The organism is Escherichia sp. 93.1518 (genome assembly GCF_013368915.2).
GTDB classification, from domain to species: domain Bacteria; phylum Pseudomonadota; class Gammaproteobacteria; order Enterobacterales; family Enterobacteriaceae; genus Escherichia; species Escherichia ruysiae.
Window position 1 is genome coordinate 1 of sequence record NZ_JABWMT020000011.1, and the last position, 57671, is coordinate 57671.

At 47.8% G+C, this 57671-nt stretch carries 56 protein-coding genes, 1 tRNA gene, 1 other RNA gene, 6 pseudogenes and 1 other annotated feature (1 of these 65 running past the window's edge); of the genes and pseudogenes, 34 read left to right on the forward strand and 30 right to left on the reverse strand.

Annotated features, from left to right (window positions below):
- Positions 1–86 precede the first annotated feature (86 nt).
- The 4 genes from HEN21_RS10015 to HEN21_RS10030 form a co-directional block, all read right to left on the reverse strand.
- Positions 87–218, reverse strand: a non-coding RNA gene (locus tag HEN21_RS10015) — RtT sRNA.
- Between the two features lie 43 nt (positions 219–261).
- Positions 262–346, reverse strand: a tRNA-Tyr gene (locus HEN21_RS10020).
- Positions 347–505: 159 nt separating this feature from the next.
- Positions 506–1348 carry a formyltetrahydrofolate deformylase gene (gene purU, locus HEN21_RS10025; protein ID WP_000555850.1) on the reverse strand — a complete coding sequence of 281 codons (843 nt, stop codon included), beginning with the start codon at positions 1346–1348 and terminating at the stop codon, positions 506–508.
- Between the two features lie 49 nt (positions 1349–1397).
- Positions 1398–1856: a YchJ family protein gene (locus HEN21_RS10030; protein ID WP_016158404.1), complete on the reverse strand. Its 459-nt coding sequence runs from the start codon at positions 1854–1856 to the stop codon at positions 1398–1400.
- Positions 1857–1968: 112 nt separating this feature from the next.
- On the opposite strand from HEN21_RS10030, the gene rssA reads away from it, so the two are divergent.
- From rssA to galU, 3 genes are all read left to right on the forward strand, one after another.
- Positions 1969–2880 carry a patatin-like phospholipase RssA gene (gene rssA, locus HEN21_RS10035; RefSeq protein ID WP_010350469.1) on the forward strand — a complete coding sequence of 304 codons (912 nt, stop codon included), beginning with the start codon at positions 1969–1971 and terminating at the stop codon, positions 2878–2880.
- 86 nt (positions 2881–2966) lie between these two features.
- Positions 2967–3980, forward strand: a complete 1014-nt coding sequence (gene rssB, locus HEN21_RS10040; RefSeq protein ID WP_000193438.1) for a two-component system response regulator RssB — start codon at positions 2967–2969, stop codon at positions 3978–3980.
- Positions 3981–4181: 201 nt separating this feature from the next.
- Positions 4182–5090: a UTP--glucose-1-phosphate uridylyltransferase GalU gene (galU, locus tag HEN21_RS10045; RefSeq protein WP_000718987.1), complete on the forward strand. Its 909-nt coding sequence runs from the start codon at positions 4182–4184 to the stop codon at positions 5088–5090.
- 146 nt (positions 5091–5236) lie between these two features.
- Here the strand turns inward: galU and hns are convergent, their stop codons facing one another.
- Positions 5237–5647: a histone-like nucleoid-structuring protein H-NS gene (gene hns, locus HEN21_RS10050; RefSeq protein WP_001287384.1), complete on the reverse strand. Its 411-nt coding sequence runs from the start codon at positions 5645–5647 to the stop codon at positions 5237–5239.
- Positions 5648–6250: 603 nt separating this feature from the next.
- On the opposite strand from hns, the gene tdk reads away from it, so the two are divergent.
- Positions 6251–6868 carry a thymidine kinase gene (gene tdk / locus HEN21_RS10055; RefSeq protein WP_016158403.1) on the forward strand — a complete coding sequence of 206 codons (618 nt, stop codon included), beginning with the start codon at positions 6251–6253 and terminating at the stop codon, positions 6866–6868.
- Positions 6869–7173: 305 nt separating this feature from the next.
- Here tdk and adhE read toward each other — a convergent pair whose 3' ends face one another.
- On the reverse strand, positions 7174–9849 hold the full coding sequence (gene adhE / locus HEN21_RS10060; protein WP_000301665.1) for a bifunctional acetaldehyde-CoA/alcohol dehydrogenase: 2676 nt from the start codon (positions 9847–9849) through the stop codon (positions 7174–7176).
- Between the two features lie 479 nt (positions 9850–10328).
- On the opposite strand from adhE, the gene ychE reads away from it, so the two are divergent.
- The 6 genes from ychE (at position 10329) to oppF (ending at position 17299) form a co-directional block, all read left to right on the forward strand.
- Complete coding sequence (gene ychE, locus HEN21_RS10065; protein WP_000616769.1) at positions 10329–10976, forward strand: NAAT family transporter YchE; 648 nt, start codon at positions 10329–10331, stop codon at positions 10974–10976.
- A gap of 737 nt (positions 10977–11713) precedes the next feature.
- Positions 11714–13345, forward strand: a complete 1632-nt coding sequence (gene oppA, locus HEN21_RS10070; RefSeq protein ID WP_105285544.1) for an oligopeptide ABC transporter substrate-binding protein OppA — start codon at positions 11714–11716, stop codon at positions 13343–13345.
- Positions 13346–13429: 84 nt separating this feature from the next.
- Entirely contained in the window at positions 13430–14350 is a 921-nt protein-coding gene (oppB, locus tag HEN21_RS10075) for an oligopeptide ABC transporter permease OppB (RefSeq protein ID WP_000911117.1), read from the forward strand.
- 14 nt (positions 14351–14364) lie between these two features.
- Positions 14365–15273, forward strand: a complete 909-nt coding sequence (oppC, locus tag HEN21_RS10080) for an oligopeptide ABC transporter permease OppC (protein WP_000979659.1) — start codon at positions 14365–14367, stop codon at positions 15271–15273.
- A gap of 11 nt (positions 15274–15284) precedes the next feature.
- Entirely contained in the window at positions 15285–16298 is a 1014-nt protein-coding gene (gene oppD / locus HEN21_RS10085) for a murein tripeptide/oligopeptide ABC transporter ATP-binding protein OppD (protein ID WP_000110935.1), read from the forward strand.
- On the forward strand, positions 16295–17299 hold the full coding sequence (gene oppF / locus HEN21_RS10090; protein WP_000994883.1) for a murein tripeptide/oligopeptide ABC transporter ATP-binding protein OppF: 1005 nt from the start codon (positions 16295–16297) through the stop codon (positions 17297–17299). Before oppD ends, oppF begins: the two co-directional genes overlap by 4 nt.
- Before the next feature lie 51 nt (positions 17300–17350).
- On the opposite strand, the gene HEN21_RS10095 is transcribed toward oppF, so the two are convergent.
- Positions 17351–17680, reverse strand: a complete 330-nt coding sequence (locus tag HEN21_RS10095) for an HI1450 family dsDNA-mimic protein (RefSeq protein WP_000366958.1) — start codon at positions 17678–17680, stop codon at positions 17351–17353.
- Positions 17681–17714: 34 nt separating this feature from the next.
- Positions 17715–19175, reverse strand: coding sequence for a cardiolipin synthase (gene cls, locus HEN21_RS10100; RefSeq protein ID WP_000214525.1), 1461 nt, complete (start codon positions 19173–19175; stop codon positions 17715–17717).
- A 142-nt stretch (positions 19176–19317) separates the two neighbouring features.
- Between cls and HEN21_RS10105 the strand changes: the two genes are divergently transcribed.
- Entirely contained in the window at positions 19318–19491 is a 174-nt protein-coding gene (locus tag HEN21_RS10105) for a YciY family protein (protein ID WP_001309467.1), read from the forward strand.
- 53 nt (positions 19492–19544) lie between these two features.
- On the opposite strand, the gene kch is transcribed toward HEN21_RS10105, so the two are convergent.
- Together kch and HEN21_RS10115 are read right to left on the reverse strand one after the other, a co-directional pair.
- The gene (kch, locus tag HEN21_RS10110; RefSeq protein WP_010350461.1) at positions 19545–20792 is read right to left on the reverse strand and encodes a voltage-gated potassium channel protein; all 1248 of its coding nucleotides are present in this window, start codon (positions 20790–20792) and stop codon (positions 19545–19547) included.
- 300 nt (positions 20793–21092) lie between these two features.
- Positions 21093–21389, reverse strand: coding sequence for a YciI family protein (locus HEN21_RS10115; RefSeq protein WP_000967596.1), 297 nt, complete (start codon positions 21387–21389; stop codon positions 21093–21095).
- 223 nt (positions 21390–21612) lie between these two features.
- Here HEN21_RS10115 and tonB point away from each other — a divergent pair, with 223 nt between their 5' ends.
- Positions 21613–22332: a TonB system transport protein TonB gene (gene tonB, locus HEN21_RS10120; RefSeq protein ID WP_176251907.1), complete on the forward strand. Its 720-nt coding sequence runs from the start codon at positions 21613–21615 to the stop codon at positions 22330–22332.
- A gap of 39 nt (positions 22333–22371) precedes the next feature.
- Here tonB and yciA read toward each other — a convergent pair whose 3' ends face one another.
- The 3 genes from yciA to HEN21_RS10135 form a co-directional block, all read right to left on the reverse strand.
- Complete coding sequence (gene yciA, locus HEN21_RS10125; protein WP_000108155.1) at positions 22372–22770, reverse strand: acyl-CoA thioester hydrolase YciA; 399 nt, start codon at positions 22768–22770, stop codon at positions 22372–22374.
- A gap of 104 nt (positions 22771–22874) precedes the next feature.
- A complete protein-coding gene (locus HEN21_RS10130) occupies positions 22875–23414 on the reverse strand; it encodes a septation protein A (protein WP_000808667.1) in 540 nt (179 codons plus the stop codon).
- Positions 23415–23443: 29 nt separating this feature from the next.
- Complete coding sequence (locus HEN21_RS10135; RefSeq protein WP_000028527.1) at positions 23444–24187, reverse strand: YciC family protein; 744 nt, start codon at positions 24185–24187, stop codon at positions 23444–23446.
- A gap of 354 nt (positions 24188–24541) precedes the next feature.
- On the opposite strand from HEN21_RS10135, the gene ompW reads away from it, so the two are divergent.
- A complete protein-coding gene (gene ompW, locus HEN21_RS10140) occupies positions 24542–25180 on the forward strand; it encodes an outer membrane protein OmpW (RefSeq protein WP_000737249.1) in 639 nt (212 codons plus the stop codon).
- Between the two features lie 45 nt (positions 25181–25225).
- Here ompW and HEN21_RS10145 read toward each other — a convergent pair.
- Positions 25226–26213, reverse strand: a pseudogene (locus tag HEN21_RS10145) (tyrosine-type recombinase/integrase); the annotation flags it as partial.
- Between HEN21_RS10145 and HEN21_RS10150 the strand changes: the two are divergent.
- Positions 26166–26876 (forward strand): annotated as a pseudogene (locus HEN21_RS10150) (hypothetical protein). The pseudogenes HEN21_RS10145 and HEN21_RS10150 sit on opposite strands and share 48 nt — an antisense overlap.
- A 172-nt stretch (positions 26877–27048) precedes the next feature.
- Positions 27049–27264, forward strand: coding sequence for a TrmB family transcriptional regulator (locus tag HEN21_RS10155; RefSeq protein ID WP_176251904.1), 216 nt, complete (start codon positions 27049–27051; stop codon positions 27262–27264).
- A 501-nt stretch (positions 27265–27765) separates the two neighbouring features.
- Here HEN21_RS10155 and HEN21_RS10160 read toward each other — a convergent pair.
- On the reverse strand, positions 27766–28725 hold the full coding sequence (locus HEN21_RS10160; RefSeq protein ID WP_176251903.1) for a lipid A deacylase LpxR family protein: 960 nt from the start codon (positions 28723–28725) through the stop codon (positions 27766–27768).
- Between the two features lie 517 nt (positions 28726–29242).
- On the opposite strand from HEN21_RS10160, the pseudogene HEN21_RS10165 reads away from it, so the two are divergent.
- The 4 genes and pseudogenes from HEN21_RS10165 to HEN21_RS10180 form a co-directional block, all read left to right on the forward strand.
- Positions 29243–29422, forward strand: a pseudogene (locus HEN21_RS10165) (DUF6645 domain-containing protein); the annotation flags it as partial.
- Positions 29423–29557: 135 nt separating this feature from the next.
- Positions 29558–29734 carry a DUF1378 family protein gene (locus HEN21_RS10170; RefSeq protein ID WP_105285780.1) on the forward strand — a complete coding sequence of 59 codons (177 nt, stop codon included), beginning with the start codon at positions 29558–29560 and terminating at the stop codon, positions 29732–29734.
- A gap of 25 nt (positions 29735–29759) precedes the next feature.
- On the forward strand, positions 29760–30065 hold the full coding sequence (locus tag HEN21_RS10175; protein WP_261785824.1) for a DUF826 domain-containing protein: 306 nt from the start codon (positions 29760–29762) through the stop codon (positions 30063–30065).
- Positions 30066–30142: 77 nt separating this feature from the next.
- A complete protein-coding gene (locus HEN21_RS10180) occupies positions 30143–30358 on the forward strand; it encodes a class II holin family protein (RefSeq protein WP_105285782.1) in 216 nt (71 codons plus the stop codon).
- A 230-nt stretch (positions 30359–30588) separates the two neighbouring features.
- Here the strand turns inward: HEN21_RS10180 and HEN21_RS10185 are convergent, their stop codons facing one another.
- The gene (locus HEN21_RS10185) at positions 30589–30906 is read right to left on the reverse strand and encodes a hypothetical protein (protein ID WP_176251902.1); all 318 of its coding nucleotides are present in this window, start codon (positions 30904–30906) and stop codon (positions 30589–30591) included.
- A 127-nt stretch (positions 30907–31033) separates the two neighbouring features.
- On the opposite strand from HEN21_RS10185, the gene HEN21_RS10190 reads away from it, so the two are divergent.
- Positions 31034–31567, forward strand: a complete 534-nt coding sequence (locus HEN21_RS10190) for a lysozyme (RefSeq protein WP_105285785.1) — start codon at positions 31034–31036, stop codon at positions 31565–31567.
- Positions 31564–32071: pseudogene (locus tag HEN21_RS10195) on the forward strand (DUF2514 domain-containing protein). Before HEN21_RS10190 ends, HEN21_RS10195 begins: the two are co-directional and overlap by 4 nt.
- Before the next feature lie 74 nt (positions 32072–32145).
- Here HEN21_RS10195 and HEN21_RS10200 read toward each other — a convergent pair.
- Positions 32146–32688, reverse strand: a complete 543-nt coding sequence (locus HEN21_RS10200) for a cytochrome b (RefSeq protein ID WP_183082910.1) — start codon at positions 32686–32688, stop codon at positions 32146–32148.
- 968 nt (positions 32689–33656) lie between these two features.
- Between HEN21_RS10200 and HEN21_RS10205 the strand changes: the two are divergent.
- Positions 33657–33782: pseudogene (locus tag HEN21_RS10205) on the forward strand (OmpW family outer membrane protein); the annotation flags it as partial.
- Between the two features lie 58 nt (positions 33783–33840).
- Here HEN21_RS10205 and HEN21_RS10210 read toward each other — a convergent pair.
- The 9 genes and pseudogenes from HEN21_RS10210 to trpL form a co-directional block, all read right to left on the reverse strand.
- Positions 33841–34347, reverse strand: coding sequence for a ferritin-like domain-containing protein (locus HEN21_RS10210; protein WP_001079483.1), 507 nt, complete (start codon positions 34345–34347; stop codon positions 33841–33843).
- Positions 34348–34392: 45 nt separating this feature from the next.
- Positions 34393–34893, reverse strand: a pseudogene (locus HEN21_RS10215) (ferritin-like domain-containing protein).
- An 85-nt stretch (positions 34894–34978) separates the two neighbouring features.
- Positions 34979–35158, reverse strand: coding sequence for a con-10 family general stress protein (locus HEN21_RS10220; RefSeq protein ID WP_000807651.1), 180 nt, complete (start codon positions 35156–35158; stop codon positions 34979–34981).
- A 381-nt stretch (positions 35159–35539) separates the two neighbouring features.
- The gene (trpA, locus tag HEN21_RS10225) at positions 35540–36346 is read right to left on the reverse strand and encodes a tryptophan synthase subunit alpha (RefSeq protein ID WP_000443099.1); all 807 of its coding nucleotides are present in this window, start codon (positions 36344–36346) and stop codon (positions 35540–35542) included.
- Positions 36346–37539 carry a tryptophan synthase subunit beta gene (gene trpB, locus HEN21_RS10230; RefSeq protein ID WP_001625108.1) on the reverse strand — a complete coding sequence of 398 codons (1194 nt, stop codon included), beginning with the start codon at positions 37537–37539 and terminating at the stop codon, positions 36346–36348. The genes trpA and trpB overlap by 1 nt, the downstream gene beginning before the upstream one ends.
- 11 nt (positions 37540–37550) lie before the next feature.
- Positions 37551–38912: a bifunctional indole-3-glycerol-phosphate synthase TrpC/phosphoribosylanthranilate isomerase TrpF gene (trpCF, locus tag HEN21_RS10235; protein ID WP_176252209.1), complete on the reverse strand. Its 1362-nt coding sequence runs from the start codon at positions 38910–38912 to the stop codon at positions 37551–37553.
- Positions 38913–40508, reverse strand: a complete 1596-nt coding sequence (gene trpD / locus HEN21_RS10240) for a bifunctional anthranilate synthase glutamate amidotransferase component TrpG/anthranilate phosphoribosyltransferase TrpD (protein ID WP_016158394.1) — start codon at positions 40506–40508, stop codon at positions 38913–38915.
- Entirely contained in the window at positions 40508–42070 is a 1563-nt protein-coding gene (gene trpE / locus HEN21_RS10245; RefSeq protein ID WP_176252210.1) for an anthranilate synthase component I, read from the reverse strand. Before trpE ends, trpD begins: the two co-directional genes overlap by 1 nt.
- A gap of 23 nt (positions 42071–42093) precedes the next feature.
- Positions 42094–42187 (reverse strand) — a sequence feature (Trp leader region).
- A complete protein-coding gene (gene trpL, locus HEN21_RS10250; protein ID WP_001700591.1) occupies positions 42164–42208 on the reverse strand; it encodes a trp operon leader peptide in 45 nt (14 codons plus the stop codon). It overlaps the preceding feature by 24 nt.
- 137 nt (positions 42209–42345) lie before the next feature.
- On the opposite strand from trpL, the gene rnm reads away from it, so the two are divergent.
- From rnm to HEN21_RS10275, 5 genes are all read left to right on the forward strand, one after another.
- Positions 42346–43227 (forward strand): RNase RNM, encoded by an 882-nt coding sequence (gene rnm / locus HEN21_RS10255; protein ID WP_001285653.1) that lies wholly within the window; start codon positions 42346–42348, stop codon positions 43225–43227.
- The gene (locus tag HEN21_RS10260; protein ID WP_001516499.1) at positions 43224–43844 is read left to right on the forward strand and encodes an L-threonylcarbamoyladenylate synthase; all 621 of its coding nucleotides are present in this window, start codon (positions 43224–43226) and stop codon (positions 43842–43844) included. Before rnm ends, HEN21_RS10260 begins: the two co-directional genes overlap by 4 nt.
- Before the next feature lie 100 nt (positions 43845–43944).
- Positions 43945–44820, forward strand: a complete 876-nt coding sequence (gene rluB, locus HEN21_RS10265) for a 23S rRNA pseudouridine(2605) synthase RluB (protein WP_001291217.1) — start codon at positions 43945–43947, stop codon at positions 44818–44820.
- Positions 44821–44989: 169 nt separating this feature from the next.
- Entirely contained in the window at positions 44990–45991 is a 1002-nt protein-coding gene (locus tag HEN21_RS10270) for a hypothetical protein (protein ID WP_176251878.1), read from the forward strand.
- Between the two features lie 10 nt (positions 45992–46001).
- Complete coding sequence (locus HEN21_RS10275) at positions 46002–46310, forward strand: hypothetical protein (protein WP_001000708.1); 309 nt, start codon at positions 46002–46004, stop codon at positions 46308–46310.
- Positions 46311–46362: 52 nt separating this feature from the next.
- Here HEN21_RS10275 and cobO read toward each other — a convergent pair whose 3' ends face one another.
- Positions 46363–46953 carry a cob(I)yrinic acid a,c-diamide adenosyltransferase gene (gene cobO / locus HEN21_RS10280; protein ID WP_001278900.1) on the reverse strand — a complete coding sequence of 197 codons (591 nt, stop codon included), beginning with the start codon at positions 46951–46953 and terminating at the stop codon, positions 46363–46365.
- A complete protein-coding gene (locus HEN21_RS10285) occupies positions 46950–47708 on the reverse strand; it encodes a YciK family oxidoreductase (RefSeq protein ID WP_000559298.1) in 759 nt (252 codons plus the stop codon). Before HEN21_RS10285 ends, cobO begins: the two co-directional genes overlap by 4 nt.
- Positions 47709–47926: 218 nt before the next feature.
- Between HEN21_RS10285 and sohB the strand changes: the two genes are divergently transcribed.
- Complete coding sequence (gene sohB, locus HEN21_RS10290) at positions 47927–48976, forward strand: protease SohB (RefSeq protein ID WP_000422075.1); 1050 nt, start codon at positions 47927–47929, stop codon at positions 48974–48976.
- 35 nt (positions 48977–49011) lie between these two features.
- On the opposite strand, the gene HEN21_RS10295 is transcribed toward sohB, so the two are convergent.
- Positions 49012–49263, reverse strand: coding sequence for a YciN family protein (locus tag HEN21_RS10295; protein ID WP_001031530.1), 252 nt, complete (start codon positions 49261–49263; stop codon positions 49012–49014).
- Between the two features lie 379 nt (positions 49264–49642).
- Between HEN21_RS10295 and topA the strand changes: the two genes are divergently transcribed.
- From topA to acnA, 6 genes are all read left to right on the forward strand, one after another.
- The gene (gene topA, locus HEN21_RS10300; RefSeq protein ID WP_021550866.1) at positions 49643–52240 is read left to right on the forward strand and encodes a type I DNA topoisomerase; all 2598 of its coding nucleotides are present in this window, start codon (positions 49643–49645) and stop codon (positions 52238–52240) included.
- A 209-nt stretch (positions 52241–52449) separates the two neighbouring features.
- Positions 52450–53424: an HTH-type transcriptional regulator CysB gene (gene cysB, locus HEN21_RS10305; RefSeq protein WP_000776255.1), complete on the forward strand. Its 975-nt coding sequence runs from the start codon at positions 52450–52452 to the stop codon at positions 53422–53424.
- A gap of 318 nt (positions 53425–53742) precedes the next feature.
- Positions 53743–53883 carry a YmiA family putative membrane protein gene (locus HEN21_RS10310; RefSeq protein WP_001234284.1) on the forward strand — a complete coding sequence of 47 codons (141 nt, stop codon included), beginning with the start codon at positions 53743–53745 and terminating at the stop codon, positions 53881–53883.
- 3 nt (positions 53884–53886) lie between these two features.
- Positions 53887–54057: a protein YciX gene (gene yciX / locus HEN21_RS10315; protein WP_000261430.1), complete on the forward strand. Its 171-nt coding sequence runs from the start codon at positions 53887–53889 to the stop codon at positions 54055–54057.
- A 116-nt stretch (positions 54058–54173) separates the two neighbouring features.
- A complete protein-coding gene (gene ymiC, locus HEN21_RS10320; RefSeq protein ID WP_176251877.1) occupies positions 54174–54269 on the forward strand; it encodes a small membrane protein YmiC in 96 nt (31 codons plus the stop codon).
- A 162-nt stretch (positions 54270–54431) separates the two neighbouring features.
- Complete coding sequence (gene acnA, locus HEN21_RS10325) at positions 54432–57107, forward strand: aconitate hydratase AcnA (RefSeq protein ID WP_176251876.1); 2676 nt, start codon at positions 54432–54434, stop codon at positions 57105–57107.
- A 63-nt stretch (positions 57108–57170) separates the two neighbouring features.
- Here the strand turns inward: acnA and ribA are convergent, their stop codons facing one another.
- A protein-coding gene (gene ribA / locus HEN21_RS10330; RefSeq protein WP_001176295.1) for a GTP cyclohydrolase II crosses the window boundary here: on the reverse strand, positions 57171–57671 show its 3' portion. It continues 90 nt past the right edge of the window; the window shows 501 of its 591 coding nt (coding positions 91–591); its start codon lies off the right edge, out of view; it ends in the stop codon at positions 57171–57173.

A 57671-nucleotide genomic window follows, 5' to 3' on the forward strand; every position in this document is an offset into this window, starting at 1 on the left:
GTCGATGACGGCAGATTTACAGTCTGCTCCCTTTGGCCGCTCGGGAACCCCACCAGGGAAAATCAAATTGTAGGTAATGCTGAAGATGGTGGTGGGGGAAGGATTATTCGTCGCTTCGCTCCTCACCCTTCGGGCCGTTGCCTGCGGCAACGTTCTCTCGCTTTCGCTCGAATCGAACCTTAATCGAAGGTTCTCACCCTTCCTCGATGAGTGCAAAGATTAACAATCTCACCGAAGTTACCACATCGCTGTGGTGAATAATGGTGGTGGGGGAAGGATTCGAACCTTCGAAGTCGATGACGGCAGATTTACAGTCTGCTCCCTTTGGCCGCTCGGGAACCCCACCACGGGGCAATACTTTTTACTGGCCTGCTCCCTCATTGGGAAGCGGGGCGCATCATACCAAATGACACGCTGCTGTAAAGCGTTACGTTGAGAAAAATGAACTGGTTGCGTAATTTTCATCCGTAACGGATTAAAGGCAACCAGTTCTTTTTGCTGGCGATTAAAGAATAATCGTCCGGTTACCGTAAACAAACACACGTTGCGCCAAAACCTGGTAAAGGGCGCGGCTTAATACGTTTTTCTCGACGTCACGACCTGCCCGCATCATATCTTCGGCTGTATAAGTGTGATCCACATGAATAACGTCCTGCATAATGATTGGACCTTCATCCAGATTGTCATTTACATAGTGTGCCGTTGCGCCAATTATCTTCACGCCGCGTTCATAGGCTTGATGATACGGACGTGCCCCAATAAACGCCGGCAGGAATGAGTGGTGAATATTGATAATTTTATTCGGGAAGCGCGCTACAAATTCCGGCGTTAATACACGCATATACTTCGCCAGCACAACGTAATCAGGCTGATAAGCATCAATGGCATCCGCCATCTTTTGATCGTGCTCGTTGCGACTTAATCCTTCATGGCTGACCAGTTCAAATGGAATATCAAAACGTTCAACCAGCGAACGCAAGGTATCGTGGTTGCCGATGACTGCCGCGATTTCCACATCCAGTCCACCGTAATTGGCTTTCATCAGCAGATCGCCAAGGCAATGCGCTTCTTTAGTGACCAGAATGACTATCCGGCGACGACCGGCGGGATTTAGTTCGCGCACAGAGCCTTCCGGCAATGCGCTATCGAGATCCGCCAGCAGGGTCGAATCATTAAAAATGCCTTCCAGTTCCGTGCGCATAAAAAAGCGTCCGGTACGATGATCAACAAATTCATTGTTCTGCACGATATTTAACTCGTGCTTGTAGCAAATATTAGTAATGCGCGCGATCAGACCTTTTTGATCCGGACAAATAGTACGCAGAACTTTTCGTTGGAGTGAGTGCATTGCTGGAAAAACCTTGTTGAGAGTGTTTGCTAAACCGTACCGTCAACCATTATTGGCCGCAGCACTTTTTAAATTTTTTACCTGAACCACAAGGGCAGGGATCGTTGCGGCCAAACTGTGGACGTGTACCGTCAATATAGTACCACTGACCGTTTTCTTTCAAAAATCGCGAACGTTCAATTATCGCTCCTGTTTTACCCTGTTCGGCAAATCGGGCGACGAAGCTAACATAACCTACGTTATCTCCTTCGTGATATGAACGCTCAAATACGGTCAGCCCTAACCATTCGGTATGCGCAAATCCGGCAATCAATTCGGCACGTAACGCCGCTGCGCCACAGGACGGATGCCAGGTCTTAATTAAATAATCTGCGTCCTGCATCACAAAAGCGCAGTAACGCGAACGCATGAGATGTTCTGGATCAGGTGCGACCTTTTCACCAGACACATAACGGTGGCAACATAGGCTATACTCGACAGCACTACCACAGGGACAAAGCTCAGACACAAATAATCTCCCTGGAAACAATAACGGCGTATTAATCGCCTGCGTAGCACTATGTTAACCGAGCAGTAGCGATGTGGCTACGGCTGCATTCCAGGGGAAGCCTTCAGGAACAATGAGAAAGATAAAAATAGGGCTGGCGCTAGGATCTGGCGCGGCGCGAGGATGGTCGCATATTGGCGTCATTAACGCGCTTAAAAAAATGGGCATTGAAATAGATATCGTCGCTGGATGTTCAATCGGTTCGCTGGTGGGCGCTGCTTTTGCATGCGATCGCCTGACCGCGCTTGAACAGTGGGTTACCTCTTTTAGCTATTGGGATGTTTTACGGCTGATGGATCTTTCCTGGCAGCGTGGTGGATTGTTGCGCGGTGAGCGTGTGTTCAACCAGTACCGCGAAATAATGCCGGAAACAGAGATCGAAAATTGTTCACGCCGTTTCGCTGCGGTTGCCACTAATTTAAGCACGGGGCGAGAACTCTGGTTTACCGAAGGCGACCTCCATCTTGCTATTCGTGCATCATGCAGCATCCCCGGCCTAATGGCGCCGGTCGCTCATAACGGCTATTGGCTGGTTGATGGCGCAGTTGTTAATCCGATTCCTATTTCCCTCACGCGTGCGATGGGCGCTGATATTGTGATTGCGGTCGATCTGCAGCACGATGCTCATTTAATGCAACAAGATCTCCTTTCATTTAATGTCAGTGAAGATAATGGCGAGAACGACGATCCTCTCCCGTGGCATGCGCGTTTGAAAGAACGATTAAGCAGTATAACGGCACGTCGGGCAGTGACTGCGCCAACCGCAACAGAGATTATGACCACGTCTATCCAGGTGCTGGAAAACCGTCTTAAACGAAACCGTATGGCTGGGGATCCGCCTGATATTCTGATTCAACCTTTATGCCCGCAGATATCCACTCTGGATTTTCATCGTGCAAATGCTGCCATTGCGGCAGGACAATTAGCGGTAGAGAAGAAAATGGATGAACTTTTACCGCTGGTTCGAACCAACGTTTTGACCTGATTTTTTATCTACACTTAAGTTAATTCTGACAGGCACTGATGGCAATAGCATGTCACTATTGAATAAAGCCAGTCAGGGGAGAGAACATGACGCAGCCATTGGTCGGAAAACAGATTCTCATAGTTGAAGATGAGCCAGTCTTTCGCTCGCTTCTGGATTCATGGTTTTCCTCATTGGGAGCAACGACAGTACTGGCGGCTGATGGGGTGGATGCCCTTGAGCTACTGGGCGGTTTTACACCCGATCTGATGATATGTGATATTGCAATGCCAAGAATGAATGGCTTAAAACTGCTGGAACATATACGCAACCGGGGAGACCAAACCCCGGTTCTGGTGATTTCTGCTACGGAAAATATGGCAGATATTGCGAAAGCATTACGGCTGGGTGTGGAAGATGTTTTGCTGAAACCAGTTAAAGACCTTAATCGCTTACGTGAGATGGTTTTTGCTTGTCTGTATCCCAGCATGTTTAACTCCAGGGTTGAGGAAGAAGAAAGGCTTTTTCGCGATTGGGATGCAATGGTCGATAATCCGACAGCTGCCGCGAAATTATTGCAAGAATTACAACCACCGGTTCAGCAGGAGATTTCCCATTGCCGGGTTAATTATCGCCAACTCGTTGCTGTTGATAAACCTGGGCTGGTACTTGATATTGCTGCACTTTCGGAAAACGATCTGGCTTTTTATTGCCTTGATGTAACCCGTGCTGGACATAATGGCGTCCTTGCCGCCTTGTTATTACGTGCGTTGTTTAATGGCTTATTACAAGAACAGCTTGCGCACCAGAATCAACCTTTGCCTGAGTTAGGCGCGTTATTGAAGCAGGTAAACCATTTACTACGCCAGGCCAATCTGCCCGGTCAATTTCCTCTATTAGTCGGCTATTATCATCGTGAATTAAAAAATCTCATTCTGGTATCCGCAGGCTTGAATGCGACGTTGAATGCGGGTGAACACCAGATTCAAATCAGTAATGGCGTTCCGTTAGGAACATTAGGCAACACTTATTTGAATCAATTGAGTCAGAGATGTGATGCCTGGCAATGCCAAATTTGGGGCGCTGGTGGAAGGCTACGCTTGATGTTGTCTGCGAATTGAGCAAACGATAATTTGGGATAAAATTGCATTACCCGCTAATGTCGGCTGGTGGTACTATCGTCGCCATTCGTATAAGTAATTGTCTTAATTATGTTAACTCGCTTCCTTTTCGGAACCAGGCGTCGCCAGGGTACTGATATACTGGGATGTGATACAGAAATATGAACACGTTCAATACACGAACAGTCCAGGAGAATTTAAATGGCTGCCATTAACACGAAAGTCAAAAAAGCCGTTATCCCCGTAGCGGGATTAGGAACCAGGATGTTGCCGGCGACGAAAGCTATCCCGAAAGAGATGCTACCGCTTGTCGATAAGCCATTAATTCAATACGTCGTGAATGAATGTATTGCGGCTGGTATTACTGAAATTGTGCTGGTTACTCACTCATCGAAAAACTCTATTGAAAACCACTTTGATACCAGTTTTGAACTGGAAGCAATGCTGGAAAAACGTGTAAAACGCCAGCTGCTTGATGAAGTGCAGTCTATTTGCCCTCCGCACGTAACTATTATGCAAGTTCGTCAGGGGCTGGCGAAAGGTTTAGGGCACGCAGTATTGTGTGCTCACCCGGTAGTTGGTGATGAACCTGTGGCTGTTATTTTGCCTGATGTTATTCTGGATGAATATGAATCCGATTTGTCGCAGGATAACCTCGCAGAGATGATCCGCCGCTTTGATGAAACTGGCCATAGCCAGATCATGGTTGAGCCTGTTGCTGATGTGACTGCATATGGTGTTGTGGATTGCAAAGGCGTGGATTTAGCGCCGGGTGAAAGTGTACCTATGGTCGGTGTAGTAGAAAAACCGAAAGCAGATGTTGCACCGTCCAATCTCGCTATTGTTGGTCGTTACGTACTTAGCGCCGATATTTGGCCGCTGCTGGCAAAAACTCCTCCGGGAGCAGGCGATGAAATTCAACTTACCGATGCTATTGATATGCTGATCGAAAAAGAAACGGTTGAAGCCTATCACATGAAAGGGAAGAGCCATGACTGCGGTAATAAATTAGGTTACATGCAGGCTTTCGTTGAATACGGTATTCGTCACAACTCGCTGGGTGCTGAATTTAAAGCCTGGCTTGAAGAAGAGATGGGCATTAAGAAGTAACACCAATAGCGGTGTTTTCTACGAAACGGCATTGAGTTATCAATGCCGTTTTTTTATAGCTTATTCTTATTGGATAGTCTTAAAACGGACAATAAAAAATCCCGCCAATGGCGGGATTTTAAGCGAGCGTAATCTAAAAAAGATTATTACTTGATCAGGAAATCGTCGAGGGATTTACCTTGCTCATCCATTGCTTTTTTGATTACAGCCGGAGTACGACCCTGGCCAGTCCAGGTTTTGGTTTCGCCGTTCTCGTCAACGTAGCTATATTTAGCTGGACGCTGTGCGCGTTTAGCTTTGGTGCCGGATTTAACAGCCGCCATGCTATTCAGCAGTTCGTTCGGGTCAATACCGTCAGCGATCAGCATTTCACGATATTGTTGCAGTTTACGAGTGCGTTCTTCAACTTCAGCAGCAGCCGCACTTTCTTCTTCGCGACGCTCGTTAACAACTACTTCTAATTTTTCCAGCATTTCTTCCAGCGTTTCAAGTGTACATTCTCTTGCTTGCGCACGAAGAGTACGGATGTTGTTCAGAATTTTAAGTGCTTCGCTCATTGTAGTAATCTCAAACTTATATTGGGGTGGTTTGTTGAGGTAATAATAGAGCCTTAAATTCAGTTGTGCAATAGCCAGGAATGTAAGGAATTCAAAATTGTTCTTTATTTTGTGCCGCCAATAAATATCTTTTCATAAAATTAGCCAGAAAAGATGCGGCATATAGCCCTATTTGCACCGATGATTTCGCATCACCTAAGGTTAAAACTTCCTGATTCATGTCACATTTTATGTAGGGATTAACACGCGCTGACGTCTTTTACTCTTCGGTATTAGTCATGTTTACGAAAAATCCTCTATTAAGAGAATGATGAAAAGAAGAACAGTCGCAATAAGTGCAGGGACTTCGTATTGCCGTATCCTGGAGGTCAACAGAGGGTTATTACTTGTGCAACAAGTTAAAGATTGTGAATAGTTACCAGGAGTCATTTACGCAGTTATAACAAGCAAAAACAGACGCAATGATAGCTCTGAAGGATTATGTCATCCTTCTTAAGGAATGATGTATATACGCTCTTCTGCGTGTACTGTTGGGCTGTAAAACTGGCGAATTATGATAAACTTCAGCCAACTTTATTTCATATCATTGAGGGCCTGTGGCTGATGGCACAGCTATATTTCTACTATTCCGCAATGAACGCGGGTAAGTCTACGGCATTGTTGCAATCTTCATACAATTACCAGGAACGCGGTATGCGGACCGTCGTATATACGGCGGAAATTGACGATCGTTTCGGGGCAGGGAAAGTCAGCTCGCGTATAGGTTTGTCATCACCGGCAAAATTATTTAACCAAAATTCATCATTATTTGATGAGATTCGTGCGGAACATGAACAACAGGCAATTCATTGTGTACTGGTTGATGAATGCCAGTTTTTAACCAGACAACAAGTATATGAATTATCGGAGGTTGTCGATCAACTCGATATACCCGTTCTTTGTTATGGTTTACGTACAGATTTTCGCGGTGAATTATTTACCGGCAGTCAATACTTACTGGCATGGTCAGACAAACTGGTCGAATTAAAAACTATCTGCTTTTGTGGTCGTAAAGCAAGCATGGTGCTACGTCTTGATCAAGAGGGTAGGCCTTATAACGAAGGCGAACAGGTAGTTATTGGTGGTAATGAGCGTTATGTCTCGGTTTGTCGTAAACACTATAAAGAAGCGTTAGAAGTCGGTTCTTTGACGGCTATTCAAGAAAGACATCAACACGATTAATAAGATTTTCTTTACTGACAGGATGAATCGAGGCTTTTATCCTGTCAGTTCGTTTTACTAACTTCTTCCGAGCCATAATCCTTTCTCTACTCCTAACCATCGCTAAAAACGTAACAGAACGATTTAGTGCTTCGTCATCTACGATGTTGAGTCATTTTCAGGTTATCGCGGTTTGTGCGCATTAGATAACAGTATATATATGAGAATACTAATGCTGTTGGGTTATTTGACTTTGCATAGCGTGTGGCGAAAACAAAAAAACGGCCCCAAAAGGGACCGTTTATGAGGATGTACAGAGTTACTGATTAAGCGGATTTCTTCGCTTTTTTCTCTGCTTTAGCTGGAGCTGCTTCCTTTGCCGCCGCCGGTGCTCCTTCTACGTAATCACGACCATAGTAGGTATCCAGCAGAATCTGTTTCAGCTCGGAGATCAGCGGGTAACGCGGGTTAGCGCCGGTGCACTGGTCATCGAATGCGTCTTCAGACAGTTTATCTACGTTCGCCAGGAAGTCAGCTTCCTGAACGCCAGCCTCACGGATAGATTTCGGAATACCCAGTTCTGCTTTCAGCGTTTCCAGCCATGCCAGCAGTTTCTCGATCTTCGCAGCAGTACGGTCACCCGGTGCGCTCAGACCCAGATGGTCTGCGATTTCAGCATAACGACGACGAGCCTGCGGACGATCGTACTGGCTGAATGCAGTCTGCTTGGTCGGGTTGTCATTCGCGTTGTAGCGGATAACGTTACAAATCAGCAGGGCGTTGGCCAGACCGTGCGGAATATGGAACTGGGAACCCAGTTTGTGCGCCATTGAGTGACATACACCCAGGAAGGCGTTCGCAAACGCGATACCCGCGATAGTTGCCGCACTGTGAACACGTTCACGCGCTACCGGGTTTTTAGCCCCTTCGTGGTAAGACGCTGGCAGATATTCTTTGAGCAGTTTCAGCGCCTGCAGAGCCTGACCGTCAGAGAACTCAGATGCCAGTACAGAAACATAAGCTTCCATGGCGTGAGTGACTGCGTCCAGACCACCGAAAGCACACAGAGACTTCGGCATATCCATAACCAGGTTGGCGTCAACAATCGCCATATCCGGGGTCAGTGCATAGTCTGCCAGCGGATATTTCTGACCTGTTGCGTCGTCGGTTACAACCGCAAACGGAGTCACTTCAGAACCTGTGCCGGAAGTGGTGGTGACGGCGATCATTTTCGCTTTCACGCCCATTTTCGGGAACTTGTAGATGCGTTTACGGATATCCATAAAGCGCAGCGCCAGTTCTTCGAAGTGAGTTTCTGGATGTTCGTACATAACCCACATGATTTTCGCGGCGTCCATCGGGGAACCACCACCCAGCGCGATGATCACGTCTGGCTTGAAGGAGTTCGCCAGTTCGGCACCTTTACGAACGATGCTCAGTGTCGGGTCAGCTTCAACTTCAAAGAAGACTTCAGTTTCAACGCCGGCAGCTTTCAGTACAGAAGTAATCTGGTCAGCATAACCGTTGTTGAACAGGAAGCGGTCAGTCACGATGAGCGCACGTTTGTGGCCATCAGTAATCACTTCATCCAGCGCGATTGGCAGTGAGCCACGGCGGAAGTAGATAGATTTCGGAAGTTTGTGCCACAACATGTTTTCAGCTCGCTTAGCAACGGTTTTCTTGTTGATCAAGTGTTTTGGACCAACGTTTTCAGAGATGGAGTTACCACCCCAGGAACCACAACCCAGAGTCAGGGAAGGTGCGAGTTTGAAGTTATACAGGTCACCGATACCACCCTGAGAAGCCGGGGTGTTGATCAGGATACGGGCAGTTTTCATTTTCTGACCGAAGTAGGCAACGCGTGCCGGTTGGTTATCCTGGTCGGTGTACAGGCAAGAGGTATGACCGATACCGCCCATGGCAACCAGTTTCTCTGCTTTCTCTACCGCGTCTTCGAAATCTTTTGCACGGTACATTGCCAGAGTCGGGGACAGTTTTTCATGTGCGAACGGTTCGCTTTCATCAACAACGGTCACTTCACCGATCAGAATCTTAGTGTTTTCTGGTACAGAGAAGCCTGCCAGTTCAGCAATTTTATAAGCCGGTTGACCAACGATAGCTGCGTTCAGTGCGCCGTTTTTCAGGATAACGTCCTGAACGGCTTTCAGCTCTTTACCCTGCAGCATGTAACCGCCGTGGGTAGCGAAACGTTCACGTACAGCGTCATAAACAGAGTCAACAACAACAACAGACTGTTCAGAAGCACAGATTACGCCGTTGTCGAAGGTTTTGGACATCAGTACGGATGCAACTGCACGTTTGATATCTGCGGTTTCATCGATAACAACCGGAGTGTTACCAGCACCTACACCGATTGCCGGTTTACCGGAGCTGTATGCTGCTTTAACCATGCCCGGACCACCGGTCGCGAGAATCAGGTTAATGTCAGGGTGGTGCATCAGCGCGTTGGACAGTTCAACAGAAGGTTGATCGATCCAGCCAATCAGATCTTTCGGTGCACCAGCAGCGATAGCAGCCTGCAGAACGATATCAGCAGCTTTGTTGGTTGCATCTTTTGCACGCGGATGCGGAGAGAAGATGATGGCGTTGCGGGTCTTCAGGCTGATCAGCGATTTGAAGATTGCAGTTGAAGTCGGGTTAGTCGTTGGAACGATACCGCAGATAATACCGATTGGTTCAGCGATAGTGATAGTACCGAAAGTGTCGTCTTCAGACAGAACACCGCAGGTTTTTTCATCTTTATAGGCGTTGTAGATATATTCAGAAGCAAAGTGGTTTTTAATTACTTTATCTTCGACGATACCCATGCCGGATTCGGCAACGGCCATTTTCGCGAGTGGGATTCGAGCATCTGCGGCAGCCAGAGCGGCGGCGCGGAAGATTTTATCAACTTGCTCTTGAGTGAAACTGGCATATTCACGCTGGGCTTTTTTTACACGCTCTACGAGTGCGTTAAGTTCAGCGACATTAGTAACAGCCATAATGCTCTCCTGATAATGTTAAACTTTTTTAGTAAATCATCTGCTCGAATACGAGAGTATAGTCAGTGTGGTGATGATTTGCTTAACCTATGAAAATCAAAAGCTTACTCGCGCTCACACTCACTGTGATTTACTAAAAGAGTTTAAACATTAGAGAGACTAATCTCTAATGCGTCACTTCCAGGTGGCGTAAGCAAGATTACTCACTTCTGGGTACTGATTACGTGATCTAGATCAAAATTCCGCAAAGCTGACACCTTTCAGCTCCGCTTTTAGCTATAAAAGCTAATAGTTAATAAATTGTAGTATTTATTGTTGGCTACATTAGCATGTTTTGCACGACTAGATAACAATAATGAATGATAGTAATTTTAAGCGGTTAGGAGGTGAAAAATGCTGCCAAAAGGCGTATTGTCAGCGCGTATTTTTTTACCTTTGTTTATGGCTAACATTATCCGGCTTTTGCTTCGGAGCTAATCGTGATTCAGACACTCTTTGATTTTCCCGTTTACTTTAAATTTTTCATCGGGTTATTTGCGCTGGTTAACCCGGTTGGGATTATCCCCGTGTTTATCAGTATGACCAGCTATCAGACTGCGGCAGCGAGAAACAAAACAAATCTGACTGCCAACCTGTCGGTAGCGATTATCTTGTGGATCTCGCTTTTTCTCGGCGACACGATTCTGCAACTTTTTGGAATATCGATTGATTCGTTCCGCATCGCGGGCGGCATACTGGTGGTTACAATTGCGATGTCGATGATCAGCGGTAAGCTTGGTGAGGATAAACAGAACAAACAAGAGAAATCAGAAACCGCAATTCGAGAAAGCATCGGCGTTGTACCGCTCGCATTGCCTTTGATGGCGGGGCCAGGGGCGATCAGTTCAACTATCGTTTGGGGAACGCGTTATCACAGCATTGGTTATCTGTTCGGCTTTTTTGTGGCAATTGCATTGTTTGCTTTATGTTGCTGGGGCTTATTCCGCATGGCACCCTGGCTGGTGCGAGTTCTGCGCCAGACCGGTATAAACGTGATTACTCGTATTATGGGGTTACTGCTGATGGCATTAGGGATTGAATTTATCGTTAATGGAATCAAAGGGATTTTCCCTGGTCTGCTCAATTAATTTCTTTCATACGAAATGGAGCCATGGTGCTCCGTTCTTTCGTCATTATTTTTACTTTTGCCCAGCGCAGTTATCAAAAGCAAACGAAATAGATAAATATTTTTCCTCATATTACAGCTAGTTATAAGAATATCCTTACCCCGCCATCCTCCTCATCATGTTATTTTCGCGACATCATAATCCTGGGTCTTGCTGAAGAATAATTGAAATGATATTAGTAATTCCACTGCGTTTGGCAGAGGAATGTGCTAAATAATGGTCTGTTGTTAAATTATTGTGTATTTCTCTGTCGTGACGGCAACAAGGAAAAACAGACTTGCTTTCTGCGGTTTTATATCATTGTTTTTAAATGATTTTATTGGCAGCCTGATGAGGTCTTTAGATATTGGCGCGGTCAGCAAAAGAGAATTACTTAACAATTTTGCAAAATGTATTGGCGGGCAAGAAGCGCATTTGATACTTTCCGGCCAACCGTCAGGCGATTTTTTTTGGTAATGAGAATAATTAACAATAAAAATTGCTGCATTAAAGAATAAATGTGTCTCGACAGGGGAGACACAGTAGGAACCGACGTAAGGTGGTCGTTCGAATCACCAGAATAAATAAAGTCGGTGATAGCAAAGCGTAACGATATATCAACCTGGCAGCAGAAAGTCTCCGAATCTGTCCAGGGTCCCAACCCGGGATTACACATGCTGGTTAAAGCCAGTAATTATAATGAGGGAGTCCAAAAAACAATGACCAACATCACCAAGAGAAGTTTAGTAGCAGCAGGCGTTCTGGCTGCGCTTATGGCAGGGAATGTTGCGCTGGCGGCTGATGTACCCGCTGGTGTTCAGCTTGCAGAAAAACAAACGCTGGTGCGTAACAATGGTTCTGAAGTTCAGTCATTAGATCCGCACAAAATTGAAGGGGTTCCGGAGTCTAATATCAGTCGCGACCTGTTTGAAGGCTTGCTGGTCAGCGATCTCGATGGTCATCCGGCGCCTGGCGTCGCTGAGTCCTGGGATAATAAAGATGCCAAAGTCTGGACATTCCATCTGCGTAAAGATGCGAAATGGTCCGACGGCACGCCAGTCACTGCGCAGGACTTTGTATACAGCTGGCAACGTTCTGTTGATCCGAACACCGCTTCTCCCTATGCCAGTTATCTACAATATGGGCATATCGCCGGTATTGATGAAATTCTTGAAGGAAAAAAACCGATTACCGATCTCGGCGTGAAAGCCGTCGATGACCACACTTTAGAAGTCACATTAAGTGAGCCTGTTCCGTATTTCTATAAATTACTGGTTCACCCATCGACTTCTCCGGTGCCAAAAGCCGCTATTGAGAAATTCGGTGAGAAATGGACCCAGCCAGGAAATATTGTCACCAATGGCGCCTATACCTTAAAAGATTGGGTCGTTAACGAACGTATCGTTCTTGAACGCAGCCCGACCTACTGGAACAACGCGAAAACCGTCATTAACCAGGTCACCTATTTGCCCATTGCTTCTGAAGTCACCGATGTTAACCGCTATCGCAGCGGCGAAATTGATATGACCTATAACAATATGCCGATCGAGCTGTTCCAGAAGCTGAAAAAAGAGATCCCGAACGAAGTTCACGTCGATCCGTATCTGTGCACCTACTATTACGAAATTAACAACCAGAAACCGCCATTCAACGACGTGCGTGTGCGTACCGCACTGAAACTGGGTATGGATCGCGAAATCATTGTTAATAAAGTGAAAGCACAGGGCGATATGCCAGCCTATGGTTACACTCCTCCTTACACAGATGGTGCAAAATTAACTCAGCCGGAATGGTTTGGCTGGAGCCAGGAAAAACGTAACGAAGAAGCGAAAAAGCTGCTGGCTGAAGCGGGCTATACCGCAGACAAACCGTTGACCATTAACCTGCTATATAACACGTCCGATCTGCATAAAAAGCTGGCGATTGCTGCCTCTTCACTGTGGAAGAAAAACATTGGTGTAAACGTCAAACTGGTTAACCAGGAGTGGAAAACCTTCCTCGATACCCGTCACCAGGGAACTTTTGATGTGGCTCGTGCAGGCTGGTGTGCTGACTACAACGAACCAACTTCCTTCCTGAACACCATGCTGTCGAACAGCTCGATGAATACCGCGCATTATAAGAGCCCGGCCTTTGACAGTATTATGGCGGAAACGCTGAAAGCGACTGACGAGGCGCAACGCACTGCACTGTACACCAAAGCAGAACAGCAGCTGGATAAAGATTCGGCCATTGTTCCGGTTTATTACTACGTGAACGCGCGTCTGGTGAAACCGTGGGTTGGGGGTTATACCGGCAAAGATCCGCTGGATAATACCTACACCAGAAATATGTACATTGTGAAGCACTAATGGCAATACGTGGGGCAGGGGAACTTGCTCCACGGTGTCTGATTTTTATCGCATTACAGAAGGCACAGGCCAGAAGGTAGGGCAATGTTAAAATTTATTCTACGTCGCTGTCTGGAAGCGATTCCGACGCTATTTATTCTTATTACTATTTCGTTCTTTATGATGCGCCTTGCGCCGGGAAGTCCTTTTACCGGCGAACGTACATTACCGCCAGAAGTGATGGCCAATATCGAAGCGAAATATCATCTTAATGATCCGATCATGACACAGTATTTCAGCTACCTGAAACAACTGGCGCATGGTGATTTCGGTCCGTCTTTTAAATATAAAGATTATTCGGTCAATGACCTGGTCGCATCCAGCTTCCCTGTTTCTGCAAAATTGGGGGCAGCCGCGTTTATACTTGCGGTAGTGCTGGGTGTTAGTGCTGGCGTTATTGCCGCATTAAAACAAAACACCAAATGGGACTATACCGTGATGGGGCTGGCAATGACCGGGGTAGTTATCCCCAGTTTTGTGGTTGCGCCGTTATTAGTCATGATATTTGCGATCATATTGCATTGGCTACCAGGCGGTGGCTGGAATGGCGGGGCGCTGAAATTCATGATACTGCCGATGGTGGCGTTGTCTCTTGCCTATATCGCCAGTATTGCGCGTATTACCCGTGGTTCGATGATTGAAGTTTTACATTCCAACTTTATTCGTACTGCCCGCGCGAAAGGTTTACCTATGCGCAGGATCATCCTTCGCCACGCATTAAAACCTGCTCTGTTACCCGTACTCTCATATATGGGGCCCGCATTTGTCGGCATTATTACCGGTTCTATGGTTATCGAAACCATTTATGGTTTACCAGGGATCGGGCAATTGTTTGTGAATGGTGCGTTGAACCGTGACTATTCATTGGTATTAAGCCTGACCATTCTGGTTGGTGCATTAACCATTTTGTTTAATGCCATTGTCGATGTGCTATATGCGGTTATCGACCCGAAAATCCGTTACTGATACTGGAGCTCGCGATGATGTTAAGTAAGAAAAACAGCGAGACGCTGGAAAATTTCAGTGAAAAGCTGGAGGTCGAAGGGCGCAGCTTGTGGCAGGACGCACGCCGACGTTTTATGCATAACCGTGCGGCGGTCGCCAGTCTGATTGTACTGGTGCTGATTGCGCTGTTTGTTATCCTGGCACCGATGCTTTCGCAATTTGCTTATGACGATACCGACTGGGCAATGATGTCCAGCGCCCCGGATATGGAATCTGGTCACTACTTCGGTACTGACTCATCTGGTCGCGACCTGCTGGTGCGCGTTGCGATTGGCGGACGAATCTCACTCATGGTCGGTGTCGCTGCGGCGCTGGTGGCAGTGGTCGTAGGTACACTTTATGGTTCACTTTCCGGTTATCTTGGCGGCAAAGTGGATTCGGTAATGATGCGTCTGCTGGAAATCCTCAACTCCTTCCCATTCATGTTCTTCGTCATTTTGCTGGTGACCTTTTTCGGCCAAAACATCCTGCTGATTTTCGTGGCGATTGGCATGGTTTCCTGGCTGGATATGGCGCGTATTGTGCGTGGGCAAACCCTGAGTCTGAAGCGCAAAGAGTTTATTGAGGCGGCACAAGTTGGCGGTGTATCTACGCCCGGCATTGTAATTCGCCATATTGTGCCCAACGTGCTCGGCGTGGTGGTGGTCTACGCATCGCTACTGGTGCCCAGCATGATCCTCTTTGAATCCTTTTTAAGCTTCCTGGGGCTGGGTACACAAGAGCCGTTAAGCAGCTGGGGCGCATTGCTGAGTGATGGCGCGAACTCAATGGAGGTCTCTCCGTGGTTACTGCTGTTCCCTGCGGGATTTCTCGTGGTGACGCTGTTTTGTTTCAACTTTATCGGCGATGGCTTGCGTGATGCCCTCGACCCGAAAGATCGTTAAGGAGTGCAGCCATGAGCGTAATTGAAACTGCAACTGTGCCGCTCGCACAACAACAGGCTGACGCACTGCTGAACGTGAAAGATTTGCGTGTCACCTTTAGTACCCCGGATGGCGACGTCACGGCGGTCAATGATTTGAATTTTTCCCTGCGTGCCGGGGAAACTCTGGGTATCGTTGGTGAATCTGGTTCGGGTAAATCGCAAACCGCGTTTGCCTTAATGGGGCTGCTGGCTGCCAACGGACATATTGGCGGCTCGGCAACGTTCAATGGGCGAGAAATCCTCAATCTTCCAGAGCGAGAACTCAACAAACTGCGCGCTGAACAAATCTCGATGATTTTTCAGGATCCGATGACCTCATTAAATCCTTATATGCGCGTCGGTGAGCAGTTGATGGAAGTGCTGATGCTGCATAAAAGCATGAGCAAGGCTGAAGCGTTTGAAGAGTCGGTGCGGATGCTTGATGCAGTAAAAATGCCAGAAGCGCGTAAGCGCATGAAGATGTTCCCGCATGAATTTTCTGGTGGGATGCGTCAGCGCGTCATGATTGCGATGGCGTTGCTGTGTCGGCCTAAACTGCTGATTGCCGATGAGCCGACAACCGCGCTGGACGTGACCGTACAGGCGCAGATCATGACGCTATTGAATGAACTGAAGCGGGAATTTAATACCGCCATCATTATGATCACTCACGATCTTGGTGTCGTGGCGGGGATCTGTGACAAAGTGCTGGTGATGTACGCCGGGCGCACGATGGAATATGGCAATGCGCGCGATGTCTTTTATCAACCCGTTCATCCTTATTCTATCGGTTTGCTGAATGCGGTGCCGCGCCTTGATGCGGAAGGTGAAACCATGTTGACCATCCCGGGTAATCCGCCAAACCTACTACGATTACCGAAAGGTTGCCCGTTCCAGCCACGTTGTCCGTATGCGATGGAAATTTGTAGTAGTGCGCCGCCGCTGGAAGAGTTTACGCCTGGTCGTCTGCGTGCCTGCTTTAAACCGGTGGAGGAGCTGTTATGAATGCTGTAACCGAAGGAAGAAAAGTCCTCCTCGAAATCGCTGACCTGAAAGTGCACTTTGAGATCAAAGATGGCAAACAGTGGTTCTGGCAACCGGCAAAAACGCTGAAAGCGGTCGATGGTGTCACGCTTCGCCTGTATGAAGGGGAAACATTAGGTGTGGTAGGGGAATCGGGATGCGGTAAGTCCACCTTTGCTCGTGCCATCATCGGTTTGGTCAAGGCTACTGACGGTCGTGTTGCCTGGTTAGGCAAAGAGTTGTTGGGGATGAAGCCCGATGAATGGCGTGCCGTTCGTAGTGATATCCAGATGATTTTTCAGGATCCGCTGGCGTCGCTGAATCCACGTATGACCATCGGCGAGATCATCGCAGAACCGCTGCGCACCTATCATCCGAAAATGTCACGTCAGGAAGTTCGTGAGCGCGTGAAGGCGATGATGATGAAAGTTGGCTTGCTACCCAATCTGATTAACCGCTATCCGCATGAGTTCTCCGGCGGGCAGTGTCAGCGTATCGGGATTGCTCGTGCACTTATTCTTGAACCGAAGCTGATTATCTGCGATGAGCCGGTGTCGGCGCTGGATGTGTCAATTCAGGCGCAGGTAGTCAACCTGCTCCAGCAGTTGCAACGTGAGATGGGATTGTCATTAATCTTTATCGCCCACGATCTGGCAGTGGTAAAACACATTTCCGATCGCGTGCTGGTGATGTATCTCGGACATGCGGTAGAACTGGGGACGTATGATGAGGTCTACCATAATCCGCTGCATCCTTATACCAAAGCATTGATGTCGGCAGTGCCCATTCCTGACCCGGATCTGGAAAAGAATAAATCTATTCAGTTACTGGAAGGGGAATTACCGTCGCCGATCAACCCGCCTTCCGGTTGTGTTTTCCGTACCCGCTGCCCGATTGCCGGTCCTGAGTGTGCCAAAACGCGACCTGTGCTGGAGGGGAGTTTCAGACATGCCGTTTCTTGCCTGAAAGTCGATCCGCTTTAAAACAAAAAGGGCTGACAACTGTCAGCCCTTTATCACACCAAAAGCGATTATTTATTCTCGCCAGATAATATGGCAAAGTTTGTGATCTTTTTCGCGGCATAACAGGATACGGGCGAAAATATCGTTGATTTCACCATCTTCACTGTCCGCCAGGCCAATCACCACTTCGGCAAAAAAGTCCGGGTTCAAGTCGAAATCAACATGCTCCTGCCAGTCTTCTGCCGGGTCGAATAACTCCGCACCGCCGCGCTCTTCAAACTGAAGATTGAACAGCAGAACATCAGCCGGATCGAGATTATCTGCGGCCAGTTCGAGAAAAATATCATAGGCCTGTTCAAGTGTTTCATCTTCGGTCAGGCGATTGTTTAAATCCATATCCATAGTCACTACCCGTTTAACATCTGTTGGCCACGTTTTACAGCAACGGGCTGAAGAAGTAAAACAGTCGCTCGGCAACGCGCTGCCAGAGTGGTCGTTTCGCCCACAATCGCGCATCAAGTAAACGTGAACGCGAAATATAATCGTCCTGAACGGCGGCGAGGTCAGCACCAAAACCTTTATCGTCGATCGCCAGCGTGATTTCAAAGTTCAGCCAAAGACTACGCATATCGAGGTTAACGGTGCCCACCAGACTTAACTCGCCATCGACCAGCACGCTCTTGGTATGCAGTAATCCGCCTTCAAACTGATAAATTTTAACCCCTGCAGCCAGTAGTTCAGTAAAGAACGCGCGGCTGGCCCAGCCAACCAGCATTGAGTCATTTTTACGTGGCAGGATAATACTGACATCAACACCACGTTGCGCTGCCGTGCAAATAGCGTGAAGCAAATCATCGCTGGGCACGAAGTAGGGCGTCGTCATAATTAAATATTCGCGCGCCGAATATGCAGCGGTGAGCAGGGCCTGGTGAATCAGGTCTTCCGGGAAACCGGGGCCAGAAGCAATGGTATGGATCGTATGGCCGCTGGCCTGCTCAAACGGCATAATATTGACGTCTGGCGGTGGTGGCAGAATGCGTTTTCCAGTTTCAATCTCCCAGTCACAGGAATAAATAATCCCCATTGCGGTAGCAATAGGACCTTCCATACGCGCCATCAGGTCAATCCATTGTCCTACACCTGCATCCTGTTTGAAGAAGCGCGGATCGACCATGTTCATGCTGCCGGTATAGGCAATGTAGTTATCGATCATGATCATCTTGCGGTGCTGGCGCAGATCCATACGGCGTAAAAATACGCGCATCAGATTAACTTTTAGGGACTCGACCACTTCGATACCGGCATTACGCATCAGTTCTGGCCACGGACTGCGGAAGAACGCGACGCTACCGGCGGAATCGAGCATCAGTCGGCAATGAATACCGCGTCGGGCTGCTGCCATCAATGACTCAGCTACCTGATCCGCCATACCGCCGGGTTGCCAGATATAAAACACCATCTCAATATTATGCCGGGCGAGCTGGATGTCGCGGATTAACGCCTGCATTACATCATCAGATTCGGTCATCAGTTGTAGCTGATTTCCTTTGACCCCGGCGATCCCCTGACGACGCTCGCAGAGCTTGAATAACGGCCCGGCGACACTGCTGTTTTCTTCCGCGAAGATATGTTTACAGGCTTTAAGATCGTTAAGCCATTTAGCGGTAGAAGGCCACATCGCTCTGGCGCGTTCGGCACGGCGTTTACCTAAGTGGAGTTCGCCGACTGCAAGATAGGCAATAATTCCGACCAGCGGCAGAATATAAATGATCAACAGCCAGGCCATGGCGGAGGGAACTGCACGTCGTTTCATCAGAATGCGTAATGTTACGCCTGCAATGAGCAACCAGTATCCCAGAATGGCCAACCAACTCACCAACGTATAAACGGTTGTCATAGATTAGAAATCCTTTTGAAAGCGCATTGTTATGAGTTTACGCATATGGATTCATCTGGCAAATAAAAACGCGGGAAAAGCACTGGTCAGCGTCGGGGGCGAGGGTATAATGACCGCTCTGTTATTGCATAGAGTAGTTAACATGAAGCGGAGTAGAACGGAAGTGGGACGCTGGCGTATGCAGCGTCAGGCTAGCCGGCGTAAATCGCGTTGGCTTGAGGGGCAGTCTCGCCGAAATATGCGTATCCACAGCATCAGGAAGTGCATTCTAAACAAACAGCGTAACTCGTTATTGTTTGCGATCTACAATATCTGAATGTTACGGGCACCATCGCGGTGCCCGATAAGTTTGCCTTCGGCCTTTATAATCTATTTTTGTGCCGATTCATTACTGCCAGTTTTCGTTTCATCGTCATCGCTGAAAATACCATGCCCGGAGTTCAGCAACATTGAGACGAGCATATCATTATTAATCTCTTCACCATTTAAAACCCGCGCCAGAATTTCGCTGCCAAAAAGCTGCGGCGAAAGAATGATGTCCGGATGTACCATTTTAATTTTGTTCAGGTTTTTGCTATCACTGACCGCAAGCACCGTTTTGACATCTTTGCTCATATCTTTGGCTGACAGGACGACAAAAGCGTTATCTGCATCGTTATCACTGAGTGCCAGAATAGCTCGACAGTGATCAATTCCCGCTTTCTTTAATACCGAACTGTCATTGCTGTCACCGGGAATAACATCAGCATTGTCGCCTAAGCGTTGCTCAAGTTGTTTGATGTCATCTTCTGGCAAGTTACTGATAACAGTTACGTTTTGTCCGCGTTGATTCAGTTGTAGAATCGTGTTGATTGCCAGAATGGAGTGACCGCAAACAATAAAGTGATCTTTACGATTCATCGTATGCTTGTTTCCTTTCACAAGTTTATTGAATCCTCCTCGGATAAGGGGACCAAAAATAGAGGTCATGGAGGTGGCGAAAACGGTAATGCCAGAAATAATGACGGAAATAGTAAACAGGCGTGCCGATTCAGAAACGGGGACGATATCGCCATAGCCCACGGTTGACATCGTTTCTATCGAAAAATAGAAGGCGGTCATCAGGCTCTCTATTCGCGGATTGAAACCCTCGCTTAAATACAGCGCGCCGTAGGTGGAGTAAAACAGTAACGTCGTAAAACTAATAAAAGCAAAAATTGTCCCGGCTGCGGCACTACTGTGTGAGAAGTCTTTGCGCAGCACCAGTAAAATCACCAGCGTAAAGATGCAAAAACCGATGCTGAATTTCAGCCAGGGATAAAAATGAAGGGTGTAAATCAGTGTTATTAACAACAAAATAATACTGATTGCCCATGCCAGTTTTGCCCGAAATAACAAGCCGATCGAATTCAGAACAAGAAAGACGCCGAGCATAAACAGCGGCGCATTGGCCAGCAAGGAGAGATCAAGTTCCGAAAACGCCTGGATATGGAAGATATCGAGCAGATTGACCGACATGCCATAGATTGTTTTAAAAATAAGCAATCCATTTAAAAAGACGGCTAGCGCGATAATATCGTGCCGCAGGGTCACCCATAAATTTACTGCTGTTTGCCTGAATGTAGCCCAGTGACTCACTGATACCTCTGTAACCACAATTTTGTTTAATTATCTCTACGCGTACATAATGTGAACATACATGCGACGCGTGAATATGTTAAACAATAGTAGATGACTTTATCCGCAGTAATCAAAGGATTTGATTGAGCAATACCTTGTCCGGGAGGGGCATTTTTCCTGAATATGCTGACATCGTATAAAGAAATACAGATAAAGTTATTATCTGTTTGTGATGGTGGCTGCGATGGCATACCTACAAGGAAAGGCCAAACAAGAACACGGTTGCTAAAACCGTGTTCTAAGATGTGGAGCCTCTATTCAGAATACTTTCTTAAAGGGCTTTACTGAAACTTGTTCATACACTCCGGCCGCCACGTAAGGATCGGCATCGGCCCAGGCTTGCGCTGCTTCCAGAGATTCAAATTCAGCAATCACCGTCGAACCGGTAAAACCAGCGGCACCAGGATCATTGCTATCAACTGCTGGCATGGGTCCCGCAGTCAGCAAACGACCTTCATCATGCAGTAACTGCAAACGCGCTAAATGTGCCGGACGAACGGAAAGGCGTTTTTCGAGACTATCGGCTTTGTCTTGAGCGTAAATTACATACAACACGGGCACAACTCCTTGTTCGGAAAAGTTGTAAAGTACGTTATTTGAAAGGGCGAAGATCTGCAACGGAAAGATGATGTCTTTGTTAAGAGTCTGGATAAAGTCAGGCTAATTACGCCAAAAATTGCGTTTTCACTGATCCTGATCGTTTTGCGTTATTGAATATGATTGCTATTTGCATTTAAAATCGAGGCCTGGTTTTTCTACTGAAATGATTATGACTTCAATGACCCTTGATTTACCTCGCCGCTTCCCCTGGCCGACGTTACTTTCAGTCTGCATTCACGGTGCTGTCGTGGCGGGTCTACTCTATACCTCGGTACATCAGGTTATTGAACTACCTGCGCCCGCGCAGCCGATTTCTGTCACCATGGTTGCGCCAGCCGATCTTGAACCGCCACAAGCTGTTCAACCGCCACCAGAGCCGGTGGCGGAGCCAGAGCCGGAACCTGAACCATTACCAGAACCGCCAAAAGAAGCGCCGGTGGTCATTGAAAAGCCGAAGCCGAAACCTAAGCCAAAACCGAAGCCAGTGAAAAAGGTGCAGGAACAGCCAAAGCGCGATGTTAAACCAGCGGAGTCGCGTCCGGCATCACCGTTTGAAAATACGGCACCCGCACGCCCGACATCAAGTACGGCAACGGCTGCAACCAGCAAACCGGTCACCAGTGTGGCGTCAGGACCACGCGCATTAAGCCGTAATCAGCCGCAGTATCCAGCGCGCGCGCAGGCATTGCGCATTGAAGGGCAGGTTAAAGTTAAATTTGACGTTACACCGGATGGTCGCGTGGATAACGTACAAATTCTTTCCGCCAAACCCGCAAACATGTTTGAGCGCGAAGTGAAAAACGCGATGCGTAGATGGCGCTACGAGCCGGGTAAGCCAGGAAGTGGAATTGTGGTAAATATTCTGTTTAAAATTAACGGCACCACCGAAATTCAGTAAGCAAAAAGTCAAAAGCCTCCGACCGGAGGCTTTTGACTATTACTCAACGGGTAAGGCGCGAGGCTTTCCTTCAGGATCAACCGCGACATACTTAAATAATGCTTCCGTCGCTTTATAGCGTTGCCCAAGTGGTTCAGACGCCACCTTTTTCACCCACACTTCAATATTAATGCTGACAGATGTTGTCCCTTTCTTGACACAGCGCGCATAGCAGCACACCACATCACCGACTGCTACAGGTCGCAGAAAAGTCATGCCTTCCACGCGAACGGTCACGACGCGACCATGTGCAATTTCTTTTGCCAGAATGGCACCACCAATATCCATCTGCGACATCAACCAACCACCAAAAATATCGCCATTGGCATTGGTATCGGCAGGCATGGCTAAAGTTCGTAAAACCAGATCGCCCTGGGGGACGTTATGTGTTGTTGACATGGTAAAACCGACTAAAAAGGAAAATCACAGGCGCGATGCTACTATGATTTTCCTGAGGAGAACAGAGGAGATACAGCGCCAGCCCCGAAGGACTGGCTGTCTGGTTATGATTTATCTTCCTGTGGCATGTGGCGGTAGATATAGATACCGCTTAACAGCGTGAAGATTAAGGTGAGGGCGGTCAGACCGAACACTTTGAAGTTGACCCAAATATTTTGTGGCAGCCAGAAAGCGATATAGATGTTTGCCAGCCCGCAAAGGATAAAAAAGACTGCCCAGGCCAGATTCAACTTCGACCATACTGGCTGCGGCAGGGTAAGCTCTTTACCCAACATACGTTGAATCAGCGGCTTTTTCATTACCCATTGGCTAACCAACAAGGCACCGGCAAACAGTGCGTAAATAACGGTGACCTTCCATTTAATAAACTCATCATTGTGGAAGAAAAGCGTCAGACCGCCGAAGACGACCACCAGAACAAAGGTGATCAGGGCCATCTTCTCAACCTTACGAAAGCGAACCCAGCTATAAATAAGCACAATCGCTGTGGCGACGATCAGCGCCGCAGTTGCCGCATAGATGTCATAAATCTTATAGAACGCGAAGAAGACAACCAGCGGTAGAAAATCAAGAAACTGCTTCATTTTACGATTCCGTAATCAAATGCTTAGGGTTATTGGCGAATCAACATGTACAGACGGAACAGATAGATGAGCAATACGGCTGAAATCAGGTTGCTCAAGGTGTTCGCCAGTACAGCGCCAATTTCTGGGGTTAATGCGGCAAACGAAGAGGCAAACAGCAACAACAGAGTTTTTGCCAGTAACCAGCTCAATACCGCAGGTGCCACCAGACGCATATTCGCCCATGTCAGCCGCATACTGCTGCGCATGGAGGCGAAAATGCCCATTTTATCCTGGACCAGCATCACGGGAGCCAACGCCAGCAGGATGGCCATGATGATACCAGGAACGACCACCAGCATGATGCCTATTTGCACAATCAATGTCGTCAGGAGGATTAGCAAGAATAGCTTCGGTAATACCGGAGCGCTCGCGCCAATTGCCCGTAATGCGCTGACCCGCTGACCGGCGGACACTAGCTGGATCATTAATAATACGCCGCCCGCAAGAATGGCGTTACCGATTAATCCTGAAAAGGTAGAAGCGGCAGACGCACGCAGCAAAATCTGCTGTTGTTCCGGGGACATATTTTGTACCAGGTCGAACAACCCACCGCCGCCACTAACGGGTACACCGTCATTGAGCTGCGCAAGTTGAGCGTCACTGGGTGAGAAAACATGTCCTAACACCACTGTGATAAATGCACAAAGCAACGATACCAACAGAATGGTCATAAATTGATTACGGAAGAAATTTCCGGTGTCACGGTATACGGACTGCGCCGTGATAGACATGCACTCTCCTTGAGTTTTATGCAGGTGTTAATTAGCGGGCAATTGTACCCTGGTTAGCCTCTCAGTGGCAGCATCAGGTCATGTATGGAAAAGCATATCTTTGTAAAGCGGAGGTAATTGTTGGCATTTATGTGTGCAGACAGGAGCAAGTGGCGAGCGCGTTAATATTTGCGCAGCGAAAATATATAAAAATTGATTTAAATCACGTTAACCAGGATTTTTGATGCAACTTCTAAATTAATCCAGATCAATAAATGGTGATTTAGAGAATGTAGTGTGATCTGTGTAGGATCATTTGTTACTCCAATGTAGGTATATTTGTCACGTTTTTATAACCATAACGACGGAGCGGATATGAAAAAATTAACAGTGGCGGCTTTGGCAGTAACAACTCTTCTCTCTGGCACGGCCTTTGCGCATGAAGCAGGCGAGTTTTTTATGCGTGCAGGTTCTGCGACTGTGCGTCCGACAGAAGGCGCTGGTGGTACATTAGGAAGTTTGGGTGGGTTTAGTGTGACTAATAACACTCAGTTGGGCCTGACGTTTACGTATATGGCGACTGACAATATCGGTGTTGAATTACTGGCAGCGACGCCTTTCCGCCATAAAATTGGTACTCGCGCGACCGGTGATATTGCAACAGTCCATCATCTGCCGCCAACACTGATGGCGCAGTGGTATTTTGGTGATGCCAGCAGCAAATTCCGTCCTTACGTTGGTGCCGGTATTAACTACACCACGTTCTTTGATAATGGATTTAACGATCATGGCAAAGAGGCCGGGCTTTCCGATCTCAGTCTGAAAGATTCCTGGGGAGCAGCCGGGCAGGTGGGGGTTGATTATCTGATTAACCGTGACTGGTTGGTTAACATGTCAGTCTGGTACATGGATATCGATACTACCGCCAATTATAAGCTGGGCGGTGCACAGCAACACGATAGCGTACGCCTCGATCCGTGGGTGTTTATGTTCTCAGCAGGATATCGTTTTTAATTTTCTCTGCAAAACCTCTGCAAAACTCCTCTGCAAAACTGGTCATCAAATGACCAGTTTTTTCCATTCCTTACCGCGTGCGTTGTTGTAAATATCGGTCATTTTTTGATTCGAATGGTCCAGCAAAATTTTGGTATCAATTCCCTGTTCTCTGAACAATCGTTCTGATAGAGAGCTCTGCTCATGGAAAGAGGGTGGGGTGCCATTAGCACGGCAGTTGTAATCCACAGAATCCCTGGCTTTTTTAAATGCAATTGTTAACGTTGCTGGCTTAACCATCCCGCCATGTTTACCTGTCCCTTTAGCGTGATGATGATGTAATAACCACGGACTTAGAACGCAGTCACGACAGGATGACACCACATCACCCAGAGTAAGACTTAATTTGTCGCAACGCAGGGCAAGAGGGATGGCGATCCGGGCTCCTGTTTTTTGTTGCTCGACATGGAGGTAGCCATCTCTGATATCCGAAAACTGCATTTTGCAAATAGCGGAAAGATGCTGCTCCGTCATCAGAGCCAGTTGCATACCGCGTTGTAAAAAGTAACCATCCTTTTCCGCTGCATTATAGATCATCATCCACTCATCAAAGGTCAGTCGTTGCCTTGATATCCGTACCTGTGGTTTTTTTGCCGATTCTGCAGGGTTAAAGCCTGGCGGGACATCGCCAATTTGCTGAGCCTCCCGGAAAACATCGATCAGTACTTTCCTGAAAATTTGTCCCATTCTGTTATGTCCTTTTGCCTTGTAATCTTCCAGCACCGATACCACATCTTTTACGGTTATGGCATCTAATGGCCTGGTGCCAAAACGTTCATCAAATACCCTGAGAGGGGGCGCTTTCTGTTTCAGTGTGTTGAGTGATCTCTCCGTTTTCATATCTTTCCTGTTGAATTTTTCTGTAACTATTCAGAAAAACGGAAATGGTTGATGAACCACCGGTATCATTAATAATTTTCTCCTGCAGGCTGAGCATTTGTTCCATTTGTTGCCTGGCAAGACGGCTGTTCGCTCCTGCTGCAATAGCTTCTGCCTGTGTCTTGGGTGGGGAAGTGCTTATTTCTATGGATGGGGTACTTCCTTTTACTATGGATTTCCATGGTGAGTTGTTGGGGCTGGCGTTGATGATGTGGCCCGCAGTTTGTTTTATGCTGTTACAGTTATCGTTATATTTCTTGTTGGATGGGGAGTTGGTATTGTTTTCTTTTTAGGCATAAAACAAAAAAATAATATACAGAATTTGAGTTTTATCAGGCTTTTTCTGGCAATATTGCTGCTTTTTGTTCCGCCTGTTTTGGAGTTTCCGGCAATTCATCAGCACCTTGCGTCAGATGCACTGGCTTTATGTGTTATTACAGTTTTAATAATCACACTTCTTGTCAGGTCAGGCAGGAGGCTTATCTCAGACAAATGTATTTCGGAAGTGTCTTTTATTCGTCATCACCGGATTGAATTCATGATGGTCGGATTTATGATTTATTTCTGGACATTCTCTCTTATTGCCGGTTGGTACAAACCCCAGTTTAACCAGGAATATCAGGCGCTCTACTATGAGAATGTCTGGTATTACGTTATTGCACGCTATGATGAACGTCTGGTGTTATCGAAATCGTACAGGAGCGTGAGTATGAAGTTCGTCATACTTAATAGAGGGCATATTGATGACTTTGAAATTAATGAAATCAGAGTGCGTTAAAATTTCCTGAGTAACAAAGAATTTTTATTTCCCGCCATTGAGCGGTTTTTTGTGCCCGTAGGCTTGGTGTAGTACGGTAAAGACGCTGGTGGTCGTGAATAGTGCTTTTATCTTGCTGGCTTTTCAGACAAGACTTATTAGTGTGCCACGTTAACAGGAAAAGGGAAAAGACATGCTAAAACAGCAGGATATGACTGAAGCTGACAAAGTGGTGTTTAATGAATTAAGCTCCACCGGCCGGCGATGTCGGGAAATTGCGCAGAATACTTACCTTTCACGCGAACGCTGCCGGTTTATACTGACCCAGCTTGTTATGGCGGCTCTCGCAGATTATCAGTTCGGTTGTTATAGACGCCTTACGCAGAGAAGACTCTTTAATTTGGGGTAATGGGCGGGGCTGGTGGGTGTTAGCAGCACCTACCAGCTATATTCTCATGCGTTGGGGTCATAAGCAAACCTCAGCTCTACTGCTTTGCGCAAAAGCAGTAGGTCTATCAGAGACAGGCTTAATGACCCATGCTTGACCTGTGAAAATATGCAGTTGTGAGTTTATCAACGCCGCCAGTCTGGAATTTATTGGGGAGGACGGATTATGTTAGAAAATACATCCAGTTGTTCCATCTGAAAATATACTTATAAGCTTACTAACTCTTCTGGACTGGTCTTTTTGACGATGTTGTCGATATTCTTAATAATCTTTTGTAAAAATATTCTCCTGATATCTACCCCACTAGAGTAATGAAGTGCGAAGATGGGTGAGGATGTCAGGAATGGTGGGCTTTACGGTGTGCCTGATAAAATTGACTCTGAGTAATATTTCTGTATATGCCAGAAAGCACCCTCAGAGTCACATAATGAAATTATGGAAGGGGCGGTGGTAGGTTGACAATCAGAAGATGAAAGTGATTGCGCCATTAATGTAAGAGTAATCTTTACCCGTTTTAAACTCTGGTGATACACGATTTAACGACAAGGTTAAAGCAACCGGAGAATAACCTACTGTTGCGCCGACACGATATTCATCAACAGTTCTGTTTAGCGAAACAGTTTCACTCCTTGTTTGAAGTGTTTTTCCTTGCAAAGTATAGTTGCGATCGACTTCGCGTCGTTCAATACCGGCAAATACTTTGTATATTAATCCACTATTCCCGGATGAGTGGATTAATCCCCTGTTCGCAAGCAGGCCAAAACCATTGTCTGAGTTAAATATTTTATCATTTCCAATGGCAAATGTTGCTCCATATCCAATATACTGAAACAAGTTGCCACTTACTGCTGATAGTTCAGGGTAAACTCCAATGTTTGTGCCCATTAATTCAATATTGGGTGTAAGAGATACCATGCCTTTAACTGTATAACCGTAGCGATTTTCAATTTGATCATCCCAGGCTTGATATTTTTCAGCATGAATAATTGTATGTGCTTTATTCTGAACTTTTTGTCCACCGGCATCAGGTCCTACTACGCCAAAATCCGTACCAAAACGATAGCGAAACCAGTTTGTAATGACATCGCTCCATTCAACTCCCGTATGAAGATATGCACTAAAGGCTCTGTCCCCGGTTACAGCTATTGGGTGCCTTTTATTTGTACCGGATGGAGAATAAATATCTTGTGCAAGATGAAACGATAGCTGACCTGACTCTGTAACATTATGGCTATAGCCAATGAAAAGCCCCTGTGTATAATCGTCGCGTTTTTCATCTTTATGGCTATAAATCTTGTTGAGCGTAGATTGAAAGAAGCCAGCATCATCATTAGCTAATGATAAGGAAATGCTGTCAGCATTGGCAGTAGGGATGCTGATATTTATTATTAGCAATGCAGGTATTGTAATGTATTTGTTCATGAATATTGCTCCAATGTTTATATTGTGTGTTTTCTTGTGGGCGTATATGTGTTGTGTTTTTAACATGATGGCTTTTTGTTTTTCAATGAGATATCTTTTATGTTGTATTTTTTTATCATATAAGAATAAATGGTGATTATTATTATCTGGAGGTGGTAAAGGTTTTTATTTCTGTATTCGATAATAAAATATGAATATTGAGTTTTATTAATATCACAGTGTTGATCTTCCTTGGGTTTCTGTTATTCAAATAATAATCGCATTGTGAATCCCCCTGTGCAGATGGGAATAATGACATATGTTTGGTCGCGTTATCGCATAGGCCAGTTACGTATCCTGTCTGGTCATTGCAGGATTCACCGGGAGGCTCCCGGCGTCATACCGACGATGGAAGTAAATGCGGCCATCAGCCCCTCTTTGGAGGGGCTTCTTTTATGCGAATGAACCACAAGGTGGGTACATCATCTGAAATACATCCATATGTCGTCACTTATGCAGGCCGTACGGGCATATTACCAGCATTCAGGTGACGCCGGTGATTGATGGACAGGACGGGACACCGTTCATGCTGTCGCAGTCTCCGGTAGGGACACTGGCGGCAGACAAGTTACGCCTGACCGATATCACCAGTAATGCAACGTATCCGGTACTGATTGGCAGCATTATGGTGGAAGTGAATAACCCGTCAGCAGGATAAAAAAATGCCGCCGGGAAAGGGAAAACAAGGAAACCGGCGGCAGAGGTCGTTATGTCCAAAGCAAAAAATGCAGGACGCTTTTTTAACCAACAGGTATTAACGATGTCAACACCATATCAATAATTGGGAGGGATAATGATATTTTTACAGCTTATTTTATTGTATTTCTGCACGGTGGTATGTGTCTTATATCTGGTGAGTGGCGGTTATAAAATCATCCGTAACTACATCCGTAAAAAAATTGATGCCATGGCGGCTGAAAAAATCAGCGCCAGTCAGTCAGCTGAGCCAAAAGCTCCCCCCCTCCCGTAATCACATCTCACAGCGAGAAAATCCCATGACAGAAATGAAAAAACTTGTCACTGCTGATGCAGTGAAGTCTGCGCTGCGCACTGAAGAAGTACGCGGTACGCTGAAAGCATCTATCCGTAAAACGTTTGAGGCTCAGATTGATGCTGATGTGGAAGCGATTCTGGATGAGCTTATCGGACCTGCTGAGGGGGCATCTGCGCCACAGGCAGGGGATGGTGAGAATACAGCAGACTCTCCGGTGGAAAACAGCAGCGAACAACCTGAGGCACAACCCGGTGCTGGAGAACAACCGGCTGATGTACTGCAGCCTGAACCAGCGACCATGCTGTGATACATGACGCACAGGCCACCAGCATATCGCGGTGGTCTTTTGTTATCGTGCGCTTTCGGTGAACGGGAGGCGGGGATATGTACCAGATGGAAAAAATCACAACAGGAGTGTCATACACCACGTCTGCGGTGGGGACGGGATACTGGTTTCTGCAGTTGCTGGACAGGCTATCCCCGTCTCAGTGGGCGGCGATAGGTGTGCTGGGGAGTCTGCTGTTTGGTTTGCTGACGTACCTGACGAATCTGTATTTCAAAATTAAAGATGATCGTCGTAAGGCGGCGCGTGGAGAGTAGGTGATGAATAAAAAATACTAACTGGTTGTTAAAGGGATACATGATTGCCTGGATAATGGGGGATTTTCAGGTTGCTGCGGGGATTGAAGCACTGGTCAGTGGTGCAGAAAAGTAAGCATCGCTGATGAAGCCTCTTCTTTGTGATTCTGATAACCACCATTCAGTAAAGTACATTATGGTTTGTGCCTGTCATGGGAACCAAGGGAAAAAGGGGTACTACAGGTTTCTGGCTATCTGAATTTTAATGATAGATTATTGAAAATTCGCTTTTTTTGCAGGCATGCATAATTCTTATCCCATGGGCAATCAGGGCGACTGAATTCCTCATTAACCCATTTGTTAATATGGTGTTTCAGATGCAGAAGCATTAATGGTGTTAATGTGGTGATAACGATATCCATCGTTTCTGTTGACAGTTTGCCGTAAGGCTCTGCGAGAATGGCTCTAGTGGTTTCGCTATTATCCGTGATAAGTCTCCGGAGCTCTGACTTAATATTTTCATTCATTACCTGCAAAAACTCCCTGCGTAAATTGTCTTTGTTATTCATTTATAAAATCTCATTTGTTGTTATCTGATGTGTCCCGGTGAGTATATTGATTATATGTGTTGTGAATGTTGGATTACGCACCAGACATACCATGGAATGAGAAACCGATAAATCCTGATAAATATCCATGAGTGCAAAAATCAAATACGGCCTGTCGGCTGCCGTTCTGGCGATGATTGCCGCAGGGGCTTCTGCGCCTGAAATTCTCGACCAGTTTCTGGATGAAAAGGAAGGCAACCACATAACAGCATACCGTGATGGTACGGGTATCTGGACCATCTGCCGTGGTGCCACAATGGTGGACGGTAAGCCTGTCGTTCCTGGCATGAAACTGACGAAGACAAAATGCGAGCAGGTGAACGCCATCGAGCGCAATAAGGCGCTGGCGTGGGTGGAGGAAAATATCCAGGTATCGCTGACTGAGCCGCAGAAAGCAGGTATCGCGTCGTTCTGTCCGTACAACATTGGCCCAGGTAAGTGTTTCCCGTCGACGTTTTATAAGCGGCTTAATGCCGGTGATCGTAAAGGTGCCTGCGAGGCGATTCGCTGGTGGATTAAGGATGGTGGCAAAGACTGCCGTATTCGCTCAAACAACTGCTACGGTCAGGTATCACGGCGTGACCAGGAAAGCATGCTGACGTGCTGGGGGATAGATAATTGATTAAGCTTGTGGCCATTGTATTGCTGTCAATTGGCTCATTTATTGCCGGAAATGTCTGGTGTGAAAGAGAATGGCAAACGAAATGGGCTGAGCGGGACAGTGAAGAGTCGTCGCAGATTGTTAATACGCAGATTGCTACCAGGAGGATTGAACAGGGGCGTATTGTTGCCCGTGATGAGGCTGTCAAAGATGCACAAGAGAAAGCTGTCAAAGCCAATGCTACTGTTGCTGGTTTATCTGCCACTGTTAGTCAGTTGCGGGAAAAAGCAACAAAGCTTACCAGTCAGACTGGAATCGGCAGAGCATACCGCAAATATTGCCGCTACCGTCAGAAGCAAAACAATCGAAAGCAACGTCGCAATGCTCGCCGACATGCCCGGAAGCCTTGCAGAAGAAGCTGGATATTATGCTAAACGAGCTGACGAAAATTACCGCGCTGGATTGACATGTGAACGCATTTATAATTTAGTCAGAGATTCAAATTATCTGACAGAGACGTACTAATAGTCACTGAAACTGAGGTACAGAGTGTGACAGGTATTATAAAATACCTGTCAGAGTGATGGTTCTTCTCTTCCTCACTTTTTATCATGCTGGTGCTCAGGGAGCATTCTGACAAGTGTATTGTCCTTCTGAATATAATGATGAATTAATGCAGCGCCAGCATGGAGTGTGATTAATAAATAACCAATGTTTGCAAGTGATTCATGAATAGTCTTGGCTACGGATTTTACTTCTCCGTCGGTGTTAGCGAAAGTGGGAATATCAATCCCCAGAAGGCTCCATGCTTTACCTCCAAAAACCATGATTGCAAGTCCTGATATTGGTAACACCAAAAAAGATAAGTATAACAGGGTTTGCATGAATTTGGCTGATATCATTTGCCATGCAGGTGGGGGCGGCGTAATAGCTGGTGTTATATATTTATTATTGATAATTACTCTTATTATCATCAGTAGAAGGATAAATATACCAGCATTGTAATGTGTTTCTCTCATAAGCAAATAGGCGGAAGACCCTTTAGGAAACAAACTTCGAAGTTCCATGGCAGCACAGGCTATAGCTATTAATACGAGAGTCAGCCAATGTAATTGAATTTGAAGTTTAGAGTATCTGTTCATATTTCATCCCTTAAGTGTTGTACCATGTCGAACATATAATATAAATCTTAACAAATCATTATTTCATCTGAGTGTTTAAGGCTGTGTTCTTGCAGATGTGCGGAGATACCTTTTGCTACGGGTAATTTCGCATCACTACAGGTTGATATAGCTTTGCGATAGTGAGGATTTTCATACCCATAACTGGCGCTGTATCGTCGCCGTGTTCCCGCATTAACAGAGACCGCAGCCATTACGGGATACTCCTCTGCGCGAGTGTGCGGGGATAATCAAAAACGATGCACACCGGTTTTTTACCGCGTTTATGATTCGCGAGTTTGTCCATCATGCTCGCCAGTCCTGTGTGAGGGGGGATAAACAGGACGTGTATTCAGAGCCGTGCGACCGTGGTCGCATGATATTATTTATCAGGAGATAGTGATGGAAGAGTCGCAGAAATTTAATTCAGGAATGGAACGATTCAGTGCTCCTGAGCGAGAGCCTTATAACATGTATTCATTGAGTGCCTGTTGTAATATCGCTAAACATTAATCAGGTGACCAAATTTAGTGTGCCACTACATATCAGGTTTTTATAATGGTCAGCGTGCTAATCATGCCATAACAGGCTGATTAGTGGAGTGATGTTGTTCGCATTTTTGCACGGCAGGGGGGCAGATTTTTTGATGATAATGGCGAGTCTGGCGCGGTTGAATGCATTCCATTACATAAAAAGCCCTGATTAAATATTCAGGGCTTTGCGCTACAAAAATGAACATTTTATGGATACTGAAAATTCGTTGGTATGGCAAACAACCGATATGTGGATGTATCGGGTGGGAGAAGACCAATTTGACAGGAATAAGCCCCTGCAAAACTAAAAAAGAGTTCAACGAAATCAAACAGTTAATGTAGCAGGGAATCGGTATAAAAAAGCGACTAAAAGTCTTGTTTTTCTTTTTATAACCAAATGGTTATTACCTTTTTCAAAACCTGCCAGTCTGGTACATGGATATCGATACTACCGCCAATTATAAGCTGGGCGGTGCACAGCAACACGATAGCGTACGCCTCGATCCGTGGGTGTTTATGTTCTCAGCAGGTTATCGCTTTTAATTCCCCGCAAAAATGACCCCGTAATTACGGGGTCAATAAGGACATGGCATAAAGGGTATTATTTCTTCGCTTCTACGCCATCAGCTTCAGAGCGAATTAAAAATTTCTCAGTTGTTTGCGGAATATGCTGAATCAGCCAGTCGGCCATCTGCTTTTCCTCATTTAAAATCGCTTCGATGACCGGAATAGAGGCTGTATCACCGGCATTTTTTGCCGCAGCTAATAGTGAGGTATAGCAGGCGATTTCAAATTGCTCGAAGACATAGCCGCTAATTGAACCTTTTACAATTTCATCAGAAGGGAAAATACCACCAATAGACTGCCCAAGCGCCGCCATTTTACTCATCGAATCTTTAATGACTGAGCGCGAAATGTCATTACGGTCAAGAATAGTTTCCAGTTGAACAATCTGGTTTTTAGTTTCGCTAAGATGTTGTTCAATACGTGCGCGTAAATCAGGATAATTATCTATGCGGCTGGCCATTGATTCAAGCATAGATTCTGCTTGCTTTTCCATTGCATGGGCGTCACGTAGCCAGTCATGATAATGTTCAATACGATTCATGAAAATGTCCTCTTTATAAAATTACTGAAAGTTTAAGTTCATATTTCAGGCTTTATTTTTGGCTTTCTTATTTACGTTATTAAGGGCCAGATCAGTCAGTTTGATATCGGTAGCCTTTTCTTCTTCCAGGGTTTCTTTAAGAAGCTTCGCTGCTTTACGGTAACCTAATTGTTCAGCCAGCGTCGCTAAGGTCCCGTAACTGGCGATCTCATAGTGCTCGACTTTCTGTGCAGCGGCAATCAGTGCGGCATCACGCACTTCGTTTTTCTCGGTGCTTTCGATGACCTCATTAGCTTCTTCAATAAGACCTTCCATTGTCACACATTTCATGCGCTTAATTTTCAGGTTCGATTCGGATTCCACAACTTAATCAATTCGTTCAATCTGTCCATGATTTTCCTCGAGGTGCGCATGAAAAGCCTGACTTAATTTTTCGTTTGATGTTGCTCTTGCGAGTTTTGCCAGTCCACGGGTTAACTGTTTTTCTGCGCTGTAGGTATCTGAAAGCAGGTGAATAAATACATCTTCAATGGTCTTCATATTCATATTTTTCTCCAGTGGAATCACTGCGAGCCATACGGCCCGCAGATGCAATTATCTTTATCAGCTGATATTAATAATTAACGGTGAATCAGGATTTTCCTGATTTATTACCACCGCTTTGTTGACCGCCTTTTTTACCCGCTTCGGATGCGCGTTGCGGATCATTTTTAAAATTACCGCCGCTGTGCTGACCGCCTTTACGACCTGCGTCGGATGCCTTCTCACGGTCTTCGGCGAAATTTCCTGAACCACCACGATGTTCGGCCATGTTATTTCTCCCGTTGCGTTGCATTGTTTCATTAATATGAGTGTTGTGTGTCGACACTCATTAAAATTAGCCGCTAATGAGAATTAGTCAAATTAAGTGTGGCAAGAAGGAGGGTGGGAAATATATTTTTGAGGAAACTTCTAGGTATATTAACAATTGCCTGAGGAATAAGTGACTTAGGAAAAATTATTGATTTTACTGGTGTTATGTTGCGGGATTAATTTGTTTGATTATATTACTGTTGGGCGGAAAAATGACGTAAGTTGACGTATGTTAGGGTTAAGCAAAACGGTAAAAAGGCAAATAATAAATAAAATTAAGATTTTTCTGGCTTCGTTAAAGGAATACAAAATGCCGTCAGCAGAACTGACGGCTGTGGGATTAACTGCGTGTTGCCGCTTTCATCGGTTGTACAAAAGCTTTCAATGCTACCAGCATTTTCTCTGGCTCATTAATATGTTGCTCGATGATTTTAACAATTGCCGAACCAGAAATCGCGCCCGCAGCTCCTGCATCAATCGCTGCTTTTACCTGTTCCGGGGCAGAAATACCAAACCCTTGTAACGGAGGCGCAGCGTTGTACTCTTTCAGCTTCGCGACCAGATGATTGAGGGGTAACGCGGCGCGTTTTTCAGCTCCGGTCACGCCTGCTCGCGACAGTAAATAGGTGTAACCACGACCGTAAGAAGCAATCTGGCGCAGCAAATCATCATCGGCATTCGGCGGGCAGATAAAGATAGGTGCGACATTATGGCGCAACGCGGCCTGACGGAAGGGCGCAGACTCTTCCACGGGCACATCGGCAACCAGCACCGAATCGATGCCGGCTTTCTCGCACTGGGCATAAAACTCATCAATGCCTTTGTTAAACACCAGATTGGCGTACATCAAAAGGCCGATGGGAATGGTCGGGTGCTTCTGGCGAATCAGTGCCAGCATCTCAAAGCACTGCGCCGGGGTCACTCCTGCCGCAAAAGCACGCAGAGTCGCGTTTTGAATGGTCGGGCCATCCGCGAGTGGGTCGGAGAAGGGGATGCCTAACTCCAGCGCGTCAGCACCGGCTTCAATTAGCGTATCGATAATTTTCAGCGACTGCTCAATGCCAGGGTCACCGAGAGTCACGAAAGGAACAAATGCGCCTTCTTTGCGCTCCTTCAACTGGGCAAACAGAGTTTCATAGCGTTCCATCAGATTTCCCCTCGTGCTTTCAAAATATCGTGAACGGTGAAGATGTCTTTATCGCCGCGACCGGAAAGGTTAACCACCAGCAGCTGCTCTTTTTCCGGATTTTCGCGCATCATTTTCAGCGCATGAGCCAGGGCATGGGAGGATTCCAGCGCCGGAATAATCCCTTCATGCAAGCACAGCGTTTTAAAGGCTTCCAGTGCTTCATCATCGGTAATTGACACGTAATCAGCGCGTCCAGTGCTGTTGAGATACGCATGTTGCGGGCCGACGGACGGGAAATCCAGTCCGGCGGAGATGGAGTAAGATTCTTCAATCTGCCCGTCTTCGGTCTGCATCATCGGCGCTTTCATACCGAAATAGATGCCCACGCGACCATGTTTTAACGGTGCGCCGTGCTCGCCGGTTTCGATACCGTGACCGCCAGGCTCCACGCCAATCAGGCCGACGTCGGTTTCGTTGATGAAATCAGCAAACATACCGATGGCATTAGAACCGCCGCCAACGCAGGCGATAACGGCATCCGGCAGGCGACCTTCTCTTTCCAGAATTTGCGCTTTCGTTTCTTCGCCAATCATCCGCTGAAACTCACGCACAATGGTCGGGTAAGGATGCGGGCCAGCTGCGGTGCCCAGCATATAGTGCGCGGTTTCATAACTGCCTGACCAGTCGCGCAGCGCCTCGTTACAGGCATCTTTCAGCGTCGCGGAACCGCTATGCACCGGGATCACTTCCGCACCCATTAAGCGCATACGAAAAACGTTGGGCGACTGGCGTTCAACGTCTTTGGCTCCCATATAAATGCGGCATTTCAGGCCGAGCAGGGCGCTGGCAAGGGCAGACGCCACGCCATGCTGACCGGCACCGGTTTCGGCGATGATTTCGGTTTTACCCATCCGCTTCGCCAGCAACGCCTGACCCAGCACCTGGTTGGTTTTATGTGCGCCGCCGTGCAATAAATCTTCGCGCTTCAGGTACAGAGTGGTTTTAGTGCCCGCCGTAATGTTCTGGCATTTAGTCAGCGCGGTCGGACGTCCGGCATAGTTTTTCAGCAGGTCGTTGAACTGAGCCTGAAATTCAGGATCTTTTTGCGCGCTGACAAAAGCTTCTTCCAGCTGGCGCAGAGCAGGCATCAGGATTTGTGGCACGTACATGCCGCCAAACTCACCAAAATAGGGGTTAAGTAATGTTGTCATTGTTCCTTTCCTTAATATGCGCGCAGTGTCTGAAAGACCGAGGCCAAAAGATGTGCATCTTTGATGCCCGGTTGTGACTCTACAGCAGAATTAAAATCAAGCCCGGCGCAGCCAGTTTGTGCCGCTTTCACGCAGTTATCTGCGCCTAAGCCCCCCGCCAGCAGGACGTTGCCAAGCGATTGACCATTTAACAGTGACCAGTCGAAACGTTGCCCGCTCCCGCCCTGACCGTTGTCGAAAACATATTTATCAATGTGCTGAAAATCGCGCGCGGGCAGGGTTTCTCCAACGCTCAATGCTTTCCAGATGGCAACGTTTGCTGGCAGAGCATCACGCAGTGCGTCGATATACTGCTGGTCTTCATTGCCATGCAGTTGTATTGCTGCCAGCGATAAGGTATTCGCTTTTGCTAGCACATCGGTAAGGTCGTGGTTACGAAACACGCCGACATACTGTAGTGGTGCCGCAGTCATTACTTCTTGCGCCTGTTCAACGCTGACGCAGCGCGGCGATGTCGCAACAAAAATCAATCCGCCGTAAATCGCGCCTGCGTCATAAGCTGCTCTGGCATCTTGTGGGCGAGTCAGGCCACACACTTTATTCTCGCCCAGTAGTACCCGACGCACGGCGGCGTTTAGATCGTCGTGCGCCATCAGCGCCGAGCCAATCAAAAAACCATTAGCGAAGTGGCTTAACTCGCGTACTTGCGCGTAAGTGTTGATACCCGACTCGCTGATCACCGTCACGTTGTGCCCCAGTTTCGGCGCAAGCTCGCGCGTGCGGTTGAGATCAATCGACAAATCACGCAGATCGCGGTTGTTGATGCCAACGACTTTTGCCCCCAGCGCAATGGCGCGCTCCAGTTCCTCTTCATTACTGACTTCGGTCAGCACACCCATCCCCAGACTATGGGCGACAGCAGCGAGCTGGCGATACTGTTCGTCGTCCAGTACTGAAAGCATTAATAAGCAGGCATCGGCCTGGTAATAGCGCGCCAGATAAATCTGGTAAGGGTCGATAATAAAGTCTTTACATAAAATCGGCTGGGGCGCGATTTGGCTGACGATGGGGAGGAAATCAAAGCTCCCCTGGAAATATTTCTCATCAGTCAGCACCGAAATTGCCGAAGCGTAATGCTTATAAATCGAGGCAATGCGTGCCGGATCGAAATCATCACGGATCACGCCTTTTGACGGCGACGCTTTCTTGCACTCCAGAATAAACGCCGTGCGCGCACCCTGTAGCGCATCATAAAAATGTCGCGTGCTCGGCTGAACCTCATTCTGAAAACTGGCCAGCGGTTGCTGCTGTTTGCGGGCTTCTATCCAAATCGCCTTGTCTGCGACGATTTTCGCTAAAACGGTTTGCATCATTTACCCTCGTGCCGCCAGTGCGGTGACTCTGTCGTAAGCGGAACCACTGCGCAGTACCTCAAGAACGGTTTGCGCATTGGCTTGCAGATCTTCCTGGCCATGCAGGCGCATTAACATGGCGACATTCGCCGCGACGGCTGCCTCATGGGCGGCGTCGCCTTTACCTTGTAACAAACGTGTTAAAATGTCACGGTTTTCTTCCGGCGTTCCGCCTGCCAGTTGTTCCTGGTGGTAGGGAGTCAGGCCAAAATCTTCTGCGGTCAACTGATAGCTCTTAATTTCGCCGTCATGAAGCTCTGCAACGATTGTCGGCGCGTGTAATGAAACTTCATCCATCCCGCCGCTGTGCACCACCGCCGCGCGTTGATACCCCAGCACGCGCAAGGTTTCGGCAATCGGCAGCACCAGTTCCGGACTATAAACACCAATTAACGCCAGCGGCGGATGCGCCGGGTTAATCAATGGCCCCAGCACGTTGAACAGAGTGCGGGTTTTTAGTTGCTGACGAACTGGCATCGCATGGCGGAATCCAGTGTGATATTTCGGTGCGAAGAGGAAGCAAACGCCTAACTCGTCCAGCGCCTGGCGCGATTTATCGGCATTCATATCCAGGTTGATACCAAACGCTGCCAGCAGATCCGACGAACCCGATTTACTGGAGACACTGCGGTTGCCGTGTTTCGCCACTTTCAGGCCACAGGCTGCTGCAACAAAAGCACTGGCGGTAGAAATGTTGATACTGTTGCTGCCGTCACCGCCGGTGCCGACGATATCGGCAAACAGATAATCCGGGCGCGGGAACGGCGCAGCGTTTTCCAGAAGCGCAGTTGCTGCTCCGGCGATTTCGTTCGGGTGCTCGCCGCGAATTTTCATGCTCACCAGCGCCGCTGCCAGTTGTTCCGGTTTCAGTTCGCCACGCACCACCGCTGAAAAAAGCTGGTGGCTTTCCTGCTGGCTAAGCGTCTGCGCCTGATACAGTTTTTCCAGAATCGGTTGCAGCGTGTTGGTGGGTTCCAGCTTTTGCTGCGCCCAGGCCAGCGTTTGTTCCAGCAGGCGAGCGCCCTGAGTGGTGAGAATGGATTCCGGATGGAACTGGAATCCGCAAACGCGATCCGCATCATGACGAACCGCCATTACCATGCCATTAAAATGGGCATTGATGGTTAAACCGGCCGGAATGTTACTGCCAACCAGCGAGTGATAACGCGCCACCGGCAGTGGGTTTGTTAACCCGGCAAACATCGCCTGACCGTCATGTTCAATGCTCGACGCTTTACCGTGCAGAATTTCGCCCGCTTGTCCGACATAACCACCGTAAGCTTCGACAATCGCCTGATGGCCGAGGCAAATGCCAATAATCGGCAGCTTGCCGCGCAGACGGGTAAGCAGTTCCGGCATACAACCGGCTTCGCTCGGCACACCGGGGCCAGGAGAAAGCATCAGCACCGGATTGCTCATTGTCGCCAGGCGTTCAATTAAAGTCTGCGCCGGAATATGGTTGCGGTAAATCACCACGTTATGACCATTGCTGCGCAACTGATCTGCCAGGTTGTAAGTAAAAGAGTCGATATTATCGAGCAGCAGAATGTCAGCCATCAGAAAGTCTCCTGTGCATGATGCGCGGTGGCGATAGCGCGCAGTACAGCGCGGGCTTTATTACGGGTTTCGTCGGCTTCCGACTGCGGAACAGAATCAAGAACCACGCCAGCACCGGCTTGCACGGTGGCGACGCCGTTTTCCACCAGCGCCGAGCGGATCACAATGCAGGTGTCGAGATCGCCGTGCGCGGTGAAATAGCCTACCGCGCCGCCGTAACTGCCGCGTCGACGACCTTCTGCTTCGGCAATTAACTGCATGGCACGTACTTTCGGCGCACCGCTTAATGTGCCCATATTCATACAGGCGCGGTAAGCGTGCAGAGCGTCGAGATCGTGACGCAATTCACCGACAACGCGGGAGACGAGATGCATCACGTAAGAGTAACGGTCAACTTTGGTGAGGTCGGCAACGTAGCGGCTGCCGGGGGTGCAAATGCGTGCCAGATCATTACGAGCGAGATCCACCAACATCAGATGTTCCGAAAGCTCTTTATGGTCGGTACGCATCTCCAGTTCAATGCGGCTGTCGAGGTCTCTGTCCAGTGAACCATCGGCGCGACGACCTCGTGGGCGTGTTCCTGCAATCGGGTAGATTTCAATCTGGCGGCTGGTGGCGTCATACTTGAGCGAACTTTCCGGCGACGCGCCAAACAGGGTGAAATCATTATCCTGCATAAAAAACATGTACGGGCTGGGATTGCTCTTTTTCAGCACGTAATAGGCCGCCAGCGGTGACGGGCAGGGCAGTGAGAAACGGCGAGAGGGTACGACCTGGAAAATCTCTCCGGCGCGAATCGCTTTTTGCAATGAACGAACGACACCGCCGAACTCTTCATCACTTTGATTACACTCACAACGCATATGCGGCACAGAAACCACCGGTAGCGGCGGTGCGGTTTCGGTTAGCTGTTGGCGAAGTTCAGCAAGGCGTGCGGTGAGGCGCTGTTTTTCTTCTTCATTTGGAGCAAACAGGCTGGCCTGAATACGGGTACTTTTCTTCTGATGGTCAATCACCATCAGCGTTTCAGCGAGATAAAAACAGAAATCAGGGCAGTTATTTTCCGCTGACAATTGCGGTAAATTTTCAAACCCCGCCACAAGGTCATAAGAGAACAGACCGCCGAAGAACATTGCTTCTCGTTCTTCCTTTGGCACATCCAGCAGACCCTGCAACAAGCGAAAGGCGTCAAATACTGAAAGGGAGCATAAGCGGGCGTCTTCATCCAGCAGTGGGCTGACAGGGGGGAAGCGCAGCACACGGCAGTTTGGTGATTGTTCATTTTCTACACCCGCAGGCAGGGCGTTATCCAGTAGTGTCAGCAGGGCTTCACCATTGCCGGAAAGCGACTGGATTGTGACAGTGTCACCTAAAGCTGTAATGCGCAGCGCACTGTCCACCAACAGCAGGCTTTTTAAATCATCTTTGCTGTCGATATCTGCGGATTCCAGCAGCAGCGTTGCGGGACGATCCCCACACAACTGGTGAAAAAGTGCGGTTGGATTGTCGCGATAAGCACCTTCGCAGGTTAACAGTTCGAGAGTCGGTTTTTGTGTTTGCATTGTTATTCTCGTTAATTTTGTTCAAAAAAAAGCCCGCTCATTAGGCGGGCTGGGTATCTGATTGCTTTACGCATGGTGAATACACTGCCCGTTTCAGGAAGTGCGCCACCAACCTTTCAGTACGAAAATCGCTTTCATTGTCGATACCCTTTTTACGTGAACTTGCGTACTAGTTAACTAGTTCGATGATTGATTGTCAACAGCTCATTTCAGAATATTTGTCAGAACCGTTATGATGTCGGCGCAAAAAACATTTTCCAAAACGGGAGTGCGCCTTGAGCGACACAAATTACGCAGTCATTTATGACCTGCACAGCCATACCACGGCTTCCGATGGCTGCCTGACGCCAGAGGCGCTGGTACACCGTGCTGTAGACATGCGCGTCGGCACGCTGGCGATCACTGACCATGACACCACAGCAGCAATCGCACCAGCAAGAGAAGAAATTTCACGTTCAGGACTGGCGCTGAATCTTATTCCAGGCGTGGAAATTTCTACCGTATGGGAAAATCATGAAATTCATATTGTCGGGCTGAATATTGATATTACTCATCCGCTAATGTGTGAGTTCCTGGCGCAGCAAACAGCACGGCGCAATCAGCGGGCGCAGTTAATCGCTGAAAGACTGGAAAAAGCGCAAATACCTGGTGCTCTGGAAGGCGCGCAAAGACTGGCGCAGGGGGGCGCAGTGACGCGCGGTCATTTTGCTCGTTTTCTGGTCGAATGCGGCAAAGCCAGTTCAATGGCGGATGTCTTTAAAAAATATCTGGCGCGTGGGAAAACCGGATACGTTCCGCCGCAGTGGTGTACAATAGAACAAGCTATTGATGTCATTCATCATTCTGGCGGTAAGGCGGTGCTAGCTCATCCTGGGCGGTACAATCTTAGTGCTAAATGGCTGAAAAGATTGGTTGCGCATTTTGCCGAACACCACGGCGACGCGATGGAAGTCGCGCAGTGCCAGCAATCGCCCAATGAACGCACCCAACTGGCGACACTTGCCCGCCAGCACCATTTATGGGCATCACAAGGATCTGATTTTCATCAGCCGTGCCCGTGGATTGAACTGGGTCGTAAACTCTGGCTGCCCGCAGGCGTTGAAGGCGTCTGGCAGCTATGGGAACAGCCGCAGAACACCACAGAGAGGGAATTATGAGTCAGTTTTTTTATATTCATCCTGATAACCCGCAGCAACGTCTGATCAACCAGGCGGTAGAGATTGTGCGTAAAGGCGGGGTGATTGTTTATCCAACCGATTCCGGCTATGCGCTCGGCTGTAAAATTGAAGATAAAAACGCCATGGAGCGTATTTGTCGTATTCGCCAGCTGCCGGACGGTCACAACTTTACCCTGATGTGTCGCGATCTTTCTGAACTCTCGACCTATTCCTTTGTGGATAACGTCGCGTTTCGCCTGATGAAAAACAACACGCCAGGTAACTACACTTTCATCCTGAAGGGAACGAAAGAGGTGCCACGCCGTTTGTTGCAGGAAAAACGCAAAACCATCGGGATGCGCGTACCGTCTAACCCCATCGCTCAGGCGTTACTTGAGGTGCTGGGTGAACCGATGCTTTCCACTTCGTTAATGCTGCCGGGTAGCGAATTTACTGAATCCGATCCGGAAGAGATTAAAGACCGTCTGGAAAAACAGGTGGATTTAATTATTCATGGCGGCTATCTCGGTCAGAAACCAACAACGGTCATCGACCTCACCGATGATACGCCAGTCGTGGTGCGTGAAGGCGTGGGTGATGTGAAGCCTTTCTTATAAGAGCGTAACTCTGTATACTACGCGGCCTTAAAATGGCACTGAATGGTGCCATTCATTCTCCTGTTCGACGCCTGTGAAGGCGACACCAAAAGGAAGCTCTATGAGCGAAAAGCTACAGAAAGTGCTGGCGCGTGCCGGCCACGGTTCTCGCCGTGAAATCGAATCTATTATTGAAGCCGGTCGTGTGAGTGTTGATGGCAAAATTGCTAAACTCGGCGATCGCGTTGAAGTTACCCCTGGACTGAAAATCCGTATCGATGGTCATCTTATTTCGGTGCGTGAGTCCGCTGAGCAAATTTGTCGCGTTCTGGCCTATTACAAGCCGGAAGGTGAGTTATGTACCCGTAACGACCCGGAAGGGCGTCCGACAGTGTTTGATCGTCTGCCAAAACTGCGTGGTGCGCGCTGGATTGCCGTAGGTCGTCTCGACGTTAATACCTGTGGTCTGTTGCTGTTCACCACCGACGGTGAACTGGCAAACCGTTTAATGCACCCCAGCCGTGAAGTTGAACGTGAATATGCCGTGCGTGTATTTGGTCAGGTTGACGACGCGAAACTGCGTGATTTGAGTCGCGGTGTGCAGCTGGAAGATGGTCCGGCAGCCTTTAAAACCATCAAGTTCAGCGGCGGCGAAGGGATCAACCAGTGGTACAACGTTACTCTGACCGAAGGCCGTAACCGTGAAGTTCGTCGTTTGTGGGAAGCGGTTGGCGTGCAGGTTAGCCGCCTGATTCGTGTGCGTTACGGTGATATCCCTCTACCGAAAGGTCTGCCACGTGGTGGCTGGACGGAGCTGGATCTCGCCCAGACTAACTATTTGCGTGAGCTGGTGGAACTACCGCCAGAAACCAGTTCTAAAGTTGCCGTAGAAAAAGATCGTCGTCGTATGAAGGCGAATCAAATTCGACGTGCGGTGAAACGTCATAGTCAGGTGAGTGGCGGTCGTCGTTCTGGTGGACGTAATAATAACGGTTAATTTAAGTTAAGTATAAAATAAAGGCCCTCCGGGGCCTTTTCTTCATTTGAAGCATGATAAATAGTCGCAGTATTTTAATTTAATTTCATACTTGCTTATGAATAATACCCGGAAATAGCCACATTACTATTTAATTATCTGAGATAAACTCAACGTCAAGAGGTGGGTTATGATTAGATATAGTGGAATATTTCTATCTCTGTTAATGCTTTCAGGATGTGCAACCGAAGCATTAAAGAATGAACAAGCTGAATCTGTTATTTCTGCGGGTAACAAGGCGGTTGCGGCGAATGCAAGTTTCTTTAAACAATACTATGCTTCTCGTGAAAACTTTCTTGTTAATTTTTATGCGACTAATCCAGAGTGTGCATTGCGGCCTGATTATACCATTGATGTAGGGAACAATCGACAGGGCGAAAGTTTATGCCAACCGCCGGGTCCAATGACAGAAAAAGTACGACTAGCTCCATTTGAAAAAAAGAAATTACTTGCTTCAATGGAAGTCATTAATAGCATGAGTGCTTATGTAGAACTCCTGACTGAAGATATGGCATCGACTGAGAGTCAGCAGGTGGCATTACTTAAACAGGCTCTGGATCACGCAAACAACGCGGAAGCATTACTTGGTGTTTCACCAGGGAAAGATTTAGAGCAATCTGCAGCAGCAGTTAAAGATTTAGTAAATTATTTCAATGAGTTATATATAATAAAAGTCAATTCTGGGAAAATAGGCAAAACGGTAGATAAAAACTGGGCAAGACTTATAAATAATATGAAAGTTTTGCGCAATGATATTTATACAAAAAGCAATAGAATTGAAAAATTCACCTTTGCGAATGTGCATAATAATATGGTTTATTATAATGCCACATCTAAAAATTCAAGGAGTACAGAGTTTAATACTCTGAAAAACAGGAAAGAGTTTCTAAGCTCAGTAATCAATGTGAATGAAACCAGACTACAGGCATCGGCACCAGCTATGCCCGCCATTGAGGCTTTAAATGCCTTTATAGATAAGGGTGATTATCTGAAAAATTTATACACTAATAAAACACGCACAGCGGCTGAACAAAAAAGGTTAAATGAAATATTACGCGCACAAGTAATTAGTGGATTAAAGGCGTCTGAGGGGCTGGCAAAACTACTTCTTGCTAGCGGAATAATGTTATAGGAGGATTTTTATGAACGATGTACAAAATCGTAGAATACTGGCATTACTCGACATGCTGTATAATACCCTGGGCAACAAAACCACATGCAAGGTTTGCCATAAATATTTTATCCTTATCCTCTCGGTTATGAACAACCTGACGATTAACTATGGTACTGAAACCTCACCAGAGTTAAGCGCAATCAGTTATGAAGACGCGAATGCGTTAATTACTGAACTGATATTATTTATTGAAGATGTTGACGCTGAGAATCATGAAGCATATCCGGGACATTTGAGTGAGATTAAACGCATTCTGAATTTCGCTATTGCCGCTTGAATATAATTATGATTAAAGCACCCCAAGAGACGATCTTTTGAGGTGCTTTCACTTAATAATCAATCCCGATTTGCGCCTTAACGCCTGCATCAAACGCATGTTTGACGGGGCGTAATTCACTGACGGTATCTGCCAGCTCAAGTATATCCCGATGACAGCCACGACCCGTGATAATCACCGTTTGCTGATGTGGACGATCATTTAAGGCCTGCATCACTTCTTCCAGTGGCAAATAGTCATACGCCACCATATACGTCAGCTCATCGAGCAAAACCATATCTAGCGAGGAATCAGCCAGCATTCGTTTTGCATGTTGCCAGACTTCGCGGCAGGCGGCGGTATCAGACTCGCGGTTTTGTGTATCCCAGGTAAAGCCGGTTGCCATCACCTGAAACTCGACGCCGTGCGGCTCCAGCAGATTTCGTTCGCCGTTAGGCCAGGTGCCCTTAATAAACTGCACGACGCCCACTTTTTTTCCGTGACCTACCGCGCGCGTTGCCGTACCAAATGCCGCAGTGGTTTTGCCTTTTCCATTGCCAGTAAAAACGATAATAATGCCGCGTTCATCCTGGGCCTGCGCCACACGGGCATCCACTTTTTCTTTAACTCGCTGCTGACGCTGTTGGTAGCGTTCATCACTCATTGGGAAATTCCTGGTTTACGGCCCGGTTGGGCGTCAAAGGTCATGCCGGTTTTACGGCGGCTATCATCGCCCATCAGCCAGAGGTAAAGTGGCATGATATCAGCGGGGGTTTTGAGTTTCTGCGGATCTTCCGTCGGGAAGGCACTGGCACGCATTGCGGTGCGCGTACCTCCTGGATTAATACAGTTAACGCGCAGACGTTGCTGATATTCATCGGCAAGTACCTGCATCATCCCTTCGGTGGCAAATTTCGACACCGCATATGCGCCCCAGTTGGCTCGCCCCTGACGGCCGACGCTTGATGAGGTAAAGACCAGCGAACCAGCGTCCGATTTGAGTAATAAAGGAAGCAGTGCCTGGGTCAGCATAAAGGTGGCATTAACGTTGACCTGCATGACATCCTGCCAGACCTGTGGATTTTGTTCGCTCATCGGGCAAACTTCGCCAAGCAATCCGGCATTATGCAGAACGCCGTCCAGACGCGGATAATTAACGGCAATGCGCTGTGCCAGTTGATGGCAATCTTCGGATGTGCAGGTCAGTAAATCGAGAATAAACCACTGTGGATGACGTCCGGTCTCTTCGAACATACGCTGGGCGACCTGACGTAATTTTTCTTCATTACGACCCAGTAAAATCACTGTCGCGCCATAACGCGCATAAGTCTGAGCGGCTTCACGACCAATGCCGTCGCTGGCGCCGGTTACCAGGATAATACGATCATTGAGTAAATCTTGTTTTGGTTGGTAATGCATGGCTACTCCTCAACGACATCATCAGTCGCGCTGCCAGTGTACTTTATGACTTTGAGGGGTTATGCCTTAAACAGAGGCGCATTTCAATCGGCCTGGGGCGATAACGCCGCAAAATGAATACTTTGTCATACTTTCTCGTCAAGAATATCTCTGCGAGACGGCTTAAGATGCCTGTTGTAAACTGTGAGGCAAAGCGTTGTTTAACCAAGGTGGGACTCGTGGAATTGTTGTCTGAATATGGTTTGTTTTTGGCGAAAATTGTCACTGTTGTTGTGGCGATTGCGGCTGTTGCCGCCATTATTGTCAATGTTGCTCAACGTAATAAACGCCAGCGTGGCGAGTTACGGGTTAACAATCTCAGCGAACAATATAAGGAGATGAAAGAAGAACTGGCAGCAGCGTTGATGGATCCGCATCAGCAAAAGCAGTGGCACAAAGCGCAGAAGAAGAAGCACAAGCAAGAAGCGAAAGCAGCGAAAGCGAAAGCCAAACTGGGCGAGGTGGTGACTGACAGTAAACCCCGAGTCTGGGTACTGGATTTCAAAGGCAGCATGGACGCGCATGAAGTTAACTCGTTACGCGAAGAGATAACCGCAGTACTCGCGGCATTTAAGCCACGGGATCAGGTTGTTTTGCGTCTGGAAAGCCCCGGCGGCATGGTTCATGGTTATGGCCTGGCAGCTTCGCAGTTGCGGCGTCTGCGCGATAAAAACATTCCTTTAACCGTTACGGTAGATAAAGTAGCTGCCAGCGGCGGGTACATGATGGCCTGCGTGGCTGACAAAATTGTTTCCGCGCCGTTTGCCATTGTAGGCTCCATCGGTGTGGTGGCGCAAATGCCCAACTTTAACCGCTTCCTGAAAAGCAAAGATATTGATATTGAACTGCACACCGCCGGGCAATATAAGCGCACGCTGACATTGCTGGGTGAAAATACCGAAGAGGGGCGCGAAAAATTCCGCGAAGAACTGAACGAAACACATCAGCTATTTAAAGATTTTGTAAAACGTATGCGTCCGTCTCTGGATATTGAAGAGGTGGCTACCGGTGAACACTGGTATGGGCAACAGGCGGTAGAGAAAGGCCTGGTTGACGAAATCAACACCAGTGATGAAGTCATTCTTAGCCTGATGGAAGGTCGTGAAGTAGTCAATGTACGTTATATGCAGCGTAAACGGTTGATCGACCGATTCACCGGCAGTGCGGCAGAGAGCGCCGACCGATTGTTGCTACGCTGGTGGCAACGTGGGCAAAAGCCGTTGATGTAAAAGATAAACGCGAGGGTAAAACCTCGCGTTTTGCTTTAATCCACCAGATGGTATTTTTCCGAGAGCACGTGTGCCAGGTGTTTGAACATATTAAACACCGCAGTGCTTTTCGCTGTCGGCAGTCCTTGCTCATCTAAAAAGTAATCGCCGGTGAACACCAGCACGCCATTACGCTGCGTGACGCCGGTGGCTTCAATTCCTGCGAGCGTGTCCTCATGCTCACGAATGATTTTGTTGGCCTCTTTCAACAGCGTTTCGCGGTCGATGGGTTGTGTCTCTTTGTTCATTATTTACTCCTTAAACAAGGACATTAGTCTACGCCAGGCATGGCATACAGACAAATATACCACGCTGGCGTCAGGAGCGCCTTACTGGCAACTTTGGATTTTGCATGCTAATAAAGTTGCGTAACGGATTTTATCAGGTACAGTGTGACGCTTTCGTCAATCTGGCAATAGATTTGCTTGACATTCGACCAAAATTCCGTCGTGCTATAGCGCCTGTAGGCCAAGACCTGTTAACTCAGTCACCGGAATTTTCGTGAACAGAGTCACGACAAGGGGTTGATATCCGCAGAGAGCGAGTCCATATCGGTAACTCGTTGCCAGTGGAAGGTTTATCAATGTGCGACGCATTCCTGGAAGAATCAAATTAGGTAAGGTGAATATGGGTAAAGCTCTTGTCATCGTTGAGTCCCCGGCAAAAGCCAAAACGATCAACAAGTATCTGGGTAGTGACTACGTGGTGAAATCCAGTGTCGGTCACATCCGCGATTTGCCGACCAGTGGCTCAGCTGCTAAAAAGAGTGCCGACTCTACCTCCACCAAAACGGCTAAAAAGCCTAAAAAGGATGAACGTGGCGCTCTCGTCAACCGTATGGGGGTTGACCCGTGGCACAATTGGGAGGCGCACTATGAAGTGTTGCCTGGTAAAGAGAAGGTCGTCTCTGAACTGAAACAACTGGCTGAAAAAGCCGACCACATCTATCTCGCAACCGACCTTGACCGCGAAGGGGAAGCCATTGCATGGCACCTGCGGGAAGTGATTGGGGGTGATGATGCGCGTTATAGCCGAGTGGTGTTTAACGAAATTACTAAAAACGCGATCCGCCAGGCGTTCAACAAACCCGGCGAACTGAATATTGATCGTGTTAATGCCCAGCAGGCGCGTCGCTTTATGGATCGCGTTGTGGGTTATATGGTTTCTCCGCTGCTGTGGAAAAAGATCGCTCGCGGTCTTTCCGCCGGGCGTGTGCAATCCGTAGCGGTTCGCCTGGTGGTTGAGCGTGAGCGTGAAATTAAAGCCTTCGTGCCGGAAGAATTCTGGGAAGTCGATGCCAGCACGACTACGCCATCTGGCGAAGCGTTGGCTTTGCAGGTGACTCATCAGAACGACAAACCGTTCCGCCCGGTCAACAAAGAACAAACTCAGGCTGCGGTGAGTCTGCTGGAAAAAGCCCGCTACAGCGTGCTGGAACGTGAAGACAAACCGACAACCAGTAAACCAGGCGCTCCTTTTATTACCTCTACGCTGCAACAAGCTGCCAGCACCCGTCTTGGTTTTGGCGTGAAAAAAACCATGATGATGGCACAGCGTCTGTATGAAGCAGGCTATATCACTTACATGCGTACCGACTCCACTAACCTGAGTCAGGACGCGGTAAACATGGTTCGCGGTTATATCAGCGATAATTTTGGTAATAAATATCTGCCGGAAAGTCCAAACCAATACGCCAGCAAAGAAAACTCACAGGAAGCGCACGAAGCAATTCGTCCTTCTGACGTCAATGTGATGGCGGAATCGCTGAAAGATATGGAAGCAGATGCGCAGAAGCTGTACCAGTTAATCTGGCGTCAGTTTGTTGCCTGTCAGATGACCCCGGCGAAATATGACTCCACCACGCTGACCGTTGGCGCGGGTGACTTCCGCCTGAAAGCGCGCGGTCGTATTCTGCGTTTCGACGGCTGGACGAAAGTTATGCCAGCTCTGCGTAAAGGCGATGAAGATCGTATTTTACCGGCTGTCGATAAAGGTGACTCCCTGTCGCTTGTTGAACTGACGCCTGCGCAGCACTTTACCAAGCCGCCAGCTCGTTTTAGCGAAGCTTCTCTGGTTAAAGAGCTGGAAAAACGCGGGATCGGTCGTCCGTCTACTTATGCGTCGATCATTTCGACCATTCAGGATCGCGGCTATGTGCGTGTGGAAAACCGTCGCTTCTATGCGGAAAAAATGGGTGAGATCGTTACCGATCGCCTGGAAGAAAATTTCCGCGAGTTAATGAATTACGACTTTACCGCGCAGATGGAAAACAGCCTCGACCAGGTGGCAAATCACGAAGCAGAGTGGAAAGCTGTACTGGATCACTTCTTCTCTGATTTCACTCAGCAGCTTGATAAAGCGGAAAAAGATCCGGAAGAGGGCGGTATGCGCCCGAACCAGATGGTTCTGACCAGCATTGACTGCCCGACCTGTGGTCGAAAAATGGGGATTCGCACCGCCAGCACCGGGGTATTCCTGGGCTGTTCCGGTTATGCGCTGTCGCCGAAAGAGCGTTGCAAAACCACCATCAACCTGGTGCCGGAAAACGAAGTGCTTAACGTGCTGGAAGGCGAAGACGCTGAAACCAACGCGCTGCGCGCCAAACGTCGTTGCCCGAAATGCGGTACAGCGATGGACAGCTATCTCATCGATCCGAAACGTAAGTTGCATGTTTGTGGTAATAATCCAACCTGCGACGGTTATGAGATCGAAGAGGGCGAATTCCGTATTAAAGGTTATGACGGCCCGATCGTTGAGTGTGAAAAATGTGGTTCTGAAATGCACCTGAAAATGGGGCGTTTCGGTAAATACATGGCCTGCACCAATGAAGAGTGTAAAAACACACGTAAGATTTTACGTAACGGTGAAGTCGCGCCGCCGAAAGAAGATCCGGTTCCGCTGCCAGAATTACCGTGCGAAAAATCGGATGCTTATTTCGTGCTGCGTGATGGCGCTGCCGGTGTGTTCTTGGCTGCCAATACTTTCCCGAAATCACGTGAAACGCGTGCGCCGCTGGTGGAAGAGCTTTATCGCTTCCGCGACCGTTTACCAGAAAAATTGCGTTATCTGGCTGATGCGCCACAGCAAGATCCAGAAGGTAATAAGACAATGGTTCGCTTTAGCCGGAAAACCAGGCAGCAATATGTCTCTTCGGAAAAAGACGGAAAGGCAACAGGCTGGTCAGCATTTTATGTTGATGGCAAATGGGTTGAAGGGAAAAAATAACCTTTAATTCTTTCTGGTTTTTTAAAACAAAGGGTCGCAAAAGCGACCCTTTTTTATTGCATATTATTTTATCTCCACACCTATACACTAAAGCTATAAATGATATAGTGGTTATAGTTAGCACCTTTTTTATTATTAAATCGTATTAGTCACCCGTCAGGTGTGACGAAAAAACGATGTTCTGATGGCGTCTAATTGGATGGTTTAACATGAAATTACAACAACTTCGCTATATTGTTGAGGTCGTCAATCATAACCTGAACGTCTCATCAACGGCTGAAGGACTTTACACATCACAACCTGGGATCAGTAAGCAAGTCAGAATGCTGGAAGATGAGCTGGGTATTCAAATTTTTTCCCGTAGCGGCAAGCATTTGACGCAGGTTACTCCAGCCGGGCAGGAAATAATTCGTATCGCTCGTGAAGTTCTGTCGAAAGTTGATGCTATTAAATCGGTCGCCGGAGAACACACCTGGCCAGATAAAGGCTCGCTGTATATCGCCACCACGCATACTCAGGCGCGCTATGCATTACCGAATGTCATCAAAGGTTTCATTGAGCGTTATCCTCGCGTTTCTTTGCATATGCATCAGGGATCGCCGACACAAATCGCCGATGCTGTCTCTAAAGGTAATGCCGATTTCGCTATCGCCACGGAAGCACTTCATTTGTATGAAGATTTGGTGATGCTGCCATGCTATCACTGGAATCGGGCTATTGTGGTGACACCAGACCATCCGCTGGCGGGCAAAAAAGCAATTACCATTGAAGAACTGGCGCAGTATCCGTTGGTGACGTATACCTTCGGTTTTACCGGACGCTCCGAGCTGGATACCGCCTTTAACCGCGCAGGGTTGACGCCGCGTATTGTTTTCACTGCTACCGATGCTGACGTGATTAAAACTTACGTTCGATTAGGGTTGGGTGTAGGGGTGATTGCCAGCATGGCGGTGGATCCGGTTTCGGATCCCGACCTGGTTCGTGTTGATGCGCATGACATTTTCAGTCATAGCACAACCAAAATTGGTTTTCGCCGCAGTACGTTTTTGCGCAGTTATATGTATGATTTCATTCAGCGTTTTGCGCCGCATTTAACTCGCGATGTCGTTGATGCCGCCGTAGCACTGCGTTCCAATGAAGAAATTGAGATCATGTTTAAAGATATCAAATTGCCGGAAAAATAATTACCTGCATTATTTCCGGCACCTTTTATGTTTTCAGGGTGCCGGAATATATCCTCTGTTCTTTCTTATTTGTCCACCGCTCACAATATAATTATCCCTGAAATCTTTATGGTAAATCGGACATAAAGTAGTGTCTAATTACCTGCCTCGCAAATGTCAGTCTTCAAATATCTATTTCAGGTCAAAAGATTGAATTATTCACTGGAGACGATTCGTAAATTAGCTGGATTTTTGGCTAAAGTTTCATTAGGATTTGTCTCATCAATTGATTAATTATACCAATCGTTTAGCGTCTTGCTGATAAGTGATGGCGATTATATGAGGTTAGCAATGCCTTCTGGAAATCAGGAACCTCGCAGGGACCCTGAATTGAAACGCAAAGCCTGGCTTGCGGTATTTCTTGGTTCTGCGCTCTTCTGGGTGCTTGTCGCACTGCTAATTTGGAAAGTGTGGGGGTAAAGCATGGTCGTTCAGGAGCAGCATCAGGTTGCTTTGCCACTATCTCAGCATAGTGACAATGAAACGGAAACGAAACGGGAATGTTCAGTCGTTATTCCAGATGGCTGGAAACTGACGTCGCAACAGCAAGCTTTTATAGAGATGTTTGCTGAAGATGATCAGCAGAAACAATAATTATCATCATTCTTATTATCCGATATATTCGTGAATTAAACGGTTTTTAATACACCACAGCAATAAAAGGTTGAATAATTTCAACAGAAAGTAATAACAAGTGAAGGGTGTAGCCTATGATCATCACAAATATGAAATACTGGTCCTGGATGGGCGCATTTTCTCTGTCGATGCTCTTCTGGGTTGAACTCATCTGGATAGTTGCTCACTAATCTCTGACCTCGCTACGGCGAGGTTTTTCTTTTCTTATCCGCAAGGTTTCCCTCTTTTATCAATTCGGGTTGTTATCAAATCGTTACGCGGTGTTTGTGTTATCTTTAATATTCACCCTGAAGAGAATCAGGGCATCGCAACCCTGTTATTAAGGAGGAGCTATGTCGTCAACCCTACGAGAAGCCAGTAAGGACACTTTGCAGGCCAAAGATAAAACTTACCACTACTACAGCCTGCAGCTTGCTGCCAAATCACTGGGCGATATCACCCGTCTGCCTAAGTCACTCAAAGTTCTGCTCGAAAACCTGCTGCGCTGGCAGGATGGTAACTCGGTTACCGAAGAGGATATCCACGCGCTGGCGGGCTGGTTGAAAAATGCCCATGCTGACCGTGAAATTGCCTACCGTCCGGCAAGAGTGCTGATGCAGGACTTCACCGGCGTGCCCGCTGTCGTTGATCTTGCGGCGATGCGAGAAGCGGTAAAACGTCTCGGTGGCGATACCGCGAAAGTGAATCCGCTCTCACCGGTCGACCTGGTAATTGACCATTCGGTGACCGTCGATCGTTTTGGCGATGATGAAGCATTCGAGGAAAACGTGCGTCTGGAAATGGAGCGAAACCACGAACGTTATGTATTCCTGAAATGGGGGCAGCAGGCGTTCAGTCGTTTTAGCGTCGTGCCACCAGGCACAGGCATTTGCCATCAGGTTAACCTCGAATATCTCGGCAAAGCAGTGTGGAGTGAACTGCAGGACGGTGAATGGATTGCTTATCCGGATACGCTCGTCGGTACTGACTCGCACACTACTATGATCAACGGTCTTGGCGTACTGGGGTGGGGCGTTGGCGGGATCGAAGCGGAAGCCGCAATGTTAGGTCAGCCGGTTTCCATGCTTATCCCGAATGTAGTGGGCTTTAAACTCAGCGGAAAATTACGTGAAGGTATCACCGCCACAGACCTGGTTCTCACCGTTACCCAGATGCTGCGTAAACATGGCGTAGTGGGGAAATTCGTCGAATTTTACGGCGATGGGCTGGATTCGCTGCCGCTGGCAGATCGCGCTACCATTGCCAATATGTCGCCAGAATATGGCGCGACCTGCGGCTTCTTCCCAATCGATGCGGTCACCCTCGATTACATGCGTTTAAGCGGGCGCAGTGAAGATCAGGTCGAACTGGTCGAAAAATATGCTAAAGCGCAGGGCATGTGGCGTAACCCGGGCGATGAACCGATTTTTACCAGTACGTTAGAACTGGACATGAATGACGTTGAAGCGAGTCTGGCGGGACCAAAACGCCCACAGGATCGCGTTGCACTGCCCGATGTACCAAAAGCTTTTGCCGCCAGTAACGAACTGGAAGTGAATGCCACGCATAAAGATCGCCAACCGGTCGATTATGTTATGAACGGACATCAGTATCAGTTGCCTGATGGTGCAGTGGTCATTGCCGCGATAACGTCGTGCACCAACACCTCTAATCCAAGTGTACTGATGGCCGCAGGCTTGCTGGCGAAAAAAGCCGTAACTCTGGGCCTCAAGCGGCAACCGTGGGTCAAAGCGTCGCTGGCACCGGGTTCAAAAGTCGTTTCTGATTATCTGGCAAAAGCGAAACTGACACCGTATCTCGACGAACTGGGGTTTAACCTTGTGGGATACGGTTGTACCACCTGTATTGGTAACTCTGGGCCGCTGCCCGATCCTATCGAAACGGCAATCAAAAAAGGCGATTTAACCGTCGGTGCGGTGCTGTCCGGCAACCGTAACTTTGAAGGCCGTATCCATCCGCTGGTTAAAACTAACTGGCTGGCTTCGCCGCCATTGGTGGTTGCCTATGCGCTGGCGGGCAATATGAATATCAATCTGGCTTCAGAGCCTATCGGTCATGATCGTAAAGGCGATCCGGTATATCTGAAAGATATCTGGCCATCAGCACAAGAAATTGCCCGTGCGGTAGCACAAGTTTCTACAGAAATGTTCCGTAAAGAGTACGCAGAAGTTTTCGAAGGGACAGCTGAGTGGAAAGAAATTAACGTTGTGCGATCCGATACCTACGGATGGCAGGATGATTCGACCTATATTCGGTTATCGCCATTTTTTGATGAGATGCAGGCAATGCCTGCGCCAGTGGAGGATATTCACGGCGCGCGGATACTCGCAATGCTGGGGGATTCGGTCACCACTGACCATATCTCTCCGGCGGGCAGTATTAAGCCCGACAGTCCGGCGGGGCGATATCTACAAGGTCGGGGTGTTGAGCGGAAAGACTTTAACTCCTACGGTTCGCGGCGTGGTAACCATGAAGTGATGATGCGCGGCACGTTTGCCAACATTCGCATTCGTAACGAAATGGTGCCTGGCGTTGAAGGGGGGATGACGCGGCATTTACCTGCCAGCGATGTTGTCTCTATTTACGATGCAGCGATGCGCTATAAGCAGGAGCAAACGCCGCTGGCGGTGATTGCCGGTAAAGAATATGGTTCTGGCTCCAGCCGTGACTGGGCGGCAAAAGGTCCGCGTCTGCTTGGTATCCGGGTGGTTATTGCCGAATCGTTTGAACGTATTCACCGCTCGAATTTAATTGGCATGGGCATTCTGCCGCTGGAATTTCCGCAAGGCGTGACGCGTAAAACATTAGGGCTGACCGGGGAAGAGAAGATTGATATTAGCGATCTGCAAAATCTACAACCCGGCGCAACGGTTCCAGTGACGCTAACGCGAGCTGATGGTAGTCAGGAAGTTGTGCCGTGCCGTTGTCGTATCGACACTGCGACGGAATTAACCTATTACCAGAACGACGGGATTTTGCATTATGTCATCCGTAATATGTTGAAGTAACGAGTATTTGCTTGCCGGAAGTCAGATAACCGGCAAGCAAATTAACTTCACAACGCAAGTGGGTTATTTGTTCAACAGATGACCCATTTTCTCGGCTTTGGTATCGAGATAATGTTCGTTATTGGGGTTACGACCAACAATCAACGGCACGCGTTCAACAATATTAATCCCGGCTTCGGTCAGAATTTCGACTTTTTTCGGGTTGTTGGTTAACAAACGGACTTCATTGACACCAAGGAGTTTGAACATATCAGCGCAAAGAGTGAAGTCGCGCTCATCTGCAGCGAAGCCTAACTGGTGGTTAGCCTCTACGGTGTCGTAGCCTTGATCCTGCAATGCGTAAGCGCGAATTTTATTCAGCAGACCAATGTTACGACCTTCCTGGCGGTGATACAGCAAAATACCACGGCCTTCTTCGGCGATTTGTGTCAGCGCCGCTTCCAGCTGGAAGCCACAATCGCAGCGCAAGCTGAACAGGGCGTCACCGGTCAGACATTCGGAATGGACGCGCGCAAGTACCGGGGTATGCCCGGAAATATCGCCATAGACTAGCGCGACATGATC

Coding starts and splice junctions, on each gene's coding strand:
- oppD (WP_000110935.1), top strand. CDS start 15,285: ATGAGCGTAATTGAAACTGCAACTGTGCCGCTCGCACAACAACAGGCT.
- HEN21_RS10185 (WP_176251902.1), bottom strand. CDS start 30,906: ATGAATAACAAAGACAATTTACGCAGGGAGTTTTTGCAGGTAATGAAT.
- HEN21_RS10260 (WP_001516499.1), top strand. CDS start 43,224: ATGAGTCAGTTTTTTTATATTCATCCTGATAACCCGCAGCAACGTCTG.
- ompW (WP_000737249.1), top strand. CDS start 24,542: ATGAAAAAATTAACAGTGGCGGCTTTGGCAGTAACAACTCTTCTCTCT.
- oppC (WP_000979659.1), top strand. CDS start 14,365: ATGATGTTAAGTAAGAAAAACAGCGAGACGCTGGAAAATTTCAGTGAA.
- oppB (WP_000911117.1), top strand. CDS start 13,430: ATGTTAAAATTTATTCTACGTCGCTGTCTGGAAGCGATTCCGACGCTA.
- topA (WP_021550866.1), top strand. CDS start 49,643: ATGGGTAAAGCTCTTGTCATCGTTGAGTCCCCGGCAAAAGCCAAAACG.
- oppA (WP_105285544.1), top strand. CDS start 11,714: ATGACCAACATCACCAAGAGAAGTTTAGTAGCAGCAGGCGTTCTGGCT.
- HEN21_RS10130 (WP_000808667.1), bottom strand. CDS start 23,414: ATGAAGCAGTTTCTTGATTTTCTACCGCTGGTTGTCTTCTTCGCGTTC.
- trpE (WP_176252210.1), bottom strand. CDS start 42,070: ATGCAAACACAAAAACCGACTCTCGAACTGTTAACCTGCGAAGGTGCT.
- HEN21_RS10295 (WP_001031530.1), bottom strand. CDS start 49,263: ATGAACAAAGAGACACAACCCATCGACCGCGAAACGCTGTTGAAAGAG.
- oppF (WP_000994883.1), top strand. CDS start 16,295: ATGAATGCTGTAACCGAAGGAAGAAAAGTCCTCCTCGAAATCGCTGAC.
- acnA (WP_176251876.1), top strand. CDS start 54,432: ATGTCGTCAACCCTACGAGAAGCCAGTAAGGACACTTTGCAGGCCAAA.
- HEN21_RS10220 (WP_000807651.1), bottom strand. CDS start 35,158: ATGGCCGAACATCGTGGTGGTTCAGGAAATTTCGCCGAAGACCGTGAG.
- HEN21_RS10135 (WP_000028527.1), bottom strand. CDS start 24,187: ATGTCTATCACGGCGCAGTCCGTATACCGTGACACCGGAAATTTCTTC.
- hns (WP_001287384.1), bottom strand. CDS start 5,647: ATGAGCGAAGCACTTAAAATTCTGAACAACATCCGTACTCTTCGTGCG.
- trpB (WP_001625108.1), bottom strand. CDS start 37,539: ATGACAACATTACTTAACCCCTATTTTGGTGAGTTTGGCGGCATGTAC.
- HEN21_RS10200 (WP_183082910.1), bottom strand. CDS start 32,688: ATGAACAGATACTCTAAACTTCAAATTCAATTACATTGGCTGACTCTC.
- ymiC (WP_176251877.1), top strand. CDS start 54,174: ATGATCATCACAAATATGAAATACTGGTCCTGGATGGGCGCATTTTCT.
- HEN21_RS10180 (WP_105285782.1), top strand. CDS start 30,143: ATGTACCAGATGGAAAAAATCACAACAGGAGTGTCATACACCACGTCT.
- rluB (WP_001291217.1), top strand. CDS start 43,945: ATGAGCGAAAAGCTACAGAAAGTGCTGGCGCGTGCCGGCCACGGTTCT.
- cysB (WP_000776255.1), top strand. CDS start 52,450: ATGAAATTACAACAACTTCGCTATATTGTTGAGGTCGTCAATCATAAC.
- trpD (WP_016158394.1), bottom strand. CDS start 40,508: ATGGCTGACATTCTGCTGCTCGATAATATCGACTCTTTTACTTACAAC.
- yciA (WP_000108155.1), bottom strand. CDS start 22,770: ATGTCAACAACACATAACGTCCCCCAGGGCGATCTGGTTTTACGAACT.
- rssA (WP_010350469.1), top strand. CDS start 1,969: ATGAGAAAGATAAAAATAGGGCTGGCGCTAGGATCTGGCGCGGCGCGA.
- yciX (WP_000261430.1), top strand. CDS start 53,887: ATGGTCGTTCAGGAGCAGCATCAGGTTGCTTTGCCACTATCTCAGCAT.
- HEN21_RS10155 (WP_176251904.1), top strand. CDS start 27,049: ATGCTAAAACAGCAGGATATGACTGAAGCTGACAAAGTGGTGTTTAAT.
- HEN21_RS10095 (WP_000366958.1), bottom strand. CDS start 17,680: ATGGATATGGATTTAAACAATCGCCTGACCGAAGATGAAACACTTGAA.
- adhE (WP_000301665.1), bottom strand. CDS start 9,849: ATGGCTGTTACTAATGTCGCTGAACTTAACGCACTCGTAGAGCGTGTA.
- HEN21_RS10270 (WP_176251878.1), top strand. CDS start 44,990: ATGATTAGATATAGTGGAATATTTCTATCTCTGTTAATGCTTTCAGGA.
- tdk (WP_016158403.1), top strand. CDS start 6,251: ATGGCACAGCTATATTTCTACTATTCCGCAATGAACGCGGGTAAGTCT.
- HEN21_RS10310 (WP_001234284.1), top strand. CDS start 53,743: ATGAGGTTAGCAATGCCTTCTGGAAATCAGGAACCTCGCAGGGACCCT.
- HEN21_RS10210 (WP_001079483.1), bottom strand. CDS start 34,347: ATGAATCGTATTGAACATTATCATGACTGGCTACGTGACGCCCATGCA.
- trpA (WP_000443099.1), bottom strand. CDS start 36,346: ATGGAACGCTATGAAACTCTGTTTGCCCAGTTGAAGGAGCGCAAAGAA.
- HEN21_RS10275 (WP_001000708.1), top strand. CDS start 46,002: ATGAACGATGTACAAAATCGTAGAATACTGGCATTACTCGACATGCTG.
- HEN21_RS10285 (WP_000559298.1), bottom strand. CDS start 47,708: ATGCATTACCAACCAAAACAAGATTTACTCAATGATCGTATTATCCTG.
- HEN21_RS10105 (WP_001309467.1), top strand. CDS start 19,318: ATGAAGCGGAGTAGAACGGAAGTGGGACGCTGGCGTATGCAGCGTCAG.
- HEN21_RS10190 (WP_105285785.1), top strand. CDS start 31,034: ATGAGTGCAAAAATCAAATACGGCCTGTCGGCTGCCGTTCTGGCGATG.
- HEN21_RS10160 (WP_176251903.1), bottom strand. CDS start 28,725: ATGAACAAATACATTACAATACCTGCATTGCTAATAATAAATATCAGC.
- galU (WP_000718987.1), top strand. CDS start 4,182: ATGGCTGCCATTAACACGAAAGTCAAAAAAGCCGTTATCCCCGTAGCG.
- HEN21_RS10175 (WP_261785824.1), top strand. CDS start 29,760: ATGACAGAAATGAAAAAACTTGTCACTGCTGATGCAGTGAAGTCTGCG.
- cls (WP_000214525.1), bottom strand. CDS start 19,175: ATGACAACCGTTTATACGTTGGTGAGTTGGTTGGCCATTCTGGGATAC.
- trpCF (WP_176252209.1), bottom strand. CDS start 38,912: ATGATGCAAACCGTTTTAGCGAAAATCGTCGCAGACAAGGCGATTTGG.
- purU (WP_000555850.1), bottom strand. CDS start 1,348: ATGCACTCACTCCAACGAAAAGTTCTGCGTACTATTTGTCCGGATCAA.
- HEN21_RS10170 (WP_105285780.1), top strand. CDS start 29,558: ATGATATTTTTACAGCTTATTTTATTGTATTTCTGCACGGTGGTATGT.
- tonB (WP_176251907.1), top strand. CDS start 21,613: ATGACCCTTGATTTACCTCGCCGCTTCCCCTGGCCGACGTTACTTTCA.
- cobO (WP_001278900.1), bottom strand. CDS start 46,953: ATGAGTGATGAACGCTACCAACAGCGTCAGCAGCGAGTTAAAGAAAAA.
- rssB (WP_000193438.1), top strand. CDS start 2,967: ATGACGCAGCCATTGGTCGGAAAACAGATTCTCATAGTTGAAGATGAG.